The organism is Sporosarcina sp. Y1004, from assembly GCF_057669665.1.
Genome location: NZ_JBYHFQ010000001.1, coordinates 1 through 57671, shown reverse-complemented (window position 1 = coordinate 57671; position 57671 = coordinate 1). Strand labels below are relative to the sequence as shown.

Sequence of the window (57671 nt, the reverse complement as noted above, 5' to 3'; positions counted from 1 at the left end):
TGAAATGCGTACAAACTACCCTACAAAAATGCTTGAACTTGCAATTAAAGGAATGCTTCCAAAAGGTCCTTTAGGCCGTCAAACATACAGAAAACTTAACGTATACGCTGGACCGGATCACCCGCACGCAGCACAACAACCAGAAGTATTCGTACTTCGCGGTTAATTAAGAGGAGGAAATAACTTGGCACAAGTACAATATCTCGGCACAGGCCGTCGTAAAAGCTCAGTAGCTCGTGTACGTCTAGTTCCTGGAGATGGCACTATTACCATCAACAAACGTGACGTAGAAGACTACGTACCATTCGCAACACTTCGCGAAATCATCAAACAACCACTCGTAGTAACGGAAACACTTGGAAGCTACGATATCCTTGTAAACGTTGATGGCGGAGGATACACAGGACAAGCTGGCGCAATCCGTCACGGAGTTGCACGTGCTCTACTTTCAGTAGATCCTGACTTCCGCGCGGCTCTTAAATCAGCAGGACTTCTTACGCGTGATTCAAGAATGAAAGAACGTAAAAAACCAGGTCTTAAAGGCGCACGTCGTGCACCACAGTTCTCAAAACGTTAATATTGCATTTAAGAAAAGCCCTTCTCCATTCGTGGAAAAGGGCTTTTCTGTGTTAAAGTATAGACATAGAAAAAGGGAAAGGATGATTTTTATGAAAGAGATCACAACAACCGAGTTACAGGAACGTTTGGAGAAAGGTGAACAGTTCAACCTGATAGATGTGCGTGAGGCGGATGAAGTAGCGGTAGGAATGATACCAGGGTCAAAACACATCGTTCTAGGTGATGTACCGATCCGTATGGACGAGTTAGATAGGTCTAAGCCATACATACTCATTTGTCGTTCAGGCGGCCGTAGCGGGCGTGCAGCGGAGTTCCTGGGTGATGAAGGCTATGATGTAACAAATATGGTAGGCGGCATGCTCGAATGGGAAGGCGCGACTGAATAAGTAAGTTTTGAGAGGGACCTTTACTGGTTTCCTCTTTTTTTTATCTTTATTCAGCATTCATCTCGCACCTCCATAGGTGAGAGATGAATGCTGTTTTGTTTTCCTGTTCAGTGGTTGTCGAAAGCCCGCTGAATAAGGAGGAATGAATTTCAATTCCTCCTTGATAAAGCCTTCGGCGGATGTCACAGATTTTGAAAGGAGTCAATCTAGCGAGCTCGATTCAAAATCTGGACGCAATTACGCCGAGACGTAATTGATCACTTTCAATTTTTTCTCCATCAGTCTCAAGTGGGACATATCCGCCGGCATTCCTGCGTATAGTGGGGAAAAAGGCGGTGTCCCTATGAAACGGTGGTTGGTAATTTGTTTGCTTTTTGTATGTTCTCTCGTGGTTGTCCTGTATGGGGTGAATGCTTCGTCTGATCGAAACTTTTTCATGCCTGCAGAACTCGGGGGTGTAAAGATTCTTATTGATCCTGGACACGGAGGATTGGACGGAGGAGCTTCATTTGAAGACGTTGTAGAGCGTGACATCACTCTGAGTATTTCACATGAATTGAAAAAGCGTCTTGAAAAGAAAGGGGCAACTGTTATCATGACGCGGATGAAAGACGGTGATGCTTTGGCTGAACATGCACCGCAAGAAACGTTTGGAACCATAAGGCAACGTAAAATGGCGGATTTGCAATTAAGGGAAAGTATCGCGATTAAAGAAACTCCGGATATGTTCATCAGTGTGCATGTCAATGCCATACCCCAAGAAAAGTGGCGCGGTTCCCAAGTGTTCTATCACCCCGAAGGAGATCCGAACGGTGAATTTTTGGCGAAATCAATTCAAGAATCATTTAGAACGAATTTGAAAAACACGGAAAGGGTTGCGATGGCGATAAAGGGTGTCTATTTGTTGAAAAAAGTACCAACTCCGGCAGTCCTCGTAGAAACGGGTTTTATCTCTAATAACGAAGAACGAGCTCTATTGACAGATCCTGCGTATCAAGGAAAAGTGGCTAATGCAATAACTGAAGGCATTATAGAGTTTCATACTGCGGACGAAAGGTGAGCTGAAAACAATCCTTGAAAACAGAATACTATGTTATACTTGGGGAAGAATTAATTAACCTCCAAGGGGTGTCTATATTGATGAACGAACAAGCAGTACGTGAGTTATTGGGACAGTTGAAAGATCCATTTTTACATAAAACGCTTGCGGAGACGAGTGGAATTATTGGCGTGACGATCAAGCCTGAGAAAAAACATGTCAGTGTCAAGCTCGCAATCGCAAAAATTAACACAGCCGAACAAATGGGTCTTCAAACGCAAGTTGTCGATACATTGAAAGGTGCAGGAGCCGATTCCGTCGGTATCCGTTTCGAAGAATTACCGGCAGAGGTGCTAGAACAGTTCCGTGGAAAAGTGACAGAATCGGAAGCTCAAGATATTCTGTCCCCATTGAGTAACGTAGAATTCATTTCAATAGCTTCTGGTAAAGGAGGCGTAGGAAAGTCGACTGTGTCGGTAAACCTTGCTGTAGCGCTAGCTAGGCTTGGGAAAAAAGTCGGTTTAATTGATGCGGATATTTACGGATTCAGCGTTCCTGATATGATGGGCGTAACTGATTTACCAGTGGTTCGCGGTGATCGGATAATCCCGGTGGAGCGACTTGGTGTCAAGGTTATTTCGATGGGTTTTTTCGTTGAAGATAATGCGCCTGTAGTATGGCGTGGCCCGATGCTGGGGAAAGCGCTTGACCAATTCTTCCGTGACGTTGAATGGGGGGATCTCGATTACTTGTTTCTCGACTTGCCACCCGGCACAGGAGATGTAGCACTCGATATCCATCAAATGATTCCGACTTCTAAAGAAATCGTCGTGACAACTCCGCATCCCACAGCTGCATTTGTGGCTGCGCGTGCAGGAGCGATGGCGCTTCAAACAGATCATGAATTGCTCGGAGTTATTGAAAATATGTCTTGGTTCCAATCAAAAGCGTCAGGTGAACGTGAATTTGTATTTGGACAGGGCGGCGGTGTGAAGCTGGCCGAGGAACTCCGCACAGAGTTGTTAGGACAGATTCCACTAGGTCAACCAGACTGGGATGAAGAAGACTTTGCTCCTTCAGTCTATGCAGAAGACCATGCTATTGGAAAAATCTACATGGACATCGCGGCAACTATTATTACAAAAACAGAAAAGTGAAAAACAGAGAAAGTGGAGAAGGCTATTGGCCTCCTCCACTTTTGCTTTTCTCAGATTCGCCACCACCACCGCCGCCACCACCACCACTGCCACCGCCACTTTCTTCCGCCTTTGGATCCCCGGCTTTTAAAATGAGCTCTTGCCACTTCGTTTGCATTAACGGGCTGTTAATTGTTTCTTGAACGACCTTTTCGAGATGCTTTTTCATATTTGCCGATTGTGTAACTGTTTCCAGCTGTTTTAACATGTCTGGCTGGGAGAAAAATTCTTCCATTTGTTTTTGGAACGAAGCATCATCCATTAATTGCTTCATGATTTCTTGCTGCTGCTCTTTTACACTTTTAGCAAAACTCTCGTTGAATTTTGGATCTTCAAATGTCTTTTTCCAAAAGTCTTCTCCTTTTTTAGAAAGAAGCGTATCTTCAACGGATTTCTTTACTACAGGTTGCTCCAAGATAAGCAGTTCTTTGAATTCGGGGTCAGCAAACATTTGCCGAACCGCTTTCTTTCCGTCCTCGGTCTGAAGTGAATCGGTCATCATTTTCTTCATTTCATCGTATGTTGGAGCTGTCGGCTGCGCTCCACACGCTGTCAGCAGAAAAACTGTAAATAATAGTAGTAGGACTCTTTTTTTCATGGAAATCAAATTCCCTTCCACAAGCATTTTCATTTATTGTTCACAATCCAACGATAAATATGCATGAAACGTTTAATGAAATAGATTTTTCGTGAAAACGTTGTTACACTATTGGAAGTAATAAAAACGGAGGAACACTATCGTGACTATACGAAATTGGGTAAAATTCTTTTTTACAGCACTATTAATCGGAGGATTCGTAACGGGGATTGCAGGACTTATTATCCGCTGGGAATTCTTTTCTGGATATTTAACGAATGGTGAGTACGGGCAATTCATAGGTGCATTTCTATGGTTAATTTTTCTAGGTTTCACCATGAGCGTTGTCGCACAAATGGGCTTTTTTGCTTATTTGACAATTCATCAATTCGGTGTAAATATCTTCAAAACACTTACTTTATGGAACTGGGTTCAGCTTCTAATCATTGCGATTGTTTTATTTGATCTCATCTTCTTCAGGTTCCAATTGACGACGGGTGAAACAGGACGAACAATGTTATATCTTGGATTGCTGGTAACACTTGTGGCTGTATCGGCTATAACGGCTTATTTTAAGGCGAAATGGACAAAGAAATATACACTTATTCCAGCACTGTTTTTCATGATTGTTATTACAACGCTTGAATGGTTACCCGCACTGATGGTACGTTCAGGAAATATCGATTCATGGGTAACAATGTTGCTATTCCCACTTCTTGCGGTTAATGCTTATCAACTTCTTGTGCTTCCAAAGTACAACAGGCAGTCAGATGAAGATAAGGCGAAACTAGAAGAACGAAAAAAAGCACGCCGTAAAGTCCAGAATGCTCAAAAGGCATCCAAAACAAAATGAAAAACAGTACAGTAGCCCATATGGCGAACTGTACTGTTTTTTAAAATTCGGGGTATAATACAACCAAAATGTTCATTTGGGTATCTTCTTAACCTTCACTTTTGTTTCAAACAGCATTGTTTCCACCGAAATAAATGTTCGATCTTTGTTTAGTTTCTTCAATTCGGCTAAATTTATACGATCTTCACGATGGTGGGGAATAGATAGAATTTCCCCTTTAGTAACTGGTGGAAGATCACCACCTCGCCAAACTACAGATGAACCAAGAGCATTAATTTCCGCCTCCCAGAGCATGTTATGTAATGCTACTGGAAATACCTCATCACGCGTTCGAAACCAAAGAGGTTTAAGACCGAATGTTTTTTCAAAACGCTCCAGCTGATCAATGAACAATGGTGTATTTTGTTCGTAAGCCATTCCTTCGTCCCCAAGAAGTCCGACTGGAATATTTTTTTCTTTGATAAGCTGTACAGTTTCAGGAAAGCGATCAGCCCACTTCATATCTACAAAAATGAGGGGATAAGGTTTGCCTAATTCCTGGAACCACTGCTCGACTTCACTATCTCCAAATGAAATATTCACGGTTAGTGCAGAGCCGCTAGTACCGCGCACGATTACGGCAGGCTCCTCCGTTACTCGGAAGACAGATACTAAGGACATCTGTTTAGGTAAGGCAGGGAGGAGCAGGAGAAGCGCACAGCAGACGATAGCGGTGAAGAAGTATTTGTTTCTCATATGTTGTCCCCTTTAAACAATGTATAATATACTTTATGAAAGACAGTTGACTAATATGAAAAAGATGTGGTAATATATAAAAGTTGCTGTCGGGAACAAGCAAACAAACAAATATTAAAAAAGACTTGATATATATTTTCTTCTTGTTATAATGGAATTTGTCGTAATGGCAATAACGTCTATACTTAATTATTCCGCAGTAGCTCAGTGGTAGAGCAATCGGCTGTTAACCGATCGGTCGTAGGTTCGAGTCCTACCTGCGGAGCCATATGCTTCCATAGCTCAGTAGGTAGAGTGCTTCCATGGTAAGGAAGAGGTCGTCGGTTCGATTCCGGCTGGAAGCTCCAGAGAAGTTCTTGTTCCTATAACTATATGTTCATTAGGCTTTAGTAAGAAGACGTAGGAATGCGCCACAAATTATAATTATTACGACTAGTAACACTTAGTTGGAAGTTATTATTTTATGAGGCCCCTTGGTCAAGCGGTTAAGACACCGCCCTTTCACGGCGGTATCACGGGTTCGAATCCCGTAGGGGTCATTAAAACTTTTTCATTACGTTGTAGTGAAATTAGTTTACCTTAAGTACTTAAATCTAATTTGTTAGGTTTAAAACTTAATTCTTTATACTATACTTGGTGGGGTAGCGAAGTGGCTAAACGCGGCGGACTGTAAATCCGCTCCTTCGGGTTCGGCAGTTCGAATCTGCCCCCCACCACCAAAACTTTTTCAACACAAGGTGTTGAAAAGAGTTTTCCTTGAATTATTTACACAAAGTGTTGAAAAGAGTTATCCATGAATTATTTACACGAAGTGTTAAAAAGAGTAATCCTTCTACCATTGGGGTATAGCCAAGCGGTAAGGCAACGGACTTTGACTCCGTTACTCGTTGGTTCGAATCCAGCTACCCCAGCCATTTTTTTTTGCTTTACCAAAACCATGTGAAATCCAAATAGCTTTATTAAACCCTTCTGGAAATTTGAGAAGGGTTTTTTTGTTTCATGTTTAAGTTCATTTCAGTCTAGCACTTTAGCATTCATTTAATATACACTGTTGAAAAGTATTGTTTTTTGTCGAATTGTAAAGGAAACCTTAGAGAGAAGTGATTGTATGCCAGAAAATAATAAAATGATAGACGATTTAATACGTCATGACAGCAGTCACAGTCCGGAAAAAATGCTCAGAGATATAGCCTATGCACTTGATCAGTCAGCAATCGTGGCCATTACAGATCGCACAGGCAAGATAGTCTATGTCAATGCGCTATTTACAAAAATAGCACAGTACAGCATTGAAGAGCTTGTTGGTGCCAACCACCGGATTATTAACTCAGGCTATCATACGCGTGCGTTTTTCAAGGATATGTGGGGCACCATAGGCCGCGGGAATAACTGGCGCGGTGAAATCTGTAATAAAGCTAAAGACGGTTCACATTATTGGGTGGATACGACAATCGTTCCGTTTCTGAATGAAAAAGGAAACCCTTATCAATACATTTCAATTCGCTATGACATTACAGCGCGTAAAGAGTCGGAACAACTGGTACGGAAACTGGCTTACAATGATCAATTAACAGATTTGCCGAACCGGACTTCTTTTAGGAAAATACTGCTAGAAGAAGTAGAGAAGTCTAAGGAACATCGTACAAATCTGGCAATTGTCTATCTAAATATCGATCGACTACGCTATGTCAATAATTCACTTGGTCATGAGGCAGGTGACTATGTTTTGTCTGTTGTTGCAAAGAGATTAAAAGATAGCCTCCAAGGAGAACAAGTTGTTGGCAGGATTTCGGGTGACGAGTTTGCAATACTTCTAAAGAATATACGAAATGCAGCACATGCAGAACAGCTCACACGAGAATTGCAACAATTGCTGGAGGAGCCGATTGAAGTAATGGATCAGCAGCATACACTTTCATTTAGTTTTGGCATCGCTCTTTATCCTGAGCATGCTAAAAAGTCTTCTGAACTGAGGATAAAAGCGGAAAAAGCCCTATCCATCGCAAGAGCGAATGGCGGCGGTGGCGTTGAAGTCTATCAACACGGCACGGCGTCCAATACCTTGGAACGGATTTTATTGGAGAATGAGTTGAGAAAAAGTGTTGTTCTCGGTCAATTGCATTTAGATTATCAACCTAAGGTAAACTTGAAGACTGGAAAATTAGTGGGCGTTGAAGCACTCGTACGGTGGAATCATCCGGATCTCGGCAGGATTTCTCCAGATAAGTTCATCCCGGTCGCGGAAGAAACGAAAATCATCATTCCTTTGGGAGAATGGGTGCTACGACAAGCGTGCAGGCAGGCGAGGGAGTGGCAGGAACGAGGATATGCGCCTTTACCGATTGCTGTCAATATGTCCGCCGTCCAATTGGAAGAACCGGAGATTGTCAAAACCGTAAAAATGATACTCGATGAAACTGGCCTTTCCGCGAATTTAATCGAAATTGAATTAACGGAAAGTGCGTTTGCGGATAGGCAAGACATGCAAGAGAGAATTAGGGGAATAAGGGATTTAGGTATTACAGTATCCATTGATGATTTTGGGACGGGCTATAGCACGTTCAGTTACCTTAAAGAATTGCCTGTGGATACAGTGAAAATTGACATGTCTTTCGTACGGGATATACATATGAATGAAGACAGCCTTGCAATTGTCAAGGCCATTGTAACACTTGCGGATACATTTGGTCTGAACGTCGTTGCTGAAGGCGTTGAGCAAGAAGAACAAGTGACTATTTTGAAGAATTTGGGATGTCGTGAAGGGCAGGGGTATTATTTCAGTAAACCTACCCCGCCAGATGTGTGTGAAAAGTTAATGGAAAAAGTAGATAGAAACGAATAATTATTCAGTTATTTGTCGAGTTGAGCCAAACCTTATTGTAGACTTACAATAGATATATAGAAAAGGGGGAGGTACTTGTCATGAAACGTTTAAATATATCGATAATAGGTGTTCCGCTCGATTTTGGACAAAGTCGTCGTGGAGTAGATATGGGTCCAAGCGCAATTCGATATGCAGGCATTGTTGATAGAATGGAATCGATAGGGCATGAGGTGACGGATGAAGGGAATATCCGTGTAAGTGTTGTGGAACAGAAAAAACATAAGGATACGAATTTGAAGAATTTAGACGAAGTCATACAAGCGACCACGGATCTTGCGATGAAAGTGGCTGAAGTCTTGGATGCAGGTCGATTCCCACTCGTTTTAGGAGGGGATCATAGCATTGCAATCGGTACATTGGCGGGTCTTGCAAGTAAGTACAACAACCTTGGTGTAATTTGGTATGATGCGCATACTGATTTTAATACAGCTGAAATCTCACCATCCGGAAATATCCATGGGATGCCTCTTGCTGTAAGCGTAGGCCTTGGACATGAAAGTCTCGTCAATATACATAGTAAAGGGCAAAAAATTAAACCGGAAAACATTGTCGTTATTGGTGCGCGTTCGGTTGATCCTGAAGAACGTCTATTGATTAAGGAATCGGGTATTAAAGTTTTCACAATGCACGAAATAGACCGTTACGGAATGACAACAGTGATGGAAGAAGCCATCGCTTACTTACGCTCACGTGAAGTTGACGGTGTCCACTTGTCCCTGGATCTTGATGGATTGGATCCGTTATACACACCGGGAGTCGGGACGCCTGTGCCGGGTGGCATTAGTTACAGAGAAAGCCACCTGGCAATGGAGATGCTGGAAGACTCAGGAATAATTACTTCCGCCGAATTCGTAGAAGTAAATCCAATTCTTGACGAAGGAAATAAAACTGCTGATGTTGCAGTAGGTTTAATGGGTTCATTGTTTGGAGAAAAGCTACTTTAATCGGTATTGAAAGCCCATCCGGCTCCTAAGATGGGCTTTTTTTCTTATTTCCATTAATGGAGGAAGTATTTAGTAAACTCTGGTAAAATAAAATTAATATAAAAAATGAAACCTGTCGCCACCTTCAAACGTATAGAAGGGACAGCCGCATAGAGCGGAGGATGAAAAACATTGGATGAACTAATCAATAAACGAATAAATGAAGTTCTGAAAGGCGATCAAAATGCATTTGAGGAGATCGTAACGTTATTTCAGCATCGCTTGTACCAAGTGTGTTACAGGATGCTCGGAAATGCGCAAGAGGCGGAAGATATTTCACAGGAAGCATTTGTCCGTGCATATATCAATATTCATACATTTGACCAAAAGCGGAAGTTTTCAACTTGGTTGTTTCGAATTGCAACGAATCTATGCATCGATCGTATCCGCAAAAAGAAACCTGCTTATTATCTTGATGCTAATGTACCAGGTACGGATGGTCTGAATATGTATTCGCAACTTGCTGCAACGGACGAACTTCCGGAAGATGAAGTTGAAAGAATGGAATTACAGCAACGTATCCATTATGAAATTGGTAGGCTCCCGGATAAATATCGTTCTGTCATCATTTTAAGATATATCGAAGAATTACCGCTGCAAGAAATTGGTGACATTTTAGGGCTACCTTTAGGGACCGTAAAGACCCGTGTTCATAGAGGGCGGGAAGTACTTCGGAAACAGATGGGTACCATGTAGGAGGGAATAATATGAATACGTGTCCGGAACAAATCGTTCACTTTATGCACGCGTATTTAGATGGCGACATTAGCCGCGATGAAGAGCGGCAGTTGAAAGAACATTTAGATAGCTGCTCAGAATGTAGAGAAATTATGAATGGGTTAACCGAGTCCATTGCTTTTATAGGAAGTGCTGCTCAAATAAAAGCACCAGATAAATTTGTTGACGCTGTCATGGCGCGTCTTCCAAAAGAAAAGTCCCAAGCAGGTGCTCAGCGCTGGTTGCGAAAACATCCACTATTTGCGGCTGCTGCCCTATTTTTCGTCTTGATGAGCGCAACGCTTTTTTCAAGTTATGGGAATGAACAGCAATTTTCAGTGACAAAACAACCGAATCTAATCGTTGAGGGACAAACGGTACTCGTTCCTGCTGGGGAAACCATTGAAGGGGATATTGTTGTTAAAAACGGTACGCTCCGAATTGATGGAAAAGTAGATGGTGATGTAACCGTTATTAGGGGTTCTAAATATATGGCCTCTACGGCGGTTGTAACAGGCAAGAATGAGGAGATTGATAAAGTCTTTGATTGGCTATGGTACAAAATGAAAGAAACAGCCAAGGCAATCATCCCAGCGTCAACTGAAAAGAACCAAGACGGGGAGTAAACAGAGCGACCGATGCTACTGCCGCGAGCAGGGACGGTCGCTCTTTGTGTCTTGTGAGGAAAGACAGTCGAGTACTGTTATGCTATACTGTACGCATAAGAAACTGTTTGTGAAGGTAGGCGGAGCACATGCCCAAATGGCAAGAATTAATTGATTTCAGTCCAGTAGCGGCACTTATTAATATCATAGATGTGCTTCTAGTCTGGTTTGTTTTTTATAAACTCATTACGATTATAAAAGGAACGAAAGCCGTTCAACTTTTAAAAGGGATATTTGTGATTATCATCGTTCGATTTCTGACAGACATCTTCGGTCTTGATACGCTCAGATTTTTAATGGATCAAGTACTCCCGTTCGGATTTTTGGCAATCATCATCATCTTCCAACCTGAGCTCAGGCGTGGACTTGAACAACTGGGACGAGGACGACTATTCGCTCGGACAAATATACAGGAAGAGGAAGAGCGGGAACGTCTCGTTGAAGCAATCATGAAATCGGTTAGCTATATGGCTAAACGTAGAATTGGTGCACTCATTTCCATTGAAAGGGAAACGGGGTTAAGTGAATATATTGAAACCGGTACTCGTATGGATTCCGCGATTAGCTCGGAACTTCTTATCAACCTTTTCATCCCGAATACGCCACTCCATGATGGTGCAGTGATTATACAGCGTAACCGAATTGCGGCGGCAGGCTGTTACTTACCATTGTCAGAGAGCCCGTTCATTTCAAAAGAGCTCGGGACTCGACATAGAGCGGCAATCGGAATTAGTGAAGTAACGGATGCCGTGACAATTATCGTGTCGGAAGAAACGGGCGCGATCAGTTTAACTGCGAATGGAGATATTGATCGGAATCTTGGAATGGAGGAGTTTGAAGAACGACTGAAAAGAGTGTGGTTCGGTTCAACTCCTGAACTGAAAGAATCTTCTATCTGGAAGTGGAGGAGGAGAACTAATGGATAAGTTTATGGATAGACCATGGTTTCTTCGCTCCACAGCCTTAATCCTTGCACTCATCTTTTTCTTCTTCGTGCAAGCGGAAGAGAACTCCAATGGCAAAGCGGTTGGGGATGCGAGAGACAGCATTCGTGACGTGAATGTAGAAGTATATTATGACAACGAAAACCTTGTTGTCACCGGAGTACCGGAAACGGTCAATATGACAATTGAAGGTCCGGCAAATATTGTACAATCAACGAAGTTAGTAAAAGACTTTACACTACGGGTTGACTTGTCGAGTTTGCCAATGGGTAAACATACTGTCAAGATTCAACATGAAAACATTTCCGAAAAGCTGGACGTACAGATTGATCCTGCGGAAATCGACGTTGTTATTGAAGAAAAGATAACACAGTCATTCCGCGTTGACCCTGAAATGAATGAGCGTTTGCTTGCAGAAAACTTCCATGTTGTAAAAATAGATGTTGATCCAGCAACAATCGAAGTGACAGGTGCCAAGAGCGTGATTGAATCCATCAGTTTTGTAAAAGCCTCGATTACGGGGGACAAAGAAATTAACAAGACATTCGAGCAGGAAACTAGGGTCCGTGTGTTGGACAAGGATTTGACGAAGCTGAATGTGACAATTGTACCTGAACAAGTAAATGTCAAAGTCGAGATTGCAGAATACAGTAAAGAAGTGCCAATCGTACTTAAGTTGCAAGGGACTCCCGCTGAAGGTGTAACTGTAGATTCTATTGCGACTGAGAACAAATCAATTAGCTTATTCGGGTCACGTAAAGTGCTGGATCAAATCAAAGAATTCATCGTAGATGTGGATGTATCTAAAGTGAAGAAATCTGAAACGTTGGATCTTGAGTTGAAAAAACCTAAAGGCGTTTCAGGGATGTCGTTGGATAAAATCAAAGTAAAAGTAGCGGCTAATGAAACGAATCCGGATTCAGAATCAGATTTAGAAGAGACCAATCCGGATGACTTGGAAGAAACAGATGATGCCGCTAGCACACCGAAGCCGGACGAGGATGTGAAAGTCTCATCGAAAGATTTACGCGATATTCGCGTTACGGTACAGGGATTGGACGAGAAATTCACCAGTTCATTTATTAAGCCGGCAGACGGGTTAGTCGTATTGACTGTCACTGCAGAACAAAATGTAATCGATGCATTAAAGAGTTCAGATTTCACTATCTATGTCGACGCGTCGGGAGCGACGGATGAAGGGGAACAGATTCTGCCTATAGTAGTAGAAGGCCCTTCAGATGTACGATGGGAAATTTCCGATAAAGAAGTAACGATGCAAATTGAACTTGCCTGACATTCAGTTGAATGGATAGGATTGAAAAGGAGAATGAAAATGACAAAGTATTTCGGAACCGATGGTGTTCGTGGGATTGCAAATAAAGAATTGACGCCGGAGCTTGCTTTTAGGCTAGGAAGATTTGGAGGGCATGTGTTAACGAAAGAATTCCAAGGGAAGTCACAGGTACTTGTTGGAAGGGACACTCGTATCTCTGGTCACATGCTTGAAAATGCGCTAATTGCGGGTCTTTTATCAACGGGTGTTGAAGTGATGACTCTAGGGGTTATCAGTACACCGGGGGTCGCTTATTTGACACGTGTCATGAACGCCCAGGCCGGAGTTATGATCTCAGCTTCACATAATCCAGTCGAAGACAATGGCATTAAATTCTTTGGTGCTGACGGCTACAAACTGACGGATGAACAAGAAGAAGAAATTGAAAAATTGTTAAATGAACAGGAAGATACATTGCCACGTCCGACGGGAGCAGCAGTTGGTTCGATTACGGAATACTTTGAAGGCGGCCATAAATACATTCAGTATTTGAAACAGACAGTCGATGAAGAATTCGCAGGAATTCACGTTGTACTCGATTGTGCACACGGCGCTACGTCGACACTGGCGACGCATGTGTTTGCTGACCTTGATGCAGACCTCACAACGATGGGCGCTTCGCCGAATGGTTTAAATATTAATGACGGTGTCGGTTCAACACATCCAGAAGTATTGGCAAAACTCGTTGTTGAAAAAGGTGCTAATATCGGCTTGGCGTTTGATGGGGACGGGGATCGCCTTATTGCAGTAGATGAGCACGGAGAGGTTGTTGATGGTGATCAGATCATGTTCATCATTGCCCGCCATCTGAACTCGGAAGGCCGTTTGAAACAAGGCACGATTGTATCGACTATCATGAGCAATCTAGGCTTTTATAAAGCACTTTCAGATCACGGCATGAAAAGTGTGCAAACCGCAGTTGGAGATCGATATGTTGTCGAAGAAATGAGAAAAGGGAATTATAATTTGGGCGGAGAACAATCCGGTCATATTATATTCCATGACTATAATACGACTGGCGATGGCCTCCTAACAGGACTTCAACTTGTGAACATTATGAAGATTACTGGACGTAAGCTATCTGAACTAGCAGCAGAAATGAAAATATATCCACAAAAACTCGTAAACGTACGCGTACTGGATAAGCATGCAGTAACCGACAACGTACGTGTTGCAGGAGTAATAGCGGATGTGGAGAAAGAGCTTGCTGGGAACGGTCGCGTACTTGTACGGCCATCTGGTACTGAGCCACTCGTCCGGGTCATGGTGGAAGCGCCTAACGAAGAAGAGTGTGTTCGCCTTGTTGACAGGATAGTTGATGTAGTCCGTGAAGAAATGGGAACGGAATAATTAACTGATAAATTGATGGAAACACCTAAATCTAGGGTGTTTCCTTTTTTAATTCCGTATTATTAAAGGACAGACTAGACACATCACATCCTATGCGCCGCCTCCTGATGGAGTGCCAAGTAGTCAATTTATTTATACTCTATGATTTTGATATCAATTGTTGGAGGTGATTTTATAGACTATAATGTTCATAACTGGGTAATATAGATTCATTTTTTAACAGGGGGGTACAAAAAACAATGAGTCAAGAGAGTTCTCGCCAGATGCTTCTCGAATGGATTGAGATGACTTTAGCGAAATGGGGCAAACTGGGTTTTATTGCAGAAGGTCAACTTTATGACTTTTTATACATACTAAAAGGGACAACAGATTCACTAGGATTGAAAGCACTCTCTGACTTTTGTGCTTCTCAACTTGAAACTTTATCATATGGAAATGACAGTAAAATTCCTGTACCATCGCTCGGGAATTTTAGTAACAGGATTAAGAGCTTTTTGGATGGTACAGGAGAAGAAGACAACTTCAGTTTCCCAGAGGTATACCGTAACCGTTTCGACGAAGAAACATTTGTACTGATTATCGATAGTGAATTGGAGTTCATTGCCTTTGTTAAAGAGCTTCTTGAGACGATGGGCGCACAGGTGATCATTGCTATGAATGGTAAGAGGGGTATAGAGCAGTTTTATTCAATGCGTCCCAATTTTGTACTCATTGACCTAAAGCTGCCGGATATGAGTGGATTTGAAATTCTTGATCAAATAAAAGACACCGCCAATGCGCGGCAAGTGACGATGATGATTACGAGCGTCGATCGATCACGGAAAAACAGGATGCGGTCATTTGAAAGAGGTGCAATGGATTTTATTGCCAAGCCAATTGACAGCGAGGTCTTCATCCCTTACTTGTTTAACCGGGATGAAATCAGGAAGTCGATTGGAAAGTCAGTTTACACGGATGGACTCACGGGGGTAGGGAATCGCAGGCATTTTGACAACAGAATTCATTTTTTCACGGAGAGGTATAACCAATCGGCTATTCCTTTCTCATGTGTCATGTTGGATCTTGACCATTTTAAACAAGTGAATGACATGTATGGTCACTTGACCGGAGATGAAGTGCTCCGAAAGTTAGGAGAAGTGTTAAAGGCAGAAAAAAAGGAAACGGATGATGTGTTCAGGTATGGGGGAGAGGAATTCATTATACTATTGTCTGGAGTGGAATCCGTTGACGCCGCTAAATTTGTGGAAAGACTTCGGACAACATTTAATGAAATTGTCTTTCAGGAAGCAGGCAAATCTTTTTCTGTTACATTTTCTGCGGGAGTTGCGACATACGATAATGACGAAGAGAAACTCATATCCTCCGCAGACCAAGCGCTTTACGAAGCAAAACGCACGGGTCGTAACCAAACCGTTATTTTTGATGAAAGAAAGTCTCATGTGAATCGGAAATTACATATAATTATTGTAGACGATGACACGTTAATCCGAATAATGCTTCAAGAGAAGCTAATGGAATGGACGATTCCTGACATCGATATTTCTGTACAAGTATTCTCGGACGGGCTTACTTTTCTTGAAGCCGATTGGTATAGTCCGGAAGCACATTATATTGTACTCCTAGATGGCGTTATGCCAGGAATGGACGGGCTTGAGGTCCTGAGTCGATTAAAACGTGAAAAGGTTGAAAAAAACATCCTGGTTTCCATGATGACTGCGCGTACAGGCGACTCAGATATTAAGGCGGCCTTGTGGCTAGGGGCCGACGATTACATCATGAAACCATTCAAACCCGCAGATGTACTGTCCCGTATACAGCAATTGACAAACAGGCTATTCAATTAGAAAGCGAATGAAAAAGGTCACCTGTACATTAGTGTAGTAGTCACTAATGTACAGGTGACCTTTTCTATTTTCCCTGCATTATCGGGGATGCCCTCTTGAAACACCACTTAAATCTCAAACAAAAAAACAGTGGGGATGAGCCCCACTGATTGCGTATCACTTCATGATTAACCAAATCTACCGTTAATGTAGTCATCCGTACGCTCGTCAGTAGGCGTGCTGAATAGGGTAGAAGTGCGATCGCATTCCACGATTTCACCATTTAAGAAAAAGGCAGTACGGTCAGAAATACGCGATGCTTGTTGCATGTTATGTGTGACGATTGTAATGGTCACATCGTTTTTGATATTGCGAATCAATTCTTCTACCTTGTGTGTGGATACAGGATCTAATGCTGACGTCGGTTCATCCATTAAAATTACTTCCGGGTCAATTGCGAGGCAGCGCGCAATACAGAGTCGCTGTTGCTGACCGCCGGAAAGACTGTATGCACTTTTGTTAAGACGGTCTTTTACTTCATCCCACAAAGCCGCTTTACGCAAGCTGTCTTCTACGATAATGTCTAGCATGGCTTTGTTGCGGATACCGTGAATTTTAGGTCCATACGCAACGTTTTCATAGATTGATTTTGGAAAAGGATTTGGCTTTTGGAATACCATACCAACCTTAGAACGAAGCAGTTCAACAGGCATTGATTTACCCAGGATATTATTGCCCATAAATGTAACGTTACCGGAAATCGTAACGTCACCTACATTTTCTACCATCCGATTTAATGTTTTTAAATAAGTTGATTTACCGCAACCAGATGGCCCGATGATTGCTGTTACTTCTTTTTCATTGATGGACAAGTCGACATTTTTAAGTGCGTGCGCCGTACCATACCAAAGATTTAAACCGTTTGTTTCATAAACCGCTTTTGTCCAATTTTCATTCTTCATGACTCGTAACTTGGCATCTGTATTCGTTCGGATGAGTGTTTTTGTCATCATAATCCTCCTATCAATTTTGAAGCTTTTTTTGTGATCTGTTTCTAAAGTAGATGGCAATTCCGTTCATGGTAATAAGCAAGATCATCAGGACGATAATACCTGCTGAAGCGGTATCCGCAAATTCGGGTTGGGGACGTTTTGCCCAATCGTAAATTTGCATGGGTAATGCTGCAAATGTACTGAGTGGACCGGTTGGTAAGAATTGAACAATAACCGGAATCCCAAGAACAATAAGCGGTGCTGTTTCACCGATAGCTCGTGAGAAGGATAAGATACTGCCTGTCAAAATAGAACCGATTGCTGATGGGATAATCACATGGACGATTGTCTGCCATTTCGTTGCACCCATACCGTAGGAAGCTTCTCGAAGTGTATCCGGAACTGACTTTAAAGCCTCCTGAGTAGCAACAATGATAATGGGTAAGATAAGCAGACTCATCGTCAATCCAGCAGCTAAGATGCTATTACCAAGGGATAATGTACGAACAAAAACAGTTAATCCGAGAAGTCCGAAGACGACAGAAGGAACTCCGGCAAGGTTACTGATATTCATTTCAATAAAAGATGTCCATTTATTTTTTTTAGCATACTCTTCAAGGTAAATAGCCGAACACAGACCTAAGAACATGGAGACCGGAATAACAACGGCCATGAGAGCCAGTGTACCGACAAGTGCTGCTTTAATGCCCGCTTTTTCAGGGAAGCGGGAACCGAAATTCGTAAAGAATGAAAGATTTAATCGATCGACACCATCTGCACCAATACCGTAAAATAAGAAGAATGTAATACCTAGCACTGCAGCAGCAATTGCACCAAACAACCATTTCATCGCCGAGTCTTTGGATAGACGGCGATTTGTTTTTGATAGGAGAACGCGGTCCATATTAGTATTCCTCCCTGAATTTCGTCTTGATGTATAAAGCAGTCCGATTCATAATGAACGTGAACAGGAACAGCATGAAACCGACAGCGTAAATGGAATAATAGATTGTAGTACCATAACCTGCGTCGCCAGTTGCGACTTGAACGATATAGGAAGTCATTGTTTGAATGGAACCCGTAAAGTCCATATTAAATACCGGTGTGGAACCGGCAGCAAGAGAAACAATCATTGTTTCGCCGACAGCACGTGAAGCTGCAAGGATAATGGATGCCGCAATCCCAGAAATAGCTGCTGGAAAGACGACTTTGATAGCTGTTTCAAATTTAGTAGATCCAAGTGCATAAGATCCTTCACGGAATGAATTAGGAACAGCAGAAAGTGCATCTTCCGAAAGTGAGATAATCATTGGTAAAATCATAATACCGACAACAATACCGGCGCTTAGTGCGTTAAATAACTTTAATTGTGGAATGAATGACTGAAGCCACGGTGTCACGACTGCTAATGCGAAGAATCCGTAAACAATCGTTGGAATACCAGCCAGTAATTCAATAATTGGTTTGGTAAATTTTTTGACTTTGGGTGATGCATATTCACTGAGGAAAATCGCACATGCAAGACCGAAAGGGACCCCGATGAGAAGTGCGACGGCTGCAATTTTTAATGTACCGAGTACTAAGGGAAGTACCCCGAATGCCTGATCAGCATTGGAGAAAGGTGCCCATTCTGTGCCGAAAAGGAAGTCAGTTATCTTTATTTCTTGAAAGAAGATGAATGTTTCTTTCAGCAGTGTGTAAATGATCCCAAATGTCGCAAGTACAGCAACAGAGGTAACAGCGAGTAAGAGATGGGGAATGATTTTTCCGAAATGCTCTTTCTTCTTGGCAGCAGCAATGACATCGCGTGTCCGCATCTTTTCTGTCGGTTTAAATGAAGTCAATCGATGGACCTCCTACTTGAAAGTGTGATGGCTGCCCCTAGAATGCGGGGCAGCCGAGAATGTTTATAGGTTGAATAGAGTTAGGTTATTATTTAATAGCATCTAATGTTTTACGTGCTTCTTCGTAGTCTGCATCAGGAAGTTGTACATAACCGACGGCTTCTGCCATTGCTGCTGAGTTGTCGATAACGAATTCCATGAAGTTACGAACTTCTTCTTTTTCTTTTACTGCTTCGTTACTAACATAAACGAATAGTGGACGTGAGAACGGTGTGTATTCGCCGGACTCGATTGTTTCAGCGTTCGGTTCAACACCATCGATCAATACTGCATTCAAAGCATCTTTGTTTGATTCATAATACGCATATCCGAAAAATCCGATTGCATTTTTGTCGCCTTTAATGCCTGTTACAAGGACATTGTCGTCTTCAGAAAGTGTTGCAGATTTTACAAGGTCAGTATCTTCTAAGACAACTTCATTGAAGTAGTCATATGTACCAGAATCTGTACCTGGTGAATAGAAGACGATTTCTTCTTCAGGCCAGCTAGGATTTATGTCAGACCATTTTTTTGCTGTTCCATCTTCTGCCCACATTTTCTTAAGGTCTTCAACAGTTAGTGAATCGACCCAAGTGTTTTCTTTATTAACAACGATTGTCAAACCATCGTTTGCAATTTTAAGTTCAGTGTAGTCAACGCCTGCTTCTTCAAGCTTAGTTTTCTCTTCATCTTTAATTGGACGAGATGCATTTGAAAAGTCTGTTGAACCAGCGATGAATTTCTCAAATCCGCCACCAGTACCAGAAACACCTACGGAAACTTTAACGTCTTTTTCAGCTTGTGCATATTCTTCAACAATCGCTTCCATGATTGGTGCAACTGTTGACGATCCGTCACCTGCTACACTACCGCTTAGTGCAGGAGTATCTTTATCGGAAGAACTGCTTCCGTCCGTATCTGTATTTCCTGAATCTGTACCACCACAAGCTGCTAGGAAAATCGAGCTTGCAAGTCCAAGTGTTGCTAGAAATTTAAAGTTCTTCATCTGTTATTGTCCCCCTAAAGTGTGTTTTAACTACAACTCATATGATAGAGGTGAAATGTTGAGGATGTGTGAAGGCATTGTAAAGGTTTTGTAAATGGGGCGTGGGTCTATATGATTGGCGCGCAAGGATATATGATCGGTCTTTTGACATGTATGGTTGGTGTAGAAATCATTCAAAAGAATGTGTATGTAAGTAGATATCCACATCACACAGTCATCCCTGGATGAATCTAGGGACTTCTGAGGATCAGAATTTCTGCCCTGATGAGTGATCCAACAATAGCTAGTTGACGTATACGTTACCGACAAACTGCGGTTTCATGGTCGCATTTTCTTCCTTACAGGTATAGTGTGCCATTGCCAATTATTTATCCACTGTTCGAATGATAAATCATTTTCTTCAAGATGAAATAACTTTTTCGAGCCGAACGTGGCCGTATAATTTCTTGGAGAATAGTCATCTTAATTGTCGAATTATATATTCAGATACCCATTACCCTAGCAGGTTAAACACCATTTCTATTGAATAACTAGATCGGTAATTTGGAATGTCTTCATATGTCTATTTAAAATGGTAACTTCTGTAAACCTTCTTAAACGCAAAAAAAGGCAAGCCCTTGAGAGGGGCAGCCCGTATGAAGGTATAGGTTCATTCGAAAATATAATGCAATGCTTTTACAGCCTGATCGACCGTTTCGACGGTGGCGTTTGCTTTGCGGGATAATTCCTTCAGTGCGTGATGATGTGTTTCATTGCGAATAAGGATAAGTGGTTTGCCAAACGCGACGGCGGCACTCGCGTCCATGGCGGTGTTCCACTGCTTATATTTCTCCCCGAATAAAGCGATGACAAGATCGGCTTGCTTCATCAATAGCTCAGTGCGCAAATTGTTAAAGCTCGATGCCGCTGCATCTTTGGAAATTGCATCTTGCTGCTTGCCTAGAATATCTTCCCCGATGTTATCAGAACGGTCGTGATCTTCCATGGGACCGACGAAATCGATTGGCAAATTAAGTGCCGCAACTTTCATCTTCACTTCCTCGCGCCATGAACTATGAATTTCCCCTGCCAGGTAAACAGTTAATCTCAACTAAATCCCTCCTAATCATTAGTCTTAATTGTAACATTGATATTCAAAATGTTGCTCACTAATGACCGAAAGTTTAGACTATATCTATAGAGCTAGGGGGAATTGTGATGAAAACACTTTGGTATAACGGCACAATGTATACAATGGAACAAGAAGGCGGCCAAGTTGAGGCGCTGCTCACAGAAAACGGAAAGATTTGCGAAGTTGGCACATATAAGGAACTAAAAGTACGAGCAGATAATGAAATCAATCTACAAGGTTCCGTTCTGTATCCAGGATTCGTCGATAGTCATATGCATATGATTGGTCACGGCGAAAAGTTACTAAGTCTGGATCTATCGAAGGCATCATCCGCTGATGAAATGATGGACAAGTTGATGAACGCGTATCCGGATTTGAAATCAAACGAATGGTTTGTCGGTGAAGGTTGGAACGAAAACAACTTCTTAGATAAAAAGATATTTACACGGTATGAATTGGACAAGGTGACGGATTCCCCTATGATTTTAAAGCGGACGTGCCGGCACGCAGCGCTCGCCAATTCGAAAGCGCTTGAGCTAGCGGGTATTTCAAAAGATACAGTAGATCCCGAAGACGGTGTCATTATGCGCGATGCAAGCGGGGAACCAACAGGCTACTTGAAAGAAGGAGCGCAGGAGATTGTACTCGCCCTAATTCCGGAGCCGACGGAAGAATCATTGACACGGGCCTTACAAAAGTCAGTCGATGATTTGCTGTCACTTGGGCTGACAGGGGGCGTGACAGATGACCTTGGGTATTATGGTGACTACAAAAACCCGCTGCAAGCGTTCAAGAACGTCATCGGTGAACAAAAGAAATTCCGTGCACATCTATTGCGGCGGTCAACTGTTTTCGAGCAATTGGTGAAAGAACGAGCCACTTATAATGAACCTTGGATAGATCCTGGCGAGATGAAGTTTTTCATAGATGGGGCGCTTGGTGGTAAAACAGCATTGTTAAGCAAACCGTATGCGGATACGCCGGAAACGTCCGGTATGACAGTCGTGACAGATGAGGAAATCGATGCGCTGGTGGCGCTCGCACGAGAAAATGGGGAAGCAATCGCTGCCCATGTCATCGGGGATGCAGCCGTTGAAAAAGCACTCGATGCGATCGAGAAGTACCCAGTACCTACTGGCAAACGTGATCGGCTTATCCACGTCAACGTATTGCGTGAAGATCTTGTCGAGCGGATGGAAAAGCTGCCGATTATCTTAGATATTCAACCGGTGTTTGTATCGTCTGATTTTCCTTGGGTCATGGACCGTTTAGGGGAAAATCGTCTTAACTGGGCCTATGCGTGGAAAAAGCTACTCGACCGCGGATTCATTTGCGGAGGTGGTTCGGATGCACCGATTGAAGAGGTTGATCCATTACTTGGCATTTATGCAGCGGTGACGCGGAGGAAACCTGGGGATACCCACGAAGGCTATTTGCCTGACGAAAAACTAAGCCGCTATGAGGCAGTTGGTCTGTTTACGACTGGGAGTGCGGGCACAATTGGCAAAGCGGATGCCCGCGGTAAGCTTGTGCCTGGATTTGATGCTGATTTCACTGTGCTGGACAGGGATTTATTCCAAGTGGAAGAGGAAGAGATGATAGAGGCGAACGTTGTGATGACCGTTGTTGCGGGTGAAGTGATGTACATAGGCCCGTCAGCGGCAATCAATCATGATGCTCCCTTAAACCTAGCGAACAATGTGGTAAGCTAGAAGCAACCTAATAAAAGGGGTCTGACGAATGACGAACAGTTGGAACGATCGGTTTTCAGCAAATGAATACATCTTCGGTAAAGAACCGAATGGATTTCTTGTGGAGATGGCACAGCAATTGCCGAAAGGAAAAGTCCTGTGTATCGCAGAAGGTGAAGGGCGCAACTCGGTTTACCTGGCATCACTCGGCTTCAATGTGACGGCTTGGGATTATGCACCGGCAGGACTGGAGAAGACAAAACAGTTGGCGGATGAAAAAGGTGTCGTTGTAAAAACGGAACTGCAAGACTTGGCGGATGTACTGTGGGAAGACGAACAGTGGGATGCCATCGTCCACATTTTTGGTCATTTTCCGAAAATCGTTATGGAGCGCACCTTGGCGGGGATAAAAAAAGCGTTGAAACCGGGTGGCTACTATATAAGTGAATTGTATACGATAGAACAGCTAAGTTACGGAACGGGCGGCCCGCGCAATGAAGAAATGCTTTCTGATCCTGTAAAAATGCTCGAGCACTTCGACGGTTACTTCGTCAAACACTTTCATATTGGAGAAGTCAATCGTGTGGAAGGTCAGCTACATTCAGGAACCGCACACGTCGTACAAAGTATGTTTCAAAAAAGAGAGGAAGAATAATTTATGAATGGACAAAATCGTGCAGATGTAACACCAGGCTTAAAAGTGGCAGTCATATTGAAAAAAGATCAACGGTCGGGCACAAAGACAGAGGGGGTCGTGAAAGATTTACTGACGAACTCAAGCTTTCACCCGCATGGCATTAAAGTACGCTTGGAAGACGGACAAGTCGGACGGGTTTGTGAGATTTTGTCATAAGAAAGGTCAAAAAGGATAACCATGCGCAGTCTATTAATGCGCGTAGTTATCCTTTTTAGGTGAATATTCAGGTTGGGACGAACCATCAAGAGTGGTACAAAACAAACCAATTACGAACGAGTCATACGCTATCACTGCCGACAGTGATAATTTGCATCTTGACGCATTCATTAAACGTCACGATAGTAATAGTTTGTAAGTATACGTAAAGAGAAATTTAACAATTCCTTAAAAGGAGAGGATTCAATTGAAATCGGGAAGTGTAGTTAGAAGAGTCATACTCATAACTGCTGTTGCGTTTCTACTAGCTTTACCATCAGCTTTTATAGCACTAATATTTTTACTTGCGGGCATGAATGTGGCAATTCCGTTTATCATTGCTACGTATGTAGTTGTATTGGTTCTAATCACGTTTAAAACATTCGGTTGGATGAAGCATGCTGCCGGAAAGAAAAAGTTTTACTTAGTGATGGTAATTATCGTAATTGTTACGTTATCCAAGGTAATTCCGGATATGTATAAACAGACACTGGATAGTGTGGACAATGTGGAAGTGGATTTACATGCGTATACGCCTTTTGTAATTGGTACGAATGCGGTGAAATTGGATGTGCCGGCGACTTTGAGGCTAGAAGGTGACTTACCCGTTATGGATGGTGCGACCGCACTCTATCCGATGTATGCGGCATTCGCACAAGCAGTCTATCCTGAAAAAGAATACGACTTATATAGCAGTGAAGTAATGTCGAACATGACTAACGTGGCATACGAAAAATTGATCGACGGAAGCGCGGATATCATTTTTGTAGCAGGTCCTTCTGCCAAACAAATGGAAGATGCGAAACAAGCAGGCAAAGAACTGAAATTGACACCAATCGGTAAAGAAGCTTTTGTCTTTTTTGTCAACGCCAAAAACCCTGTGAAAAGCTTGACGTTGGATGAAGTAAAAGGGATTTATGCCGGAGAAATAACAAGTTGGAAAGAAGTGGGTGGAAGAAGACGAGCAATTCGTGCTTTCCAGCGACCCGAAGATAGTGGTAGTCAGACTGCACTTCAAAACTTGATGGGTGATGTGACAATTATGGATTCTCCTAAGGAAAATACGATAGACCTGATGGGCGGTATCATTGACCAAGTGTCAGCTTATACAAACTACAGCAACGCAATCGGCTTCACATTCCGTTATTATTCTACAGAAATGATCCAAAACGATAAAATTCGTTTGCTACAGGTAGAGGAAATTGAACCGATTGCGGAGACAATCCAATCGGGGGAGTATCCAATTACAGCCGAAATTTATGCAGTGACCGCAGGAAGTGACAACCCGCATCTCGATGAATTCATTCAATGGATTTTGTCTGATCAAGGTCAGGAAATTATTGAGAAGACGGGGTATGTACCGATTCTGTGATGAAAAGAGAAAGCAGCTATAAGTTGAACTAATAATTAAGGTGTCTACTGGGGTAGCCGAAGCAATAGGACTGACAGTGATTTTCTGTCCGGCTTATTGTGAAAGGCATCCCCTATCGCCAAGCGTTGTTTGTAGGATTCTTTATTTCAACATATATATTTTAAAATCTGCCACAGTCCGCAAGGTTGTGGTTTTCATTTGGAAATAGCGATAGGACGGATAATGGTTTAATCCGATAAGTTGAATATTACCAGTATAATGAATTTAAACACATCATTAATTCCTCACAAAGAGGGCTTATACTGAACTTAATTAGTCTATCTTCAAGTTTTTTAAAACTTAGTATTATCAACTAATATTTTAGGAGGAATCATAGTGAAAAAAATTGTACTCATTACATTTGCCTTCATGTTTGTTCTTACTAACAAAGCTTTGGCACATACAGGGTTAGACACGTCTTCTCCTGAAAATGGAGGGATTGTTACAGAGGAATTGCGTGAAATTGCCTTAACCTTCGAAGGGAAAATAGAGCAAGGCGGTACGTTGGAAGTAATTGATTCAAATGGTCAGTCTATCCCTGTTGAAGATATAATCATTGAAGACACGCAAATGACAGGTAGCCTTCCAAACGCCTTAGTAAATGGAGACTATACTGCAGTTTGGAACATTATTGGTGCAGACGGTCATCCGATTCAAGGAGAGTTTTCTTTTACCGTAATTGTTCCAGGATCTGAAATGCCGGCTGAAATTGAAGATGATTCACAGGATGCAAGCCAAGATGGAGCACCTCTGGAAGATGTTAAAACAAATGAACAAAGCCAATTACCTTCGTACCTCATTCCTGTAATCGTTATTGGACTAGTTGCAATCATTGTAGGGATTTTTGTAGGGTTAAGGAGAAAAAATAGTAAATGATAATGGTAGTTGTTAGTGAAACTCTTTTATATCTTTGTGTGTCGCTTCTTTTAGGTAGTTTCCTGATAGCCCTTGTGCCGGGTTCTTACAGGCCAGAGGTAAACATACCGAGAGCGGTACAAATCATCGCTACAATCGGCATCGCGGTTTTCTCATTCGCGCCTGTTTTAGTGTTAATCATGTATCTGTATGAGCATATGGGCTTTTCTGGAGCGTTCCAAAGAGTTCTTCTTACGTTTGAGGTGGGCAAGGCGTGGATTTTTATTTTTCTCGTTGTCAATATACTGTTCATTTTTATCGTTTGGTTTGATGATCGTCAGAAACCTGTTTACTCATATATAGGAATCGTTTTTGTTGTCATGATAATTATGGGCATTGGTTGGGCAAGTCACGCTAGCTCCCTAGACCAAGTCAAAGGATTCTTAACGCATATAAGCCATTTTACAGCAGTGAGTATTTGGGTAGGAATTCTGCTGGTGGTTAGCTGGTTTTCAAAAGATCATTCAAACTGGTTGAGTTTCTTAAAATGGTTTTCGCCTGTTGCTATTAGTTGCTTTCTTATCATTACTGCATCAGGAATCATATTAATGACATTCGGAGTGGAGCTTACTGAATACACAAATGTATGGATGTTGCCGTATGGTCAATTATTATTACTAAAACACCTAACGATTATTCCACTACTGGTATATGCAGGGATCAACAGCATACTCATTAGAAATAAGTTACTTAAAGATCGGGACTTCAATCCAATCCCGTGGACAAGGGTGGAAAGTATACTCATCCTAGTCATTTTTTCGATAACGGCTGCATTGGGCCAACAATCACCGCCTAGCGGAAACACCTTGAAAAGTGAAGGACCTTCGAAGCTATTCAGTTTCTTTTATCAAGGTCAGTTTCAGCAAGGAATGAATGTCGAACTTGTAGCAAATGCCACAGGTCTCTCTCTTGTACTGTTAGCGATTCTTTTAGTCATTTTAACTGTATACTCATTTATTATGAAAGCACCGGTGATCGTAACTTTCATTTTGAGTATCCTTTTCATCTTTACAAGTTATTTAGCTTTAATACTAAGTATCCAATAGGAAAAGTGAAAGGTAGCTGACTTAGCTACCTTTTTTTCTATATAATGGATACTAGTAGTATTTTGCTGAACGTAAAGAATTGGAGGAAAGTCGAATGAATAAGATGAATTTGACGGTACTATTAGGAATTGAACACCCAATTGTCCAAGCTCCAATGGCGGGTGTGACGACGCCGGAGTTTGTAGCAACATCTGCAGGGGTGGGGATTCTCGGTTCAATTGGGGCTGGGTATCTTTCGGCCGAAGAGACGCGGAATTTCATTCGTGAAGTGAAAGGGCTTACAAAGAAGCCTTTTGCGGTGAATTTGTTTGTTCCGGAAAAGGTGAATTCGAGTCAGGAGCAATTACGGGGGGCGTATGAAGGACTCCAACCGATAGGTAAGGAACTCGGGATTCCTCAGTGGAAGAAGCCCTTCTCAAAATCTGAATTTGAAGGGCAAATTCAAGTATTAATAGAAGAAGATGTGAAGATCTGTTCGTTCACTTTCGGACTGCCAGATGAAAAGACTATGCGATTATTGAAGGGAAATAATGTGTTCCTAATCGGGACAGCGACGACAGTGGAAGAGGCGGAATTGTCGGAGCAGGCGGGCATGGATGGGATCGTTGTACAAGGCAGTGAGGCGGGTGGGCATCGCGGATCTTTTGCTGGGGAATTAACATTGATTCCTCTGGGTGAACTGCTTAGGGAGATAGTCGGGTCCGTTCAAATTCCAGTCATTGCGGCAGGCGGCATCGCGAATAAAGAAATGATGCAAAGCGCGCTATCTGCTGGGGCACAAGCTGTTCAAATTGGCACGGTATTACTTGCAGCTGATGAAAGTGGCGCACATGCTCTTTACAAACAGGCAATTTTGGATGCGGAAGTTGGCTGTACAGTATTAACGAAGGCCTTCTCTGGTAAAACGGCACGGGGTATACGCAACCGATTCATTACTGAAATGAAAGAGGAAGTTATTGCTCCGTACCCGTTTCAGAATGATTTAACAAAAGAGAATCGTAAAGAGGCGGCGGCGCAAGGAAAGCCTGAATTCATGTCGTTATGGGCAGGCGAAAATGTTCATTTATGCTCAGGTGGAAAACTTAAAAGTATAATTGAGAGATTTATCTAAGAATAGGCTTCTTTAGCTAAAATGATTTGATACACTAAAGATAAAAACGGCGGTGGCTCACATGAGGAAATACATCGGAGAAATTGGTCTTATCATTACAGCAATTATATGGGGCAGCGGGTTTGTGGGTAGTGCCGTAGCCTTGGAATATTACACGCCGAATCAAATACTTGCGGGGCGGTTTGTCATTGGTGCCCTTATTTTATCAATCGTGTTTCATAAACGGCTGAAGATGATTAAGAAAAGTACATTAATAAAAGGGTCGACATTGGGAATCGTTCTCTATATCGCATTTGTTCTTCAAACGGTAGGTCTGCAATATACGACACCTTCAAAAAATGCATTCTTAACCGCTGTCAATGTTGTTATTGTTCCATTTATAGGGTTCATTATTTATAAGAAGAAAATTGATATCTTTGAACTCGGCGGGGCATTTATGGCCATGATTGGGGTAGCAATCCTATCACTTAAATTTTCTTCTGAAATCAACATTGGGGATTTACTAACATTATGCTGTGCAGTTGGATTTGCGTTCCATATCTTTTACACCTCTAAATTTGTAAAAGACGAGGACCCTATTCAGCTAACCATTATTCAAATGACAGCAGCGGCAGTGATTGGATTCGTCGTTGTAGCATTCAAAGGTGAAACAACCTTTTCCACGGAAACAGAAGGTCTGCTCCCACTACTTTACCTGGCAGTTTTCTCGACAACAATCGCATTTTTATTACAAACAGCTGCCCAAAAGTTCATAACAGAAACAAAAGCTGCAATCATTCTATCTACAGAATCATTTTGGGGGATGGCATTTTCAGTAGCGATTCTGAGCGAAGTAATGACAGGGAAAATGATTATCGGTGCAATCCTCATACTTAGTGCCATTGTCATATCGGAAACGAAGCTTAGTTTTATGAAAAAGAAACAGCTAAAAGGAATACTTGAAAAGGGGGATAACCGTGTCTAAAGCTGTTTATTGTGAAAAATGTTCTGAAGAAATTAAGTTTAGGGGAGATTTAGTAACCGCAACTTTAATTTTTGTTATAGTCGCTTATCATGAAAATTGTTATGCAAAAGACTTGAAAGGGTTCAGGGGACTTTTCTTAGACAATCAACCGCTTAACGGTTTTTCGAGTAACTTTTTGTTTGTCATGGCAGTCTTAGTGGGAATCGGCTTTGCTTTTGGCTCGATGAAGTGGGTGTCAATTTTAGCCCTAATTACAGTAGTCTATAGATTTTTTTCCTTCTATATGTTTGAAAGACGGTTGGAAAAGTAACATCGACAGAGGTGTGTATTTGGGTAGTGCGTGGTTGGCTAAGTTGATTGGGTGACAGTCACCCAGTCAATTCAAAAACAAACGCGAAAGTTCGAACAGTCACGTTTGTTTTAAGGATTGTCGCTGGGATACTAATATAATGAAAGAAGAGATTCCGATGGAAATATACTACAATTTAACAGAGGAAGATTATATAAACTTCAATTTGTATCACATCAAAAACTCTAAAACTGGTAAGCGCGCGTTGGCGTTGCAAAGGTTATTAACACCATTATTCTTTATCATTATTTCCTATGTTTACTCCTTGATGAGTGACATGCTGTTTCTACCGCTGTTTATCACTTTTTTAGTAACGAGTATTCTATGGGTTATTTTTTATCCGAAGTATTTTTACAGTCTCATTGCCCGTAATGCTAGAAAAATGATAAAAGAGGGTAAGAATGACGGCTTATTGGGCAATCATCAACTGAAATTGACGGAAGAAGGGTTAGTTGATATATCTTCAAATAAAGAAACAAAAGTAACTTGGTCCGGCATAACAAGTTTCAAAGAGGACGATGAATATTTCTTTCTTTACAATAGTTCAGTGAGTGCCTATATTCTTCCGAAGAGAGAAATTGATTGTATTGATGAATTAAGAACATATATAAAACAACACTTAATGTTGTGACGGACCGCGGTGACAGTCACCATTTTTCAAAGTGAGAAAAGGAGGAGATTCACATGGAAACACGTATCGTTGAGGTTGAGGAATTCAAAGTTAAAGGGTATGAATTGAAAGGACCGTTGTCTGAAATCCCGGGTAAATGGGATGTGTTGAATGCGGAAATTGCGGAGCAAGGTGTCTTGGCAGAAGAATCATTCGGACTTTGCCTGTCGATGAAAGGTGGAGAAATCCACTATATTGCTGGCGTCAAATCTCATCTTGCTGAAGGTTTTCTGAATACAGAAGTAGCTGTAGTTCCAGCTGGCAAGTTTATTGTTGCCAAGGTGGAGGGTGGAGTTTCCGCGATACCAACCGCGTTTAACAACATAATGAAAACAGACGGTATTCAACTGCGAAATTGTTTCAGCTTTGAACGATATATTCATCCTAAAGGATCGACCGGGTATGACATTGAAGTTTGGCTGCCGATTGAGTGAAAGTGTGGACAGATAAAGAATTATATATAGAAGAGATTTCAGCGTGTGCTGGGAATCTCTTTTTTCTTTTGTAATATTTTGAATTTCAGTTGACAACTGGTAACCCGACCCAGCACTATGAATAGAAGGGGCGGTGACGTACAAAGTGAAAGAGATTTATAGAAGGACATGGATTTCTAGCTTGATCATTGGGATAGGGACCGCTATTTTTTGCATTTTATATTATTTCATCGGTTATACAAGTTTCAGGGAAAATGGAGATGTATTAATCATAACCGGTTTGGCTGCATTATTTTCAATTGGAGCAGGGTTCCATTTCAAAAGTGTGCATGAGAAATTAGTCAAAGAAACAAGGGACATACCAGAAAGTACGTTGAACTTGGAGGGATTAAACGAGCTGATTCTTGAGCGAATTCCTTCTTTTTTTCTCAAAATGTATAACGTCGATTCAAATGGCAATCCACTGTTTGTGATTGAACCATCCAAAGGTCAATTGTTAAGATGGCTTACATTTTTCGAACTATTTGAGAAGGGGTTTATCATTCCGGTGCATTATGACATCGTAGATATGAACGGACAACTGCTAGCAACAATTACAATCCGGAGTAATCTAAAGCGTGACGAACTTACCTTAAACGAACCAGATGGTACAGTAATGGCCACTTACATACAGAACCATTGGACAGCAAAACTCAAAAATCAAGGAATTTTGTATCATGCGGATGGTTCGGTTTGGCGAGAGCTTGAAGCAAAAGCAATTGCGGGAGACATCGATGTAGAAGATGACGAGGGACGTATGACGGCTAAATACCGCTTTGGTATTTTCCCTTATACAATGAGACCGGTTTTTCAAAGTGATGCCCATCATGAGTATGTTCAGTTCGGGTCACACATTTCTTCGGATGAAAAGCTGGCCTATACGATGATATTTTTCTTGTGGCTCAAAGGGTAATTTAATTCTCTTTTATGTGTTGACTCTGACGTTACGTCATACTTTATAGTTAGTTTTGTAGGGGGGCTTGAAGCGATGAAAGTGAAAGAAGTATCGCAGTTGACCGGTGTTAGTGTGCGCACACTTCATCATTATGATGACATCGGTTTGTTAACGCCGGATTGTACGACAGAAGCAGGGTACCGGCTTTACTCGGACGAAACTATGGCGACGTTGCAGCAAATTCTGTTCTTTCGCGAACTTGGCTTCTCTTTAAAGAAAATCAAGGAACTGCTCACGAGTCCCGCGTTTAGTCGTCAGGAAGCCTTTGAAATGCAGCGTACAATGCTCCTCGAGAAACGAAAGCAGCTTGACAGTATGATCAATACGATTGAGAAGACAATTCAACATGGGAGAGGGGAAGTAGCAATGACGAACGAAGAGAAATTTAAAGGGTTTGATTTCAGTAAGAATCCATATGAACAAGAAGCAAGGGACCGCTGGGGCGACGAGGCGGTTGATGAATCGAATAAAAAAGTTGCACAGTTTGGACCGGAGTTAGGTGAGGAAATGAACCGTATTTACTTCAGCTTGGCGAAAATACGTCATATGGATCCATCTTCTGATGAAGCGCAGGCTGGTATTGATGAATGGTTTAAGTTTTTGAATAAGATGGGAAGCTATTCTTTGGAAGCATTCCAAGGTCTTGGTGAAATGTATGTTGCGGATGAAAGGTTCACAAAGAATATCGACCAGTTTGGCGAAGGGCTTGCGGTGTTTATGAGGGATGCAATGGCAACGTTTGCTGAGGATAAATAAAAATCAATACAGTAAGTACAGCGGGAGCAATTTGTTCTCGCTGCTTTTTTATGTAGTAAATGTGTAATATATAACTTACCTAATGTCATTTATAATTGACACCCTATATATGTATATTTATAATTAAAGTAATAGGAGCGTGGCCATGTCAAAAAATTTGCGAATTAAGGCTGCACGAGCAGCAATGGATATGTCACAAAAGGATGTAGCAGAAGCAATTGGTATTACTCGACAGACGATGAATGCCATTGAGAGCGGCGAGTATAACCCATCTCTAAAGCTCTGCTTAGCCATCTGTAAAGTGTTGGGCAAAAAATTGGACGATCTCTTTTGGGAGGAATGAGTGTGAAAAATGACAGATATGATGAATATCAGGTGAACAACCGGAATAAAATAGCGTTTGAAACACTAATCATCATAACGCTGTTGGTTTTCATTAATGGATTTGTGAAAATGACCTACATATGGGCGGAGCCGCTGATGGAGTCGTTGGTATTGCTTTATATTCCCAGTATCTATTTTGCAATACGATCCATTTGGAAAAATGCCTATTTTAGTAAAAAAGAAAAGTATCCCGGATTTTACATTGCAGTATTTCTACTAATTACCTTGGTGAATCTTTATACGGTTGTCACTTCAATCTATCATGGATTCTTCGTTATCATTGAAGATGGGAAACTTGCAAATGGCGCAGGAGTACTGTTCATGTTAGGTTTTACAGGCTCAATCACCATCGCGATGATTGCAAGGAAATTTGCTGACAAACGAGTATTGAGCAGTAATTAATGTTAATTGTTAATTGCTTCGGAAACCGAATGATTAAAATAGATGAAACTCCATCGCTCGTTTCAACGTATAATAGATAATAGGTATAAAAAAATCCTTAACTGTCTTGAATTACCGTTACCCCTGTAGGTCCCGGGTCGTAGACAGTTTCCATCCGCGGCCGGTTTTATTTGCTGACCGAAATGCACATAATGGATATGAGAGAACGGCAAGGGGTTGGGTACAGTGAAGAAGTTCATCTATATCGTGCTGACTGACACAGGAACCCTGCTGTCAAAAGCGATTGGGATGTATACAGGGAAAGAGTTAAATCATACATCGATTGCGTTCGATAATGAGCTGATTGAAATGTACAGTTTTGGGCGCAAACAGCCACATAATCCTTTCGTCGGAGGGTTTGTAAAAGAATGCGCAACAGAAGGGATATTCCGCCAAGCAACGTGTGCAGTTTATCGTTGTGAAGTCACAGCGGAGGACTATACACGAATGCTCGATAAGATCCGTTTGATTGAACAGGAAAAAGAACTTTATAAATATAATTTTATCGGATTATTTGGTGTTGCCGTAAATAAAGGAATTCAGCGTGAGCATGCATTTTTCTGTTCGCAATTCGTGGCGATGGTTGTAAATGAAGGCAATTTACAAATGTTCAATATCGCACCAAGTTTAGTACAACCGCATCATTTCTCGCAGCTTCCTTGTTTGGAACGTGTGTTTGAGGGCGATTTACAAACCTATTTGAATCAGACGAGAGGTCAGCAGGAGCGCGCACCTATCCGTATGGGAATGTGGAAAAGTTTGGCGTTCCGATTGCTTGCCTAAATAAGCATGTATTTAATATGGGAGCACTTCTTTCTAACGGGAGTGGCTCTCTTTTTCTAATTCAATTTTTTCTATGAAACTACTATCTGAGAAAGGAGTGATTGAGTTGGATGAAGAATTGAAGAGGATTCTGAAAAGAGTCTCTGATTTAGAAGGGGAAGTAGACTCGTTAAAAAAGCAACTGGCGGACATGAAACCCGCAACAAGTTACGCTACGGAGAAAGTGAAAAAAGTTCATTTGGCATCCATAATGGAACGCCTGCCTGAGCAACCAATTCAGGATGAAGTTCCGATTCAGCAGAAAGTTAGGAAAGAGTTCAATCTTGAGAAAGCATTAAGCAACTGGCTTCCGCGCGTATTTATGTTTATTTTACTGCTTGGTGTCTTATGGGGACTGAAAGTTGGAATGGATAATGGATTTATCACCAATCCAGTGCGAGTCGGCATGGGTTACACAGGAACGATTTTGCTCTACTTTCTTGGGATGCGCTACTACTATGGTGGGAAAATAGGGTTTGGTCTAACATTACTTGGCGGTTTTATCGGCCTTGGGATCTTGACCACATTTGCGGCACATCTATTATATGGTTATCTAAACTTTACGATCGCATTTACAATAGGCGTGGCATATATCATTGCAGGACTGATTTTGTCGAGAAAGACGAAATCAGAAACGCTAACCATTTTTTCGGGAATAGCAGGTTTTTTACTTCCGTTTTTGTTGGAAGGGGAGGGTGCTACTGCCGTTCAATTCTGTTCATACATCCTATTATTATTTTTATCACTGTTTTATGTATCCCTTAGTCAAAAACAAAAGTATAGCTTTTATGTAACATTCTTCTTATTTCATGTAACGCTACTGGCTTTCACGCTTCTTGAAGGTATAAATGGGGATGCGTCGGTACTAGTCGTGACGGTGCTCATTCAGCATGGTGGGATTCTATTCTTTTATTTTAAAGAACGTATTTCTAGAGATGTTTTCTCAGAAGCACTCCTTTACTCCAATTTTGTCTTTACGATGGGCTGGATAAAGCTGCTTGACCAAATGCAGGAAGTCGTTGTGTATGGCATACTGGCAACATTATATATTGCGCTTGCAGTGTACTCGTTTTGGAAGAAGGACCATGTGTTGCGAGGAATTCTATCCGCAGTCGCGGTACTCGCGGTCACTGTTTTCATCCTATCCTTCAATATGGAAGATGAACGTGTTGTGTTAATGTTGCTCCTATTAAATGGGGCGATTGGAATAGGGGTCGGTTTACGTTATGACACGCTTCGGACAATTGTTACAGGTTCAGTAGTTTACTTATTCACGATACCCGTAGTTCTAACATCGATACAAATAAATGGATTTTGGTCTTTGGAACATGCAGTTTGGCTTACTTTTATCGGGACAATCGGTTGGATCTTTTATTCGCTATACCGATTTGAACCATCTATTTTAAAAGGGAAAACGATATTGATTGATAAAAGTTTGATCATCGCTCAAGTGTTTGTTCTTCTATATATTTATGGACTGACAAAGTTAGGGTTGGCGAATGCTTATGTATCGTTTGAAACAGGCGTTCATATTCAAAGATTTGTGTTGCTTGTGGTGCTAATCGCTATGTATAACGTCTATAAATGGAGTAAGGGCCTGTACTTGACCCATGCAACAGTCATTCTATTTCTAGTAGCAAGTTTAGGAATGCTGCTTCAAGGTTTAGGTTCTTTTTATAACCAAGGAGAGTTTCTGTTTAACTTCTTCGTGCAGCTAGCTTATGGAGTGACCTTAACGGTTATGATTCGGGCAATGATAAGGGAGCGTTTCTATTTAACTCTAAAAGAGCTGAAATTTGAGACACCGCAGCTAGCTGTTTTTATGCAAGTTATTTATTTGATCTTCATAAATAAATGGTATTTTGCATTCACGAAAGCTTATGAGTGGGATTTGGACTATGTTTTATTCGCGCATACGTTCCTGCTATTCGCATTTGCATTCCTGTCGATAAGTCTAGGGGGGAAATTGAATTGGAAATATGTTAAAGTCTTCGGTGCTGTACTCCTGGTTGTTTGTGTACTCAAGCTTTTCATCGTAGATTTGTCGAGTATTTCCATTCTAGTCCGCGCGATTTTGTTTATTGTCATTGGCGTTGTTGGGTTGCTTTATTCCAGAACGTTATTGAAGGACTAGTAAGCAAAAAGGGTTTCGACAATACTTACGATGTATTGCGTTTGTCGCAATTCCTGCTAAAACGTGCGATAATAAGGAAAACAGTGAAGTAAGGATGACAATATGACAAAAACAGTCGATTTACAAGTAAATGCAAGAAATATTGCAGATTTCAAAAAAGGCTATCCACTAATTCTAAAAGATGCGATTATTAATGCCAACGTTCTAACAACGGAAGGCACTATCGTTCGATTAGTGGATAAAGATCGTCGATTTGTTGCAAAAGGGTATTACGGTTTGCAAAACAAAGGCCTTGGTTGGGTACTGACGAGGAAAGAGGAAGAAGAAATTGATTTCGATTTTTTCGAATCGAGAATCGCAGCAGCACTTGCGAGACGTGAAGCGTTATTCGCGGATGCCTATACGACAGCTTTCCGCGTATTCAATGGAGAAGGCGACGGTATCGGCGGTCTGACAATCGATTATTTCGACGGCTACTTTATGGTGAGCTGGTATAGTGAAGGAATTTATTCACTTAAGCATCATGTTTACAGCGTGTTCGATAAAATCATTGATTACAAAGGGATTTATGAGAAGAAGCGCTATGATACCAAAGGCGGATACATTGAACAGGATGATTTCGTTAAAGGAGAGCAAGGCGATTTCCCGATTATCGTCAAAGAAAATGGCATGAATTTCGCGGTCAACTTGAATGACGGTGCAATGACTGGGATTTTCCTTGATCAGCGTGATATGCGTAAAGCGATTCGTGACAAGTATTCTGAGGGTAGAAATGTCTTAAATACGTTCTCGTATACAGGTGCATTCTCTGTTGCGGCAGTCCTTGGTGGCGCGATGAAGACGACAAACGTCGACCTGGCGAAGCGCAGCAATGCAAAAACGATTGAGCAGTTCAGTGTAAACGGGATCGATTATGAACAACAGGATATTAAAATAATGGACGTCTTCGATTATTTCCGTTATGCAAAACGAAATGATTTGAAGTTCGATCTAGTTATTCTAGATCCGCCAAGCTTTGCCCGTACTAAAAAATATACGTTCAGTACTGCGCAAGACTATCCAGCATTGCTAATGGAAGCAATTGCGGTTACCGAGAAAAATGGTATCATTGTTGCGTCGACGAACAACGCGAGTTTCGGTATGAAGAAATTCAAAACGTTCATCGAACAGGCATTCAATGAAGCAGGGTCTAGGTACAAAATTCTTGAGGAATCGACATTGCCAAAAGATTTCCGGACCAACCGTGATTACCCAGAATTCAACTATTTGAAAGTCGTCATTATACAGAAAACGAAATAAGTTGAGAATAGAGAAGCCGTGCCGAAGTTAATTTGGTACGGCTTTTCGCATTCGAAAAAAGAGGATAAAGCCTGTCAATCGAGAATAGATAAATGGTAGAGATTGAATGGGGTGGGAATGTGTCTGAGGCGATTTTACACGGAATCATTCTGGCATTCGGCTTGATTGTACCGTTAGGCGTCCAAAATGTGTTCGTATTCAATCAGGGAGCGTTGCAACCTACATTTATGAGGGCTATGCCGGTTGTCGTCACAGCGGGGATTTGTGACACGCTCTTGATTGTGGCGGCGGTATCAGGCGTTTCACTTCTAGTATTGACGTTTGCCTGGTTGGAAAATGTTGTTTTTAGTATTGGAATTCTTTTTTTACTCTATATAGGTTTTGTTTTATGGAGAAGTGACGCGATGTCGATGAAGGTAGATGGAGAGCGGTTTTCAACTAAGAAACAAATCATCTTTGCAGCGTCGGTATCTTTAATGAATCCTCATGCAATCCTCGACACGATTGGAGTTATCGGGTCAAGTTCACTGAATTACGCGGGGAATGTACGAATGGCATTCACGCTGACGACTATCATCGTTTCGTGGCTTTGGTTTTTCGGGCTTGCAACGGCCGGGCGCTATTTCGGGAAGTTGGATTCGACAGGCAAGTTGATGGCGTTGTTGAATAAAATCTCTGCTTTAGTCGTCTGGGGAATCGCTGTGTATATGGCAATCAGATTGGTAGGAAATATGATGTAAAATGCCGTACTGGTCATTACCGGATACGGCTTTTTACGTGGAATCAAAGCTCATTGAGTTCCGCATTCAACTTCTTCGCCTGGCTTCTGAAATACAGATAGAAAGAAGTCCAAAATACTGAGTAGGATACAATGAATAATCCCAATGCGAGTAAAAAGCTTTTTAATGTAAATGGAACCCAACCGATTCCAAATGCAAGAACGAAATACAGAATTACCACTGTCACAAAATGCAGCGCGGTTTGTTGGGACAATCGTAAATCGACATTTTCAAAAAAGAGTGGCGTAACTGTGAAAAACCAGCCGCAGAAAATGGAGCCGAGCGAGTTTTTCAAGAATAATTGTCCGTCCAGCATATCTATATCACTGAATAACACAACTGAATTGGTCAGAATCACAGCGATGAATGCACCGAAGAAAACACCGATGATGCTTCTGTATAAGAAGGTTTTCATTCGCTTTTCCTCCTGTTCATTTTCAAGGAATCTTTAATGGAATTGACGTATGTCCTAGAAACATATTCCTTTGCCCCCGACTTGAAATACAGACATAATGTTCCATTAAATGAAGCTTCAAAACGGCTCATTTCATGGAGATTGGCAATAACTGATTTGGATAGCCGTACGAATTTAGTCGAAGGAAGTATAGCTTCTAGTTCATATAACTTTTCTTTTAATTTAAAGGAACCGGCAGTAGTCACGGCGACAACGCTGTCTTTTTCAGTATGGAAATAATGGATATCACTCGGCTTCAAAATGTGCTGCATATCGCCGTCTCTACCAACGAGAAAATCCGTATCCTGACCTTTGATAAAATCAAGAATTTCTTGCACGGAATCGTCCAGTTCCGGGCATTCAATCGTCACTTTGGTTTCTTCGTAATCGCGATCAATGTTCAATGATACTTTCATTGCGAGACACCCCTCTCGACAATAGTTTATCTGTTTACGCAAGTCTGTCAAATGTGTCTTTTTGTTGAAAAACGGACAACGAACAAAGCGGTAATGGCAAGACAACAAATATAGGCGAAGGAAATGAGCGTGCCGCTGTCAAAAATAAGTCGGTCATTCCAAATGGCAATGAACAACGTATTCATATGATAGAGCGGATTGAAATCGGCAATGACTTGGATGAATTTCGGCATCATACTGATTGGAAGCGTAAATCCTCCAGTGAAGATGACAACTTGGAAAATGACAATGGAGAATACCAAAGCACTTTTCACCTCGTTGAAAAAAGCGTAAATGGCAGATGCAATTAGGAGAAGAGCGGCATTGAGTACGATGAAAAATCCATAGGCTGTGATGAAATTCAATACATGGAACTGCAAATCATACACAAGCAAACCGATTGCATAAATGAATAGGTAACCGAAACTTGTAATTATGATGGAGCGAACGATACTTGATAGCAAAAGTGTATTTTTAGAAACAGGTGAGAGTCTGATTCGCTTTTCGACACCCGTTGCACGATGCGTCACTTGGTCGAACCCGAAAGCAAAAAATACGGTGGTGAATGTTATTAGTAAAATAAACGATGGTGTATACGTTTGTGCATAACTCAAGTTACCTGCGTATGTCTGATCTCCATACAATTGCCCCAGGAAAATGTACGTTACTGGCGGCACGATAATCGTGAAAACCAAATAAAACAATTCTCTTGAAAACATGAGTAAGTCGTACTTTAACTGTGTCGCTAACATATTTTCTCCCCCCTTATATGGATACTTTATCAAGATAAAATGCATTGACGGATGTATAGCCTGTTGCTAAAATACCTTCTGTTGTATCGAAAATTTCATTGACTCCATTATCAATAAGCATCACCTTATCGCAATACAATTCAATTTCATCCATATTATGTGTCGTTAAAATGACCGTCCCGCCCGTACGATTGTTATAATCGGTAATGTACGTCCATAAAATATTGCGCATATGTGGATCAAGCCCTGTCGTTGGTTCATCCAAAATTAGGAGCTTGGGTTGCGATAAAAAAGCGATGGCCAAGCTCACAATCTGTTTCCAACCTCCGGAAAGTTTATCGAAATACTTTTTACGATGTAGTTGTAACTTGAAATCGGCAATGATTGTTTCGACGTCGATGGGCGATTTGTAATACGCTTTAAATAACCGCAGCAGCTCTTGTACCTTCAGTGTCTGATAGAACTGTGTCGGCTGCAGTACAACGGATATTTGTTTTCGAACTCGTTCCAGCTTGTTGGTTGAGAGTGCCTTTATATCTTCATTGAAAACGTACACTGTTCCGGCGTCATATTGTTTAATCGTCATAATGATTTCAAGGAATGTAGATTTACCGGCCCCGTTCTTTCCGATAACCCCGATGATTTCACCTTCTTGTGCTTGAAAATCCAAACCTTTTAAAACAGCATTTGCTCCGTAAGCTTTTTTCAAATTGCTAACCTTGATAATTGTCATTGCAATCCCTCCGTCTGAAAATTCTTTGTAATCAAAGTGTATGATGAAAGGGCCTTATTGTCTGCGGGATTTCGGTGACTGGCAACAAATTGAAGGTGACTTGCAGTAAAATAAGGATGAAATGCATTCGGTTTTTGAGAAAATCCAAAGGACATAGCTATTTAAATAGAGAATAAGTAAGAAGAGGGGATGAAGTGGATGAATTCATTGAAGCCGAAAAAGCGCAGTAAGATACGTATATTTTTAGGGAAGAAAGTGTATCGATTGAAACGGTATTCAGAGTGGTACATGGACGGGAAAAAGTATGCAATGAAGCGGTCAGTGGAGAAATTGAACCATGTTGTTTTCCAACACCGAACGCCGCTACTTCGTCAACTGAAAGATGTCGAGATGGAATTACAAACCAATAAAATTAAGAATTTGAAGATAGCAGCAAAACGATTGAACGGAATTATACTCCAGCCAGGACAAACATTTTCCTATTGGCGCTTGATAGGAAATACGACGAAGCGCAAAGGGTACGTCGAAGGAATGATATTGCATTACGGGCAAGTGACGACTGGTGTTGGTGGGGGTCTATGTCAGTTGTCAAATTTGATATATTGGATGACGCTTCACACACCGCTTACGCTTACTGAACGCTACCGCCACAGTTACGACGTCTTCCCCGATTCGAAACGAAATCAGCCGTTCGGCAGTGGTGCTACATGTGCCTATAACTATCTTGATTTACAACTCAAGAACGAAACGAGTGAATCATATCAACTGATCATCTATCTGACGGACACTTCCCTCGTCGGTGAATGGCGTGCGTCCACGGTGGCGAATCGTACCTACAAAGTGTACGAAAAAGACCACAGTTTCACGCGTGAATCATGGGGTGGCTATGTGCGCCATAATACGATATACAGGAAGGCGTACAACCTGAACGGAGAACTCATCGATGACGAATTCATTACAGAAAACCATGCGATTACGATGTATGAACCATTTTTGTCAAATGAGGAGTGTTGAAAATGTTAGGACTGAACAAAGGTGAAGTCAGATTAGTAGCGCATGCTACTGACTGGGAAGAAAAGTTCATTGAGGAAAAAGAATTATTAAGCGAGGCCATTGGAATGCAAGTGGTGGATATCGAACATATGGGAAGTACTGCCATAAAAGGAATTGCCGCGAAACCGATTCTAGATATACTTGTCGGTGTTCGATCAATGGATGATGTAGCGAAATTTGATAAAAGGAGATTGAAAGAAGCCGGTTATTACCATCTTGGTCGTGTGGAATTAGAGGGAAAAGTTGTTTACGCTAAGTTTACAAACCTAGAGGATCTGACAAAAACGCATGTCCTTCATATTGTAGAATATGGCGGTGATTGGTGGCAGAAACATACATTCTTCAGGGATTATTTAAATGAACATCCCTACGTTGCGAAACAATATGAAACGTTGAAGAAAGAATTGGCCGCAAAGTATCCGGATAATGAAAGTTTGTATACTGAAGGGAAATTATGCTTTGTCGAAGATGTGATAGGCAGGAAAAAAAACAGGCCATTCATTATTAATGAGGGGAATTTGCAAGTTCGAGAATTGGAAAGAGTTGATAAGGTACTTCTCTCGAAATGGCTTTCAGATCCAGAAATCCTACAGTACTATGAAGGACGCGACAATCCATTTAATCTTGAAAAAGTGGAACAGCAATTTTTTGAATCTGAAGAGAATGTGACTAGATGCCTGATTGAACTTAGCGGAATTCCAATCGGTTATGTCCAGTTTTACATAGTTGACGGAGATGAGAGAGAAGTCTATGGCTTTGACGATTCGACGGAGCTGATCTATGGCATGGATCAGTTCATAGGAGAGTCAGCTTATTGGAACAAAGGCATCGGAACGGAGCTCGTCCAAGCGATGGTGAAGTACTTACTTGAAGAAAAAGGCGCGGACCGGATTGTAATGGACCCGCAAATATGGAACGTACGGGCAATACATTGTTATGAGAAATGTGGTTTTGAAAAGGTGAAATTACTGCCAGCAAATGAGCTGCATGAAGGGGAATTTCGGGATAGTTGGCTGATGGAAAAACGTAAAGTCGATAAATTTGATGGTGGTCCAAGGATGAAATTCAGAAAATTGAGCAAGCATGAGGCGCCACCCATGGATCTTCTTCTCTTTGCCGATCCATCGTGGGAACTGATAGAGAGATATATTGCCAATGGTGAGTGCCGTGTTGCTGAAGTAGAGAATAAAATCATCGGTGTCTATGTGCTAGTCAAGTTGAGTGATACAACGATGGAAATTATCAATATCGCAGTAGATGAACAAAAGCGGGGTCAAGGGGTTGGGCAGAAGCTAATCCGTGATGCAATCCTGACTGCAAAGATGCTAGGCTGTGAAACGCTTAAAGTGGGAACGGGTAATTCCAGCATCGATCAATTGGCATTTTACCAGAAATGCGGATTTCGTATTGAGGCTATTATCAAAGACTTTTTCACGGACAACTACGAGGATGAAATTTTCGAAAATGGTATTCAGTGCCGAGATATGATTAGGTTTTCGATGACTTTTTTATGATTTAACCAAATACACCCGTGACATCAGTCGTGGGGAATTAACAGAATAGACGTACTTGTCATAAATACATCCCGTGACAAGTCTCTGCCCCTTTAGTAAAATGGATATAATATATGGTGGATTTTTTGTAGAGGAGATGACGCTGTGAAGCGGATAATCATGCTTCTTTTCATTGTTGGTGTGATAGCGGGCTGTTCGAATGTGTATAGCACAGAAGAAGGCTATCGCATGGCGGTCATTAACCAGGGTTTTCCGGTTCCTAAAAATGCAAGTGAGCTGAAACCTGAAGCGTGCACAACAGAAATTGCGAAATCGGCCAAGTACAAGTTGAACGCTATTGGCGGGGAACAGGGCGAACCTCCAAGTCATTACTTGGAGGAAATTAAAAAGTGGGGTTGGACCGAGCTTGAAGATGAGCGAAAAGGGAATATCCACTTCTATGAAAAAGAAGGAAAAGTCATTTCACTCGTCTTTACCAAAAATGTCTTTGATGTGTTTGAAATGAGCAGCGGAGTGGAAATCTAAGGGAATCCAAGTGATTGGGATTCCCTTTTTTTAAAACTAATTATTAGACCGGCCGTCCTACTAGTAGGAGAGGATTGAGTTCGCTCGATGTTAACTATTCTCCTTCCACGGTTCACAGACGAAGAAAATCCTTATAAATAGCCGTTGTTTTGGTAGTCCAGTGTCAGATGTAGTAAAATGAATAATGAAGTTGTTACAGCATAATAATGGGGATTTCCATTAAACGAAGGAGTGATTAATTTGGCGATTATCTTACAAAAAGGACAAAAAATTGATTTGACAAAAGGTCATCCTGGCCTTGAGAAGATTGTTGTTGGACTTGGTTGGGATCCGATTCAGAAAAAATCCGGGGGATTACTTGGCGGACTTTTCGGCGGCGGTAATAGCGGCGGTTCTAATATGGATATTGACGCTTCTGTCATAATGCTTCAAGATGACAAGTTTCTAGGTAAAGAAAACTTGGTGTACTTTGGTAATATGAAAAGTAACTGTGGTAGCGTAGTACATACAGGCGATAATACTACAGGACAGGGCGATGGAGACGATGAGCAAGTGGTTGTTGACTTGAAAAAAGTTCCCGCGAATGTTAATAAGCTTGTGTTTGTCGTCAACATTTACGATTGTGTAAAACGTAAGCAAGACTTTGGTCAAGTGGAAAACGCATTTATCCGCGTCCTAAATTCTTCGAATAACGAGGAATTATTAAAATTCAACTTGTCCGAAAATTATGCAGGATCTACAAGCTTGACTGTAGGGGAAATTTACCGCAGTGGCAGTGAATGGAAGTTTGGCGCGGTTGGTTCAGGATCTTCAGACGCAGGACTGGCAGATATGGTTAAAAGATATTCATAAAATATAAAAAAAAGAAAAGAGGATGACTTAAATGGCTATTTCATTAAGCAAAGGGCAAAAAATTGATTTAACGAAAAGTAATCCAGGACTAACAAACATAACAATCGGCTTAGGCTGGGACACGAATAAATATGACGGCGGGAAAGATTTTGACCTCGATTCGTCTATATTCTTATTAAACGCAACGGGCAAATGTGGAGACGAAAAGGATTTCATCTTTTTCAATAATCTTGAAGGTGGAAACGGTTCCGTCGTTCATGCGGGCGATAACTTAACTGGTGAAGGTGATGGAGACGATGAACAAGTCAATATCAATCTTGCAAATGTACCAGCTACAGTTGAAAAAATTGCATTCACGATTACGATTCATGATTCAGAGACGCGCAATCAGAACTTCGGACAGGTTTCAAATAGCTATGTACGAATCGTCAACGATGCAAACCGTGAAGAGTTGATCCGCTATGATCTTGGAGAGGATTTCTCTATTGAAACAGCTGTTGTTGTTGGTGAATTGTATAGACATGGTAGTGAATGGAAGTTCAGTGCAATTGGCAGTGGCTATCAGGGTGGTCTAGCTTCACTTGTTAAGGATTATGGACTTCAGGCTTAATCATAATGGATGACGTTTGTTATAGGGCTTCTTCGTTCAATTATGATGGACAGGAGTGATTCAAATGGCGATTAGTTTATCAAAGGGACAAAAAATTGATTTAACAAAGTCGAACCCGGGTCTTGTAAGAGGGGTAATAGGGCTTGGTTGGGACACAAATAAATATACTGGCGGCAAGGAGTTTGATTTGGATACTTCTGCGTTTCTTGTGGATGTAAACAATCGTTGCCAGAATGATCATGATTTCATCTTCTACAATAACCTTAAGCATCCAAGTGGCGCCATTATTCATACAGGCGACAACCGGACGGGCGAAGGGGATGGCGATGACGAGCAGGTAATTGTTGATTTTTCAAAAATCCCTGCTTATGTTGACCGCATAGGTATTACGGTTACAGTTCATGATGCAGACGCGCGAAACCAGAACTTTGGGCAGGTGACGAATGCTTTTGTTCGTCTAGCGGATGAAGCTACGGGAGAAGAATTGCTTCGTTTTGATTTGGGAGAAGATTTCTCGATAGAGACAGCAGTTGTTTTTTGTGAGCTTTATAGGCATCAGAATGAATGGAAGTTCAATGCGGTCGCCAGTGGATTCTCCGGAGGTCTGGGAGCGCTTTGTCGGAACTATGGTCTAGACGTATAATTTCATGGTCACGACTATGAACCAGCGTAGGATGACTTAATATAAAAAGAGGAAGAAGGCTTGTACCTTCTTTTTTCTTTACCCTAAATAAATAAGGTTGGTGCTCTAATTGAAGTATTTTAATGACTTAGCCGCTGTAAGCGTGGACGATTTATTCTATCGTCAGCCGGCGACGGTTACGAAGCATACCGATAAGCAACGGCTGTCATACAGTCTCGGTGCAATGTTGTATATGCCTGCAACAAGGTTGGATATTGCTGACCTCATTATTACGAACAAATTTAAAGAACTTGTCACAATAGCCATCTGTCTTGAAGATGCGATAGGGGATCATGAAGTCGAAGAGGCTGAGAATAAGCTGATCCTTCATATGCAAACGATTAGTGCTGCAATTCAGGACGGTCGACTAACGGAAGAAACAACTCCGCTTATTTTTGTCCGGGTGAGAAGTGCAAAACAGATGGTAGACATAGCGGGACGGCTCGGTGATTCACTTGAAGATCTTGTTGGCTTTGTATTTCCTAAGTTTTCTTCAGAAAATGCGGAAGATTTCTTATCTGCGCTTCGTTTGCTGAATGAGCAAGCAAATACGGTTCTATATGGTATGCCAATTCTTGAGTCACCGAGTGTCCTTTACAAGGAGCGTCGACTGGACGAGTTGTTAAAGTTAAAAGAGATAGTCGATCGATATGCTGATTTCATTCTGAATATCCGTATCGGGGCAACCGATTTATGTGGGCTTTACGGATTGAGGAGGGATAGTGAGACGACTGTCTATGAGATTTCCATTGTCAATGAACTGATTACAGATATTGTTAACTTGTTTTCCAGACAACATGATGGATTCGTCGTATCAGGCCCTGTCTGGGAACACTTTTCTTCAAATGGCCGCATCTTGAAACCGCAGTTACGTGCGACACCGTTTCAAGCCAACTTTGGTTCGGAAGGGCTTTTGCTCAGAAAAGAACTGATTCGAAAGGACTTTGACGGATTAATTCAAGAAACCCTATTGGATAAAGCAAATGGTTTAGTTGGAAAAACCATCATACATCCTACGCATCTCTTGCCTGTCCAAGCATTGTATGTCGTGACAAAGGAAGAGTATACAGATGCGCTTAGTATCTTTCAGCAGGCGACTGGCGAAAAAGGTGTTTTTAAAAGTGAATTTATGAACAAAATGAATGAGATTAAGCCCCATTTATACTGGGCACAAAAAATATTGATTAAGTCTGATATATACGGGGTGTATAATGAAAACATCACATTCATCGATTTATTATCCGAATAAATACACGCATGAAGTCTGCGATTCCATGAAGGTACATGTACAAATTGAACAAAATCCATTCGGACTCTCGGCGGAAACGTTATATGAGATGGCCGCGCGAATTAATAAAAAGCGATCTTTTTTGTTTGTCAGTAAAGTACTTGGAAAGCACATCCCTATCCCTCCTCAAGTGCCATTGATTGCATCGGCATTGCTGGCATCCATTTATTATGAAGGTAAGACAGCGAAGCAAATGCCTGGAAAAGAACAGTTAATCGAAGCGATGAAGGATGGCTCTCCTGAAAATTTACAAACTGCCTATGAGGTTGTTCGAAAATTGCGCTGCAAACTAGATGAGCCAGTTATTTTTATCGGTTTTGCGGAAACAGCGACGGCCCTCGGTCATGGCGTTTTTGACTGTTTTTCAGACGCGGTCTACATTCACTCGACAAGGGAAATGCTTGTCGATCAAGACGTGACCCTCTACTTTGAAGAAGAACATTCACACGCTACAGACCAGCGTTGCTATGCCCCAGAGCAGTCTTTGAAAAATGATCAACCAATTTGTCTCGTAGACGATGAGATTACAACAGGTAATACAGCTTTGAATATCATTGCATCCATTCAAAAGCGTTTTCCACGTAAGGAATATACGATATTATCCCTTCTGGACTGGCGGAGTGAAGAAGATCAGCAGCGTTTGAAGGATTTTGAGAAGTTGCATGGCATTCGCATCACGACGTATGCGTTAATGACGGGAACAATTCAAGTCGAAGGAACACCCGATTTAAATGAGAGTACCGATGTTGTTGGTGAATCGCTTAGTGGAACACCCAATTTTGAGCGAATCAGTCTTCAGACATTGTCCGTACCTCTTCCTCACATTATACATTCATCAATGGATTCCTCTGGATTTAAAATCGGACCCTATTATTCAGCTCTGACTGGAAGGTTCGGTATTTCATCGAGCAACAAACAGGAAATTGAGGACTATTGTCAAAGTGCAGGAGAGTATTTGAGAAAACACAGAACAGGTAAGAGGACGCTATGTCTTGGTACAGGTGAATTCATGCATATTCCTATGAAAACCGCTGTTTACATGGGTGAGGGTGTAACTTATCATTCAACGACGAGGAGCCCGATTTACCCGATAGACAGGGAAGGCTATCCGATAAAAAACCGGATGGCTTTCGAAAGTCCCGAAGATCCAGCAGTTATGAACTATGCGTATAATGTATCCGACATGGAATACGATGAAGTGTTCTTGTTTTTTGAACGTCCGATGGATGACAAAAGACTTGAACCGATGTTGCGCCAGTTCGAAGGAATACCTGCAATCCATGTCGTAGACTTCACTTGAAAGGTGTGAGTAGAAGATGCAGATACTGACAGGGAGTTATTCATCTGAAGATGTCGTTTTTCTATTAAAAGACCTTTCAGATGTAAATTTAGAAAGAAGTCTGGATGAACGAGAAAAAGCTATTCAAGGTGGAGTTCATTATTCAGAAATGTTACCGGTTGAGTATGAACCGACAGCAGCTTATTTAGATCTGTTTTACGAGTCACTTCAAGCTTCAAAACGGCAAGTGGCTTCAGAGGTAGGTACAATTTCGGAACTACTTGTTGAGAAAAAGGGTAAGGAACTTGTTCTCGTTTCCCTTGCGAGGGCCGGGACGCCAATCGGCATTCTGATGAAGCGTTATATACAGATGAAATACGAAGTGGATTTACCTCATTATTGCGTGTCAATCATTCGTGGGCGCGGCATCGATGAAAATGCGTTGCTCTCTATTACGAATCGGCATACGGATAAGCAAATTGTTTTTGTCGACGGGTGGACCGGTAAAGGCGCTATTTCTAAAGAGTTGACACGGTCTGTGGAAGCGTTCAAAGAAAAACACGGCGTCACGCTTGATGATGAACTTGTCGTCTTGGCAGACCCGGGTCATTGTTCCTCACTATACGGGACGCGGGAAGATTATCTTATCCCGAGTGCTTGTTTGAATTCTACCGTGTCTGGTCTAATCAGTAGAACGGTACTGAACAGTCACTGGATTGGTGAGATGGATTTTCATGGAGCGAAAGTCTATTCGGAACTTCGTGATAAAGATGTATCGAATTATTATATTGATGAGATCACAGCGGAATTTGCAACAGTAGGGAAGTTAATCGAAGCGACGAAAGCAGCTTTGCAGAACACAGACATGACCCCGACATGGCTAGGGCTAGAAACGGTCACATCGATTCAAAAGCACTTTGGAATTGATGATATGAACCTTATCAAACCTGGCGTTGGAGAGACGACACGTGTCCTTTTACGGCGCTTGCCGTGGAAGATATTAGTGAAGGATTTGAACGACTCTCGACTCAAACACATTTTCCAATTAGCAAAAGAAAGGGATGTTCCCGTGGAGGTTTATGAACAGATGACTTATACTTGTTGTGGACTTATCAAACCCTTGGAGAAAAAATTATGATGTTTGCAAGTGATTTAGACGGGACGCTTATTTATTCGAACCGGCGCCTCGACAGGCATCCTGTGAGTGTACCTGTTCGATGTGTCGAAGTATATAATGGAAAAGAAGTTTCGTTTATGACGGAAAAGGCGATTACACTCCTACGCGAACTGTCTGAGGAAATGATGTTTGTTCCTGTAACGACAAGAACTGCTGAGCAGTATAATCGAATCTCGCTATTTCGTGAAGAAATCCGTCCTACATATGCGATTACAAGTAATGGCGCAGTAGTGCTAAAGGATGGAAATATAGATTTGCAATGGCAGGACTATGTCCGTGCTAAAATAGATGGAAGTATGGCTTCTGTAGAAGATGTAAAGCGGAAGATAGAAGAGACTCCGGGTGCTTCACAGACGGAAATGATTCACGTGGTAGATCGTTTTTTTGTATACATGATTATCAAACCGCCGCTCTCTCCTGAACGCATCAAGAATTTATCACAGTGGGCAGCTGAGTATGGTTGGATCTTTTCTGTTCAAGGCAGAAAGGTTTACTTCATTCCATCATTTATCAATAAATGGGATGCAGTAAACTATGTTGCGGAGAAAGAAGGAAAGAAGACGGTCTTTACAGCGGGCGATTCCAATCTTGACGTCTGCTTGATTGAACAGGCTAAATTCGGTTTGATACCACGGCACGGGGAAGCGGCAGTTAATTTTGGTCATCTTGGACTGACACAAAAATCAGGAGTTTTGGCATCGGAGGAAATCATTGAAACAATTCTTTCGAAGCGTTTCCAATCTATCCCTGACATCCGTTGACGACATCTAACTTAGCCCCTTCCGACGCATAAAAATAGGTGATTGGGGGGAGTGGAGATGATTAGGAAACTGGTACTTGAGAAGGTGGAGTATTCGAATTGGGCGACCGAACTGAGTAAGTCGATACCCGACCGCCCTAATTATAAAGTTGAAGAAGACAGTGTACAATACAGTCAAATAGCTGCGCGTATTGTCGGATCAGGGTTCGATGAAACAGAGTATATGATTGAATTATACACAGCGAGTCAAGCAAATGGCGTGTATGTATTATCTGAAACACTCGATAAAACAATGCCGTCGGAACGCTTTCAAGCAATCCAACGCATTTACGATCTGATCCAGGAAAAACCGAATCTATCGATCAACCGGTTTGTCGCCTTTTTGGATGGTGCGCAACTGCTCCCGAAATACGGGAAAGATCATGATTTCAACAGGTTAATCCGCTCAGCGCTTATTGACGTTTTCGAACGATTTAAAGAAAATCATTCAGGTGCATTTCAGCATCCTGAATTTCGACGCGTTTTCCTCGATATTATCAAATGGACGTGGAACCACATCGATCCATGGGTGAAGGGAACGCCGATCGAAAAGGATGTCCCACATATTATCTGGTACGGGGATATGAACAAAAGTCAGATGTATTTTCTGTTTTATATAATTTTATTGGGGATGGATGTTGTCATACTTCATCCTGAAGGAAAAGACGATTTTAAAGAGATTGATCCGGAAAACAAATGGTCTGTTTTTACAGCATACCCGACAACGATGACGATCCAGCCTTTCCCACAAGAAGAGCCGAAACGGCAAGGGACTGTCGCATATCGTGCTTCGAAAGAAATTGATCATGTGCTTCACCACGAAGGGTCCGCCTATTATAAGCCGTGGCAGTTCCGCAATTATCTCCCCATGTCAGTCACATTGAAAACAACATACGATGAGATTTTTTTATTGGCGAAGGAAAAGGCTTTTATAAGACCTAACTTCTCGGCCAGCGGGAACGAAGTAAAGATTCCATCGCTATTCGCGAAGATTTCGGGCGTTTCGACAAATCGCAAAGAGTATTGGGATAAAATGCATAACCTCACAAGTCAACCCAATTGCATAATCGTGAAAAAGTTCCCTTTTATGCAGGACAAAAAAGCGAACAACCAATACCATTACCAGCATGCACTTGGCAAAGACGGTCGTTTAAGTCCGGAACTAATGATGAAGAGCAATTGGTGGCAATATGGTTATCTTCATGATGGCGTTCAACTAGGACTGGCGGCAGCAATTGCGCGTATGTGTGCCAATCCTAAACTGAAGGCACTCGCAGGGGAAAGTCAGGAACAAGTTTCTCTCTACTTATTCACCCAGGCCATAAACCTTTCGGAAGAACTGCCCAATCTATTACAAACGTTTGATTATGCGCAGGAAATTCCGAAAATAGTTTTATATAATAATGAAATTAACGGCGTATTATCAAGAGCGGATGCAGCATTATTAATACTAGTAAATGAATTTGGACTTGATATTATATTATACAATCCTCCTGGTCACAATGATCTAGAGCACTTTATCGAGAAAGAGTATTTTGACCATCATTTGCTGGAAGATATGGTATTCGATTTACACTATCAGGAGAGTAAAAAGGATTTTTCAATTGTAAGCGGTTTTTTAAATCGATTTTTTAAATGAAGGGATTGATTGTCATCGAAGAAACGAAAAATTATGAAGTAGAATTATTGACGGAGAACAAAGCAGAAATGATGCGCATGGAGTTAAGGCAGGATCCAGAAGTGCAGAATTTAGTTCGGTCAATCGATACGAGAAATCAGAATGCATTATTAGAATTCGGAAAAGAACCGGCAGTTGAAATCTCTACCTTTGCTGACCGTATATTGGCTTCTATGCGTTCGTCAAGTGTAACTGATTCAGGCGAAATGTTAAGAAAACTTGGAAAAACGATGGATAAATTCGATAAAAATGACTTTGACGAGCCAAAAGGTTTTATGGGGAAGTTTTTCAAACGTGGGGATAAGTTAATTGAAAAGGTGTTTGGCAAATACCAATCGCTCGGTAAGGAAATTGAAGGAATAAACATCGAAATTTCAAAGTATAAGGACGAGATGATTCGTTCAACGACAAATATGGATGAGATGTATGACCAAAACTTTAACTACTACATGGCACTTGAAAAGTATGTGGTAGCTGGACAGATTAAATCCGAAGAGTTGCGGGCGCTCGTTCCGGCCCTTGAACAAAGATCAGCTGGCGGTGATCAGTTAGCGCGGATGGAATTGGATACTATGAATAATGCGATTCAGGCACTTGAAGAGCGAGTGTATGATCTTGAAATGGCAAGAATGGTTGCACTACAGACAGCTCCTCAACTCCGAGTCCTGCAACGCGGTAATACGAAACTTATCGGGAAGATCAATTCGGCATTCATTACAACGATTCCAATATTCAAAAATGGTATCATTCAGGCAGTTTCTGCAAAACGACAAAAGCTAGTAGCAGATTCCATGGCTGAACTCGATAAAAGGACAAATGAAATGTTACTGAAAAACTCGCAGAATATTGCTAGACAAAGTGTGGATATCGCTCGTACTGCAGGGGGTCCTAGTATTAAAATCGAAACGATTGAAGAAAGCTGGAGCACAATCGTAAAAGGGCTTGAGGAAACGAGAGCCATTGAAGATGAAAACAAACGTACAAGGGAAGACGGCATGAAGCGAATAGCTCAGTTGCAGGACAGCATGAAAAATTATGGTAAGTGAACAAAGGAGAATCCACATACTATGGATTCTCCCCTTTTTTGTATAGTAGAACACGTCTGTTGACTAACCAGTAAATAACTTGATCTCCCCCTGGCCGCTACTTGTATAGTTCCGCTTTTGGAGTGCTTTGGATTGAATGACTTCTATACAATTACCGGGATGTTTGGATGTGTAGGGATGCGACTTTGTCGCATCCCTACACAGTTTTTCGGTAATCGTATGGTGGTCCTTCATCCGTCGCGCACCAAATGGATAAGTACACGTAGTGCTGAAGACTTTTGGGACGAAAGAATAGAGGAGCTTCCTACATGGATAAAAGCCGCCAAAGATGCAATTTTGGCGGCTGATGCTTTCTATATGGTTTTTCTTTTTCATTAAAGAAGTGTCGCTTTCTGTAAGGTATCACAAGATTAGGTGTGTACTCTTTGCTAAAAGTAAGCAAGGAACACATTGTACAAGGTACTAGAGTGCCCGAAATTGCATTTTCGGACACTTACATTCACCATAGAATATCATCTATTCTTTTCATCCAAAATAACTGCAATTCTCACTTGAACATTGTAGCAACACGACACGCAACTATTCGCAACAGTATTACTGAAAAGAGTGTGGCAAGAAGTGACGGAGTCACTTCTTGCCACACTAGGAGCCCTCAGAAAATATGTCATGAATAGTTAGTCGAAAGTGGGGCAAAAATAGTCCAGTGAAAATGGAGGTTATCAAGCCCTTCTCAACAGTACTTTATGCAAATAAATGGTTAAGCAACAGACGTGATAGTAGAACAATTAGCCGAGCAATCCTGCAGCAATCTTCTTCGCTACTATAACGTCTTTCGTTCCGTGGACGAGCATGCGGCCATCACGGAACAGAACGATGCGGTGCCCGTTGTATTCACAGGCAACGAGATGCGGATTGTGGATTAACTTCGTGACGGTTCCTTGGATAGAACCGGCAAAAGATACGAGCTCAAACTTTCTGCTTTCTGGCCAAGTTAGCTGGACAGTATCACGTCCGCATAATACTGCGGTTTTCATTGATTCACGGGCGGAAAGGAAGGGATACACGGCATTTTCTGAACAGCTTGGACAGCCTGCTTTCTTCATACTCGCAACCCCCATTGAAGCGCGATCACCGGTCCATAAGTCAGCAGATTCGAGCTTCGGCTCAAACGGTGTTCCCGTTATATACTTCAATAAGTCTGCAACTTGCCGGGCCGCGGTTGTTACGACAATCGGGCTGATTACGCCGACCGTATCGCACGTCAATGTCTGGGAAGGCAATGTTTCCAGTAGACAATGCAAACAAGGCTGATGTTCTTTTACCCCAATTGGGAACGTCAGTCCATAACTGCCGACACAAGCGCCCATGAAAAAAGGAATCCCGAGTTTCAGCGCTGCATCGTTTGCCAGCAATCTAGTCTCAATATTGTCTGTCGCGTCCAAAATGACATCATGTCCGTCCATCAAGTCAAGGACGTTTTTAGGGGTCACATCGGCAACGATTCCCGTCACGAAGACATCGCTATTAATCGCCTTCAATCGCTTCTCCGCTGCAATGGCTTTCGGCAATTGTTCAACGACGTCCTGCTCGGTATACAGTTGTTGACGGTGAAGATTCGTCCATTCGATGATATCCCGGTCGACGATTGTTATTCGCCCGACGCCAGCACGGACGAGCATCTCGGCTCCGGACGAACCAAGTGCACCCGCCCCTAATATGAAGATACTTGCAGCTCGGATCCGTTTTTGCCCATCTATACCAATCGGAGCGAACAACTCCTGGCGCGAATATCTTTCACTCAATTGGTTACAAGTCCTTCCGTGGGACTGCTTGCAACCGCGTAATCCCGCTCTGGCATACGTCCAGCTTCATAGCCAAGCCTTCCCGCTTCTATCGCCAGTTTCATCGCAAGGGCCATTTTGACAGGGTCCCCAGCTTCAGAAACCGCGGTGTTCAATAAAACCCCATCCGCGCCAAGCTCCATTGCATATGCCGCATCTTTTGGCGAACCGATTCCCGCATCGATAATAACGGGTACGTTGGATTGTTCAATGATGAAGGATAAGTTGAGTGGGTTTAAAATCCCGCGACCTGATCCAATCGGCGAAGCGCCTGGCATAATTGCATGGACGCCCATTTCACATAATCTGCGGGCAAGCACAACATCATCAGACGTGTATGGCAGGACGATGAAGCCTTCATCCAACAGCATTTCCGTCGCGCGTAGCGTTTCAACAGGATCGGGTAGCAAAGACCGGTCACAGCCGATAATTTCAACTTTCACCATATCGCAAAGTCCCGACGCTTTCGCTAATTTCGCGATGCGTACCGCTTCTTCTGCTGTTTTAGCCCCAGCCGTGTTTGGCAACAATGTATATTTCGACAAGTCGAGTTGCTCCAAGAAATTCGGCTGTGACGGTTCAAATATATTCATGCGCCTCACTGCAAACGTCAGAATTTCCGATTCCGACACACGCACAGCTTCTTTTTGTACATCAAATGACGGATATTTTCCTGTCCCTAAAAGTAGTCTTGAGTTAAACGTTTTATTACCGATTGTCAGCATAATTATCCTCCTCCTACAAAGTGAATGATTTCAATTTGGTCCCGGTCGTTGATAGGCAAGTCATAGGCATCTTTCGCGAGAATATCCCTGTTCAGTTCGACGATGACAATACGTTCCGCAAGTTCTAGGTGACGTAGCAATTCCTCTATATTTCTAACCTCTGCCGGAATCTCATACCGGTTGCCGTTGAGTTCGATTGTTCGTTCCATGAAAAATCCCCCTTTTCGGACTGAATGCATCCATTCGCTCCGTGTTTATTTCATTTCCGACGATCATATCGCAAATCATATTGGCCGTAGCGGGTGCCAATAAAATACCATTTCTGAAATGACCTGCCGCAATATACATATTTTCTTTCCCGGGAACCTGACCGATATATGGCACATCATCAACTGTTTTCGGACGCATGCCTGCCCATCTAGCCAGGACAGGAAGCCGGGAAAGGCCGGGTATAAAACCTTCGGCAATGTCTTTTAGTGCCAGGTTTCCGGCATACGTCGTCTGCAAATCAAATTCATCTTGTTCCATCGTCGCCCCGACGACAAGTGTTCCATCCGGGCGGGGCACAATGTAACAGCCTTTATGGAAAAGTGTATAAGGCAATTGCATACCCATCGCATCGAGTTGCATGCATTGTCCTTTCACTGTAGTTATTTGAAGTGCGGGAATGAGCCTTGCACTCGCCGCTCCGCCTGCAATGACTACGTGTTTTGCAGTAATCATGGATGAACCATTAGTTATCTGATAGCCGTTATGCAAATCTTTGATGCTATCTGCATAGAAATGCTCTGAAACAACAACGCCCAATTTTTTAGCTGCTTCACAAAATGCGAGACAAGTTTTTTCAGGATGAACATGGACATCATCTTCAAATAGGTAAGCACCGAAAGCAGGAGATGCGACATATGGAATCCGTTCGCAAACTTGCACGGCTGAGAGATAGGCGGCATCATTCCAGCGGGATAAGGCAATCCGTTCTTCATCCGAACGGGCAAGTTGGATAATGCCTCCGGTCGTATAACCGATGTCACCGCCAAAATTACTAAGGAATTTCTTATACAGTGCTTGGCTATCACGCGCGAATGAATAAAACATATCATTCAGGTATTCAGAGTGTGCACCGAGCATACCTCCCGCCGCTCGGGTAGTACCTTGTGCAATTTCATTCTGTTCGAGAAGGTGTACGGACAAGCCTTCTTTCGCTAAGTAATAAGCGATGCTACAACCAATAATACCGCCGCCAATGATCGCTACATCAACGCTTTGCGACATAGCTTGCCTCCAGGTAAGCAATTGCTGCAACTTCGGGATTATCACTTCCAAAGATTGACGACATCACCGCAACGCCTGAAACTCCGCCTTGGTTCAATTGTAAAAGATGATGCGGTTGTATACCGCCGATTGCATAGACCGGGATTGGAATGGAAGCAGTCATTTGAAAAAGTTCCGTTGTCCCGCGCGGTATCAAACCTTCTTTTGAACCCGTAATGAATAAATGACCATATAATAGCCAATCAGCACCGGCTTCATATGCGGCTTTTGCTTCCTCCAGTGAATGGACGGATTTGCCGAATGAAAGGTCAGGGAAGTTAGTTTTGGCGGCTGATAGTGGCATATGTCCGGGGAGTTGCACTTTTTTCAGCCCCATAATCGAAGCGATTTCCATCGAACTGTGGACGATGATTTTTGTGTCGTCGAATCCTTTGATTTGTAATTGTTGAATCAAATCAATCACTTCCGAATCCGATTTTGACTTTTCACGTAAGATGACAGCGTCGATAGCCGATTCGGTTTTCAAAAGTGTGTTTACCAATTGCGTATTTTCCATCTGGTCATCTGTTACGGCGATCACTTTCATCAAATTCCTCCTTTTCAAAAGATATATACGAGTGAAATAAAGAATCCCATTGAATCCGCTTCTGCGCTTCGGCTACCCCTTTGCCGCGCCTTCGCTGGAGTGTCCATTATTGAGAGAGATTTAATTCAGAGTGTACATTTTATAACGCTTGGCGCTCTGGGGATGCCTCTCGCCATGAGCCTGGATTAGCGCTTCGCATCCA

General features: G+C 42.0%; 62 protein-coding genes and 5 tRNA genes (1 of these 67 running past the window's edge). 51 read left to right on the top strand and 16 right to left on the bottom strand.

Going from position 1 to position 57671, the window contains the following annotated elements; genetic code table 11:
• The 5 genes from rplM to AC25Y6_RS00315 form a co-directional block, all read left to right on the top strand.
• On the top strand, positions 1-166 hold the final stretch of the coding sequence (gene rplM, locus AC25Y6_RS00335; protein WP_340793008.1) for a 50S ribosomal protein L13. It extends 272 nt beyond the left edge of the window; only the last 166 of its 438 coding nucleotides appear in the window; the start codon falls outside the window, past its left edge; the stop codon is at positions 164-166.
• An 18-nt stretch (positions 167-184) separates the two neighbouring features.
• Positions 185-577 (top strand): 30S ribosomal protein S9, encoded by a 393-nt coding sequence (gene rpsI, locus AC25Y6_RS00330; RefSeq protein ID WP_482101567.1) that lies wholly within the window; start codon positions 185-187, stop codon positions 575-577.
• Positions 578-668: 91 nt separating this feature from the next.
• Positions 669-965 carry a rhodanese-like domain-containing protein gene (locus AC25Y6_RS00325; RefSeq protein WP_482101566.1) on the top strand — a complete coding sequence of 99 codons (297 nt, stop codon included), beginning with the start codon at positions 669-671 and terminating at the stop codon, positions 963-965.
• A gap of 343 nt (positions 966-1308) precedes the next feature.
• Positions 1309-2025, top strand: coding sequence for an N-acetylmuramoyl-L-alanine amidase (locus AC25Y6_RS00320; protein WP_482101565.1), 717 nt, complete (start codon positions 1309-1311; stop codon positions 2023-2025).
• 80 nt (positions 2026-2105) lie between these two features.
• Positions 2106-3161 carry an Mrp/NBP35 family ATP-binding protein gene (locus AC25Y6_RS00315; protein WP_482101772.1) on the top strand — a complete coding sequence of 352 codons (1056 nt, stop codon included), beginning with the start codon at positions 2106-2108 and terminating at the stop codon, positions 3159-3161.
• Between the two features lie 22 nt (positions 3162-3183).
• On the opposite strand, the gene gerD is transcribed toward AC25Y6_RS00315, so the two are convergent.
• Complete coding sequence (gene gerD, locus AC25Y6_RS00310; RefSeq protein ID WP_488141721.1) at positions 3184-3798, bottom strand: spore germination lipoprotein GerD; 615 nt, start codon at positions 3796-3798, stop codon at positions 3184-3186.
• A 142-nt stretch (positions 3799-3940) separates the two neighbouring features.
• Between gerD and AC25Y6_RS00305 the strand changes: the two genes are divergently transcribed.
• On the top strand, positions 3941-4630 hold the full coding sequence (locus AC25Y6_RS00305; protein WP_482101563.1) for a KinB-signaling pathway activation protein: 690 nt from the start codon (positions 3941-3943) through the stop codon (positions 4628-4630).
• A gap of 72 nt (positions 4631-4702) precedes the next feature.
• Here the strand turns inward: AC25Y6_RS00305 and AC25Y6_RS00300 are convergent, their stop codons facing one another.
• Positions 4703-5365: a polysaccharide deacetylase family protein gene (locus AC25Y6_RS00300; protein ID WP_482101562.1), complete on the bottom strand. Its 663-nt coding sequence runs from the start codon at positions 5363-5365 to the stop codon at positions 4703-4705.
• A gap of 193 nt (positions 5366-5558) precedes the next feature.
• On the opposite strand from AC25Y6_RS00300, the gene AC25Y6_RS00295 reads away from it, so the two are divergent.
• From AC25Y6_RS00295 to AC25Y6_RS00235, 13 genes are all read left to right on the top strand, one after another.
• Positions 5559-5633 (top strand) — tRNA-Asn (locus AC25Y6_RS00295).
• Positions 5634-5636: 3 nt separating this feature from the next.
• Positions 5637-5712 (top strand) — tRNA-Thr (locus AC25Y6_RS00290).
• Positions 5713-5832: 120 nt separating this feature from the next.
• Positions 5833-5904 (top strand) — tRNA-Glu (locus AC25Y6_RS00285).
• A gap of 96 nt (positions 5905-6000) precedes the next feature.
• Positions 6001-6084: transfer RNA gene (locus AC25Y6_RS00280), tRNA-Tyr, on the top strand.
• Between the two features lie 120 nt (positions 6085-6204).
• Positions 6205-6279 (top strand) — tRNA-Gln (locus AC25Y6_RS00275).
• A gap of 194 nt (positions 6280-6473) precedes the next feature.
• Positions 6474-8207 (top strand): putative bifunctional diguanylate cyclase/phosphodiesterase, encoded by a 1734-nt coding sequence (locus tag AC25Y6_RS00270; protein WP_488141720.1) that lies wholly within the window; start codon positions 6474-6476, stop codon positions 8205-8207.
• Positions 8208-8287: 80 nt separating this feature from the next.
• The gene (gene rocF, locus AC25Y6_RS00265) at positions 8288-9193 is read left to right on the top strand and encodes an arginase (RefSeq protein WP_488141719.1); all 906 of its coding nucleotides are present in this window, start codon (positions 8288-8290) and stop codon (positions 9191-9193) included.
• A 171-nt stretch (positions 9194-9364) separates the two neighbouring features.
• On the top strand, positions 9365-9928 hold the full coding sequence (gene sigW, locus AC25Y6_RS00260; protein WP_482101559.1) for an RNA polymerase sigma factor SigW: 564 nt from the start codon (positions 9365-9367) through the stop codon (positions 9926-9928).
• Between the two features lie 11 nt (positions 9929-9939).
• Complete coding sequence (locus tag AC25Y6_RS00255) at positions 9940-10575, top strand: anti-sigma factor family protein (protein ID WP_482104713.1); 636 nt, start codon at positions 9940-9942, stop codon at positions 10573-10575.
• A 128-nt stretch (positions 10576-10703) separates the two neighbouring features.
• On the top strand, positions 10704-11540 hold the full coding sequence (gene cdaA / locus AC25Y6_RS00250) for a diadenylate cyclase CdaA (RefSeq protein WP_482104712.1): 837 nt from the start codon (positions 10704-10706) through the stop codon (positions 11538-11540).
• Complete coding sequence (locus tag AC25Y6_RS00245) at positions 11533-12852, top strand: CdaR family protein (protein ID WP_488141718.1); 1320 nt, start codon at positions 11533-11535, stop codon at positions 12850-12852. Before cdaA ends, AC25Y6_RS00245 begins: the two co-directional genes overlap by 8 nt.
• Positions 12853-12891: 39 nt before the next feature.
• On the top strand, positions 12892-14241 hold the full coding sequence (gene glmM, locus AC25Y6_RS00240; protein ID WP_482101555.1) for a phosphoglucosamine mutase: 1350 nt from the start codon (positions 12892-12894) through the stop codon (positions 14239-14241).
• Between the two features lie 239 nt (positions 14242-14480).
• Positions 14481-16085: a GGDEF domain-containing response regulator gene (locus AC25Y6_RS00235; RefSeq protein ID WP_488141717.1), complete on the top strand. Its 1605-nt coding sequence runs from the start codon at positions 14481-14483 to the stop codon at positions 16083-16085.
• A 167-nt stretch (positions 16086-16252) separates the two neighbouring features.
• Here AC25Y6_RS00235 and pstB read toward each other — a convergent pair whose 3' ends face one another.
• The 5 genes from pstB to AC25Y6_RS00210 form a co-directional block, all read right to left on the bottom strand.
• Positions 16253-17026 carry a phosphate ABC transporter ATP-binding protein PstB gene (gene pstB / locus AC25Y6_RS00230; RefSeq protein ID WP_482104926.1) on the bottom strand — a complete coding sequence of 258 codons (774 nt, stop codon included), beginning with the start codon at positions 17024-17026 and terminating at the stop codon, positions 16253-16255.
• A gap of 61 nt (positions 17027-17087) precedes the next feature.
• Positions 17088-17960 (bottom strand): phosphate ABC transporter permease PstA, encoded by an 873-nt coding sequence (gene pstA / locus AC25Y6_RS00225; protein WP_488141716.1) that lies wholly within the window; start codon positions 17958-17960, stop codon positions 17088-17090.
• Between the two features lies 1 nt (position 17961).
• The gene (pstC, locus tag AC25Y6_RS00220) at positions 17962-18900 is read right to left on the bottom strand and encodes a phosphate ABC transporter permease subunit PstC (RefSeq protein WP_482104707.1); all 939 of its coding nucleotides are present in this window, start codon (positions 18898-18900) and stop codon (positions 17962-17964) included.
• An 88-nt stretch (positions 18901-18988) separates the two neighbouring features.
• Positions 18989-19945 carry a PstS family phosphate ABC transporter substrate-binding protein gene (locus tag AC25Y6_RS00215; RefSeq protein WP_488141715.1) on the bottom strand — a complete coding sequence of 319 codons (957 nt, stop codon included), beginning with the start codon at positions 19943-19945 and terminating at the stop codon, positions 18989-18991.
• Between the two features lie 649 nt (positions 19946-20594).
• Positions 20595-21035 carry a YtoQ family protein gene (locus tag AC25Y6_RS00210; protein WP_482101550.1) on the bottom strand — a complete coding sequence of 147 codons (441 nt, stop codon included), beginning with the start codon at positions 21033-21035 and terminating at the stop codon, positions 20595-20597.
• Between the two features lie 107 nt (positions 21036-21142).
• On the opposite strand from AC25Y6_RS00210, the gene AC25Y6_RS00205 reads away from it, so the two are divergent.
• The 19 genes from AC25Y6_RS00205 to AC25Y6_RS00115 all read left to right on the top strand — a co-directional run bounded on the left by AC25Y6_RS00205 (position 21143) and on the right by AC25Y6_RS00115 (position 38109).
• A complete protein-coding gene (locus tag AC25Y6_RS00205) occupies positions 21143-22768 on the top strand; it encodes an amidohydrolase (RefSeq protein WP_488141714.1) in 1626 nt (541 codons plus the stop codon).
• A gap of 28 nt (positions 22769-22796) precedes the next feature.
• Complete coding sequence (locus tag AC25Y6_RS00200; RefSeq protein ID WP_488141713.1) at positions 22797-23402, top strand: class I SAM-dependent methyltransferase; 606 nt, start codon at positions 22797-22799, stop codon at positions 23400-23402.
• 3 nt (positions 23403-23405) lie between these two features.
• Positions 23406-23600, top strand: coding sequence for a YwbE family protein (locus tag AC25Y6_RS00195; RefSeq protein ID WP_482101547.1), 195 nt, complete (start codon positions 23406-23408; stop codon positions 23598-23600).
• A gap of 247 nt (positions 23601-23847) precedes the next feature.
• A complete protein-coding gene (locus AC25Y6_RS00190) occupies positions 23848-25011 on the top strand; it encodes a PstS family phosphate ABC transporter substrate-binding protein (RefSeq protein WP_488141712.1) in 1164 nt (387 codons plus the stop codon).
• 375 nt (positions 25012-25386) lie between these two features.
• Positions 25387-25926, top strand: a complete 540-nt coding sequence (locus AC25Y6_RS00185) for a copper resistance CopC family protein (protein ID WP_488141711.1) — start codon at positions 25387-25389, stop codon at positions 25924-25926.
• A complete protein-coding gene (locus tag AC25Y6_RS00180) occupies positions 25923-27011 on the top strand; it encodes a copper resistance D family protein (RefSeq protein ID WP_488141710.1) in 1089 nt (362 codons plus the stop codon). Before AC25Y6_RS00185 ends, AC25Y6_RS00180 begins: the two co-directional genes overlap by 4 nt.
• Positions 27012-27105: 94 nt before the next feature.
• Positions 27106-28122, top strand: coding sequence for an NAD(P)H-dependent flavin oxidoreductase (locus tag AC25Y6_RS00175; protein ID WP_488141709.1), 1017 nt, complete (start codon positions 27106-27108; stop codon positions 28120-28122).
• 61 nt (positions 28123-28183) lie between these two features.
• Positions 28184-29086, top strand: coding sequence for a DMT family transporter (locus tag AC25Y6_RS00170; RefSeq protein WP_488141708.1), 903 nt, complete (start codon positions 28184-28186; stop codon positions 29084-29086).
• On the top strand, positions 29079-29396 hold the full coding sequence (locus AC25Y6_RS00165) for a hypothetical protein (protein ID WP_488141707.1): 318 nt from the start codon (positions 29079-29081) through the stop codon (positions 29394-29396). Before AC25Y6_RS00170 ends, AC25Y6_RS00165 begins: the two co-directional genes overlap by 8 nt.
• Positions 29397-29535: 139 nt before the next feature.
• The gene (locus AC25Y6_RS00160) at positions 29536-30066 is read left to right on the top strand and encodes a YcxB family protein (protein WP_488141706.1); all 531 of its coding nucleotides are present in this window, start codon (positions 29536-29538) and stop codon (positions 30064-30066) included.
• Between the two features lie 53 nt (positions 30067-30119).
• Positions 30120-30539, top strand: coding sequence for a GyrI-like domain-containing protein (locus AC25Y6_RS00155; RefSeq protein ID WP_488141705.1), 420 nt, complete (start codon positions 30120-30122; stop codon positions 30537-30539).
• Between the two features lie 145 nt (positions 30540-30684).
• Positions 30685-31491 carry a hypothetical protein gene (locus tag AC25Y6_RS00150; protein ID WP_488141704.1) on the top strand — a complete coding sequence of 269 codons (807 nt, stop codon included), beginning with the start codon at positions 30685-30687 and terminating at the stop codon, positions 31489-31491.
• A 75-nt stretch (positions 31492-31566) separates the two neighbouring features.
• Positions 31567-32289 carry a MerR family transcriptional regulator gene (locus AC25Y6_RS00145; RefSeq protein ID WP_488141703.1) on the top strand — a complete coding sequence of 241 codons (723 nt, stop codon included), beginning with the start codon at positions 31567-31569 and terminating at the stop codon, positions 32287-32289.
• A 145-nt stretch (positions 32290-32434) separates the two neighbouring features.
• A complete protein-coding gene (locus AC25Y6_RS00140; protein ID WP_482104694.1) occupies positions 32435-32632 on the top strand; it encodes a helix-turn-helix transcriptional regulator in 198 nt (65 codons plus the stop codon).
• Positions 32633-32634: 2 nt separating this feature from the next.
• The gene (locus tag AC25Y6_RS00135; RefSeq protein WP_482101536.1) at positions 32635-33075 is read left to right on the top strand and encodes a hypothetical protein; all 441 of its coding nucleotides are present in this window, start codon (positions 32635-32637) and stop codon (positions 33073-33075) included.
• A 225-nt stretch (positions 33076-33300) separates the two neighbouring features.
• The gene (locus AC25Y6_RS00130) at positions 33301-33897 is read left to right on the top strand and encodes a hypothetical protein (protein ID WP_488141702.1); all 597 of its coding nucleotides are present in this window, start codon (positions 33301-33303) and stop codon (positions 33895-33897) included.
• A 73-nt stretch (positions 33898-33970) separates the two neighbouring features.
• Entirely contained in the window at positions 33971-36070 is a 2100-nt protein-coding gene (locus tag AC25Y6_RS00125; RefSeq protein ID WP_488141701.1) for a DUF2339 domain-containing protein, read from the top strand.
• A 102-nt stretch (positions 36071-36172) separates the two neighbouring features.
• Positions 36173-37369: a class I SAM-dependent rRNA methyltransferase gene (locus tag AC25Y6_RS00120; RefSeq protein ID WP_488141213.1), complete on the top strand. Its 1197-nt coding sequence runs from the start codon at positions 36173-36175 to the stop codon at positions 37367-37369.
• Between the two features lie 119 nt (positions 37370-37488).
• Entirely contained in the window at positions 37489-38109 is a 621-nt protein-coding gene (locus AC25Y6_RS00115) for a LysE/ArgO family amino acid transporter (protein WP_488141844.1), read from the top strand.
• 43 nt (positions 38110-38152) lie between these two features.
• Here the strand turns inward: AC25Y6_RS00115 and AC25Y6_RS00110 are convergent, their stop codons facing one another.
• From AC25Y6_RS00110 to AC25Y6_RS00095, 4 genes are read right to left on the bottom strand one after another with little or no spacing between them, the layout of a single operon-like run.
• On the bottom strand, positions 38153-38563 hold the full coding sequence (locus AC25Y6_RS00110; RefSeq protein WP_482101532.1) for a DUF3021 domain-containing protein: 411 nt from the start codon (positions 38561-38563) through the stop codon (positions 38153-38155).
• Positions 38560-39018 carry a LytTR family DNA-binding domain-containing protein gene (locus AC25Y6_RS00105; RefSeq protein WP_488141700.1) on the bottom strand — a complete coding sequence of 153 codons (459 nt, stop codon included), beginning with the start codon at positions 39016-39018 and terminating at the stop codon, positions 38560-38562. Before AC25Y6_RS00105 ends, AC25Y6_RS00110 begins: the two co-directional genes overlap by 4 nt.
• 47 nt (positions 39019-39065) lie before the next feature.
• On the bottom strand, positions 39066-39809 hold the full coding sequence (locus AC25Y6_RS00100; RefSeq protein ID WP_488141699.1) for an ABC transporter permease: 744 nt from the start codon (positions 39807-39809) through the stop codon (positions 39066-39068).
• 13 nt (positions 39810-39822) lie between these two features.
• Positions 39823-40542, bottom strand: coding sequence for an ABC transporter ATP-binding protein (locus AC25Y6_RS00095; RefSeq protein ID WP_488141698.1), 720 nt, complete (start codon positions 40540-40542; stop codon positions 39823-39825).
• A 198-nt stretch (positions 40543-40740) separates the two neighbouring features.
• On the opposite strand from AC25Y6_RS00095, the gene AC25Y6_RS00090 reads away from it, so the two are divergent.
• The 13 genes from AC25Y6_RS00090 (at position 40741) to AC25Y6_RS00030 (ending at position 53423) form a co-directional block, all read left to right on the top strand.
• On the top strand, positions 40741-41556 hold the full coding sequence (locus AC25Y6_RS00090; protein ID WP_488141697.1) for a VanW family protein: 816 nt from the start codon (positions 40741-40743) through the stop codon (positions 41554-41556).
• 2 nt (positions 41557-41558) lie between these two features.
• Positions 41559-43109, top strand: coding sequence for a GNAT family N-acetyltransferase (locus AC25Y6_RS00085; protein ID WP_488141696.1), 1551 nt, complete (start codon positions 41559-41561; stop codon positions 43107-43109).
• 144 nt (positions 43110-43253) lie between these two features.
• Positions 43254-43634 (top strand): hypothetical protein, encoded by a 381-nt coding sequence (locus tag AC25Y6_RS00080; protein WP_488141695.1) that lies wholly within the window; start codon positions 43254-43256, stop codon positions 43632-43634.
• A gap of 240 nt (positions 43635-43874) precedes the next feature.
• Positions 43875-44486, top strand: coding sequence for a TerD family protein (locus AC25Y6_RS00075; RefSeq protein WP_482101525.1), 612 nt, complete (start codon positions 43875-43877; stop codon positions 44484-44486).
• A gap of 31 nt (positions 44487-44517) precedes the next feature.
• Positions 44518-45096, top strand: coding sequence for a TerD family protein (locus tag AC25Y6_RS00070; RefSeq protein ID WP_482101524.1), 579 nt, complete (start codon positions 44518-44520; stop codon positions 45094-45096).
• Positions 45097-45160: 64 nt separating this feature from the next.
• A complete protein-coding gene (locus AC25Y6_RS00065) occupies positions 45161-45739 on the top strand; it encodes a TerD family protein (protein WP_482104681.1) in 579 nt (192 codons plus the stop codon).
• Positions 45740-45848: 109 nt separating this feature from the next.
• The gene (locus AC25Y6_RS00060) at positions 45849-47027 is read left to right on the top strand and encodes an HpcH/HpaI aldolase/citrate lyase family protein (RefSeq protein WP_488141694.1); all 1179 of its coding nucleotides are present in this window, start codon (positions 45849-45851) and stop codon (positions 47025-47027) included.
• Positions 46990-48366 (top strand): phosphoribosyltransferase family protein, encoded by a 1377-nt coding sequence (locus tag AC25Y6_RS00055; protein WP_488141693.1) that lies wholly within the window; start codon positions 46990-46992, stop codon positions 48364-48366. The genes AC25Y6_RS00060 and AC25Y6_RS00055 overlap by 38 nt, the downstream gene beginning before the upstream one ends.
• A 16-nt stretch (positions 48367-48382) precedes the next feature.
• Positions 48383-49483, top strand: a complete 1101-nt coding sequence (locus AC25Y6_RS00050; RefSeq protein ID WP_488141692.1) for a cysteine protease StiP family protein — start codon at positions 48383-48385, stop codon at positions 49481-49483.
• Complete coding sequence (locus AC25Y6_RS00045; RefSeq protein WP_488141691.1) at positions 49480-50283, top strand: HAD family hydrolase; 804 nt, start codon at positions 49480-49482, stop codon at positions 50281-50283. The genes AC25Y6_RS00050 and AC25Y6_RS00045 overlap by 4 nt, the downstream gene beginning before the upstream one ends.
• Positions 50284-50340: 57 nt before the next feature.
• Complete coding sequence (locus AC25Y6_RS00040; protein ID WP_488141690.1) at positions 50341-51960, top strand: YceG family protein; 1620 nt, start codon at positions 50341-50343, stop codon at positions 51958-51960.
• A 68-nt stretch (positions 51961-52028) separates the two neighbouring features.
• Positions 52029-53045 carry a toxic anion resistance protein gene (locus AC25Y6_RS00035; protein WP_488141843.1) on the top strand — a complete coding sequence of 339 codons (1017 nt, stop codon included), beginning with the start codon at positions 52029-52031 and terminating at the stop codon, positions 53043-53045.
• 132 nt (positions 53046-53177) lie between these two features.
• Positions 53178-53423, top strand: coding sequence for a hypothetical protein (locus AC25Y6_RS00030; protein ID WP_488141689.1), 246 nt, complete (start codon positions 53178-53180; stop codon positions 53421-53423).
• Positions 53424-53830: 407 nt separating this feature from the next.
• On the opposite strand, the gene AC25Y6_RS00025 is transcribed toward AC25Y6_RS00030, so the two are convergent.
• The 5 genes from AC25Y6_RS00025 to AC25Y6_RS00005 are packed head-to-tail and all read right to left on the bottom strand — an operon-like array spanning position 53831 to position 57469.
• Positions 53831-54847, bottom strand: a complete 1017-nt coding sequence (locus AC25Y6_RS00025; protein ID WP_488141688.1) for a ThiF family adenylyltransferase — start codon at positions 54845-54847, stop codon at positions 53831-53833.
• Positions 54844-55617: a thiazole synthase gene (locus AC25Y6_RS00020; RefSeq protein ID WP_482101768.1), complete on the bottom strand. Its 774-nt coding sequence runs from the start codon at positions 55615-55617 to the stop codon at positions 54844-54846. The genes AC25Y6_RS00025 and AC25Y6_RS00020 overlap by 4 nt, the downstream gene beginning before the upstream one ends.
• The gene (gene thiS / locus AC25Y6_RS00015) at positions 55614-55820 is read right to left on the bottom strand and encodes a sulfur carrier protein ThiS (protein ID WP_482101516.1); all 207 of its coding nucleotides are present in this window, start codon (positions 55818-55820) and stop codon (positions 55614-55616) included. The genes AC25Y6_RS00020 and thiS overlap by 4 nt, the downstream gene beginning before the upstream one ends.
• The gene (thiO, locus tag AC25Y6_RS00010; protein ID WP_488141687.1) at positions 55783-56883 is read right to left on the bottom strand and encodes a glycine oxidase ThiO; all 1101 of its coding nucleotides are present in this window, start codon (positions 56881-56883) and stop codon (positions 55783-55785) included. The genes thiS and thiO overlap by 38 nt, the downstream gene beginning before the upstream one ends.
• Complete coding sequence (locus tag AC25Y6_RS00005) at positions 56867-57469, bottom strand: thiamine phosphate synthase (RefSeq protein WP_488141686.1); 603 nt, start codon at positions 57467-57469, stop codon at positions 56867-56869. The genes thiO and AC25Y6_RS00005 overlap by 17 nt, the downstream gene beginning before the upstream one ends.
• Positions 57470-57671 lie beyond the last annotated feature (202 nt).

Excerpts from the sequence above, each read along its gene's own strand:
- AC25Y6_RS00140 (WP_482104694.1), top strand. The coding sequence starts at position 32,435 with ATGTCAAAAAATTTGCGAATTAAGGCTGCACGAGCAGCAATGGATATG.
- AC25Y6_RS00145 (WP_488141703.1), top strand. The coding sequence starts at position 31,567 with ATGAAAGTGAAAGAAGTATCGCAGTTGACCGGTGTTAGTGTGCGCACA.
- AC25Y6_RS00160 (WP_488141706.1), top strand. The coding sequence starts at position 29,536 with ATGAAAGAAGAGATTCCGATGGAAATATACTACAATTTAACAGAGGAA.
- AC25Y6_RS00180 (WP_488141710.1), top strand. The coding sequence starts at position 25,923 with ATGATAATGGTAGTTGTTAGTGAAACTCTTTTATATCTTTGTGTGTCG.
- AC25Y6_RS00090 (WP_488141697.1), top strand. The coding sequence starts at position 40,741 with ATGAATTCATTGAAGCCGAAAAAGCGCAGTAAGATACGTATATTTTTA.
- AC25Y6_RS00255 (WP_482104713.1), top strand. The coding sequence starts at position 9,940 with ATGAATACGTGTCCGGAACAAATCGTTCACTTTATGCACGCGTATTTA.
- AC25Y6_RS00175 (WP_488141709.1), top strand. The coding sequence starts at position 27,106 with ATGAATAAGATGAATTTGACGGTACTATTAGGAATTGAACACCCAATT.
- AC25Y6_RS00205 (WP_488141714.1), top strand. The coding sequence starts at position 21,143 with ATGAAAACACTTTGGTATAACGGCACAATGTATACAATGGAACAAGAA.
- AC25Y6_RS00085 (WP_488141696.1), top strand. The coding sequence starts at position 41,559 with ATGTTAGGACTGAACAAAGGTGAAGTCAGATTAGTAGCGCATGCTACT.
- cdaA (WP_482104712.1), top strand. The coding sequence starts at position 10,704 with ATGCCCAAATGGCAAGAATTAATTGATTTCAGTCCAGTAGCGGCACTT.
- AC25Y6_RS00055 (WP_488141693.1), top strand. The coding sequence starts at position 46,990 with ATGAAAACATCACATTCATCGATTTATTATCCGAATAAATACACGCAT.
- AC25Y6_RS00040 (WP_488141690.1), top strand. The coding sequence starts at position 50,341 with ATGATTAGGAAACTGGTACTTGAGAAGGTGGAGTATTCGAATTGGGCG.
- AC25Y6_RS00045 (WP_488141691.1), top strand. The coding sequence starts at position 49,480 with ATGATGTTTGCAAGTGATTTAGACGGGACGCTTATTTATTCGAACCGG.
- AC25Y6_RS00035 (WP_488141843.1), top strand. The coding sequence starts at position 52,029 with ATGATGCGCATGGAGTTAAGGCAGGATCCAGAAGTGCAGAATTTAGTT.
- AC25Y6_RS00270 (WP_488141720.1), top strand. The coding sequence starts at position 6,474 with ATGCCAGAAAATAATAAAATGATAGACGATTTAATACGTCATGACAGC.
- AC25Y6_RS00125 (WP_488141701.1), top strand. The coding sequence starts at position 33,971 with ATGAAACTACTATCTGAGAAAGGAGTGATTGAGTTGGATGAAGAATTG.
- AC25Y6_RS00105 (WP_488141700.1), bottom strand. The coding sequence starts at position 39,018 with ATGAAAGTATCATTGAACATTGATCGCGATTACGAAGAAACCAAAGTG.
- AC25Y6_RS00235 (WP_488141717.1), top strand. The coding sequence starts at position 14,481 with ATGAGTCAAGAGAGTTCTCGCCAGATGCTTCTCGAATGGATTGAGATG.
- gerD (WP_488141721.1), bottom strand. The coding sequence starts at position 3,798 with ATGAAAAAAAGAGTCCTACTACTATTATTTACAGTTTTTCTGCTGACA.
- rocF (WP_488141719.1), top strand. The coding sequence starts at position 8,288 with ATGAAACGTTTAAATATATCGATAATAGGTGTTCCGCTCGATTTTGGA.
- thiO (WP_488141687.1), bottom strand. The coding sequence starts at position 56,883 with ATGTCGCAAAGCGTTGATGTAGCGATCATTGGCGGCGGTATTATTGGT.
- thiS (WP_482101516.1), bottom strand. The coding sequence starts at position 55,820 with ATGGAACGAACAATCGAACTCAACGGCAACCGGTATGAGATTCCGGCA.
- pstB (WP_482104926.1), bottom strand. The coding sequence starts at position 17,026 with ATGAAGAATGAAAATTGGACAAAAGCGGTTTATGAAACAAACGGTTTA.
- AC25Y6_RS00245 (WP_488141718.1), top strand. The coding sequence starts at position 11,533 with ATGGATAAGTTTATGGATAGACCATGGTTTCTTCGCTCCACAGCCTTA.
- AC25Y6_RS00215 (WP_488141715.1), bottom strand. The coding sequence starts at position 19,945 with ATGAAGAACTTTAAATTTCTAGCAACACTTGGACTTGCAAGCTCGATT.
- glmM (WP_482101555.1), top strand. The coding sequence starts at position 12,892 with ATGACAAAGTATTTCGGAACCGATGGTGTTCGTGGGATTGCAAATAAA.
- AC25Y6_RS00110 (WP_482101532.1), bottom strand. The coding sequence starts at position 38,563 with ATGAAAACCTTCTTATACAGAAGCATCATCGGTGTTTTCTTCGGTGCA.
- AC25Y6_RS00195 (WP_482101547.1), top strand. The coding sequence starts at position 23,406 with ATGAATGGACAAAATCGTGCAGATGTAACACCAGGCTTAAAAGTGGCA.
- AC25Y6_RS00120 (WP_488141213.1), top strand. The coding sequence starts at position 36,173 with ATGACAAAAACAGTCGATTTACAAGTAAATGCAAGAAATATTGCAGAT.
- AC25Y6_RS00095 (WP_488141698.1), bottom strand. The coding sequence starts at position 40,542 with ATGACAATTATCAAGGTTAGCAATTTGAAAAAAGCTTACGGAGCAAAT.
- AC25Y6_RS00155 (WP_488141705.1), top strand. The coding sequence starts at position 30,120 with ATGGAAACACGTATCGTTGAGGTTGAGGAATTCAAAGTTAAAGGGTAT.
- AC25Y6_RS00050 (WP_488141692.1), top strand. The coding sequence starts at position 48,383 with ATGCAGATACTGACAGGGAGTTATTCATCTGAAGATGTCGTTTTTCTA.
- AC25Y6_RS00100 (WP_488141699.1), bottom strand. The coding sequence starts at position 39,809 with ATGTTAGCGACACAGTTAAAGTACGACTTACTCATGTTTTCAAGAGAA.
- AC25Y6_RS00325 (WP_482101566.1), top strand. The coding sequence starts at position 669 with ATGAAAGAGATCACAACAACCGAGTTACAGGAACGTTTGGAGAAAGGT.
- AC25Y6_RS00170 (WP_488141708.1), top strand. The coding sequence starts at position 28,184 with ATGAGGAAATACATCGGAGAAATTGGTCTTATCATTACAGCAATTATA.
- AC25Y6_RS00070 (WP_482101524.1), top strand. The coding sequence starts at position 44,518 with ATGGCTATTTCATTAAGCAAAGGGCAAAAAATTGATTTAACGAAAAGT.
- AC25Y6_RS00005 (WP_488141686.1), bottom strand. The coding sequence starts at position 57,469 with ATGAAAGTGATCGCCGTAACAGATGACCAGATGGAAAATACGCAATTG.
- AC25Y6_RS00315 (WP_482101772.1), top strand. The coding sequence starts at position 2,106 with ATGAACGAACAAGCAGTACGTGAGTTATTGGGACAGTTGAAAGATCCA.
- AC25Y6_RS00065 (WP_482104681.1), top strand. The coding sequence starts at position 45,161 with ATGGCGATTAGTTTATCAAAGGGACAAAAAATTGATTTAACAAAGTCG.
- AC25Y6_RS00320 (WP_482101565.1), top strand. The coding sequence starts at position 1,309 with ATGAAACGGTGGTTGGTAATTTGTTTGCTTTTTGTATGTTCTCTCGTG.
- AC25Y6_RS00300 (WP_482101562.1), bottom strand. The coding sequence starts at position 5,365 with ATGAGAAACAAATACTTCTTCACCGCTATCGTCTGCTGTGCGCTTCTC.
- pstA (WP_488141716.1), bottom strand. The coding sequence starts at position 17,960 with ATGGACCGCGTTCTCCTATCAAAAACAAATCGCCGTCTATCCAAAGAC.
- AC25Y6_RS00200 (WP_488141713.1), top strand. The coding sequence starts at position 22,797 with ATGACGAACAGTTGGAACGATCGGTTTTCAGCAAATGAATACATCTTC.